Raw genomic sequence first — 57671 nt, 5'->3', positions numbered from 1 at the left:
CTATATCGCCCACAGAATTAAAAACTCTGTGCGCGACTCCGGGTACACTTAAAGTCATCGTCGAAGAGATCGACGGTTATTTCTTGCCTATCATTCATTACCTACAACCGAATGGTCATACAAAGTTACTCGGCTTTATTGTGGACAATGAAAATATTTTGGCAACCGTGGAGTTAGCTGATATTGTTACCGCTTTGGAGGAAATACTAGGTGTTGAGCAATGCATATTGACACCTGAAATACCAAATGGCACAACCATGCATTGATACCCCCCTCCTCTACTTAATCCCGAGTTAAACATGGGATAAAACAGCAGACGCCCTCAAAGGACAAATGAGGACAATTTTATTTAAAAGAGTTATTTCTCTTTACACGGGGACAAGTGTCGTGTCGCACGCAATCCGCTATTGTACCTCTTACTCACCTGGCCACCTCAAAAGTGACTGGTTATCACCATTTAATTGGTGAGTTTATTAAATTTATAGCAATTTACTTTGGCTTACCGTCTGGATTGAAAGGAAATGTGCCGAATATATTCTTAGTTTGATTTTGCATTTGCTCTTGCATTTGTACAAATAAGCTTTTGCTTTGTTCAATATAATTACCCATCATTCCCTGCATCATTGGGCCCTGGACACTCATAAACTGCGCCCACATCTCGGGACTAAACGGTTTCCCTTCATAAACTCCCTTAGAGTTTTCTGTCAGTTTATTCTGGATATCGATAAAAGCTTGGATGTTTTTCTCAAGATACGAACCCATCATGCCTTGCATAGCGTGACCGTAGTAGCGAATAATCTGGGACAAAGCAACACTGGAAAACATGGGCGTGCCACCAGCTTCTGCCTCAAGAATGATTTGCAACAAAATACTCCGGGTTAAATCTTCTCCCGTTTTAGCATCTATTACTGCAAAATCATTATTCTCTAAAACGAACTGTTTTACATCAACCAAAGTAATGTAGCTACTTGTTTGGGTATCATAAAGACGACGATTAGGATATTTTTTGATCAAATGCTGCGTCGATTTTTTTGCACTATTCATTGAAGTCTCAATTAACAAATCGTTAAGCTTTTTGGCAAACGAACGAGGCATTACCCGTCGTTTGCACTTATGCCCAATCTAAGCAAACAAATAATGTATTCATTGCAAGTAATGCAAAACATTAAATTTGTTTGTCACCTATTTTCGATAGTACAACTATTTTTGTTTTAAATGACAATGCCTATCGAAATCAATGATTCCGACAGGCATTATTTCGCCGCAATGCGACAAAAGACAAAAACCAACTAGCCCATATGCAAACCACCGTTAATTGAAAAGTCTGATCCAGTGGCGTAGCCACCTTCGTCAGAAGCAATCCAAGCAACGATAGAAGCAATTTCAGACGGTTCAGCTAAGCGCTTGACTGGAATGCCAGAAACGATCTTCTCCAGTACATCGGGACGTATTGCACGTACCATATCAGTACCTACGTAGCCTGGAGAAACCGTGTTAACCGTCACTCCTTTAGTCGCTACCTCTTGCGCCAATGCCATAGTAAAACCGTGAATACCGGCTTTGGCCGTGGAATAATTTGTCTGACCAAACTGACCTTTTTGGCCATTAACAGAAGAAATATTAATGATGCGCCCCCAACCACGATCGGCCATACCATCAATAATTTGTTTGGTTACGTTGAATAAAGAATTCAGATTGGTATCCATTACAGCATCCCAATCCGCCTTACTCATCTTACGGAATTGACCATCACGCGTAATGCCTGCGTTGTTGACCAGAACATCGACCTCACCGATTTCCGCTTTAACTTTATCAAAAGCTGCTTTAGTAGACTCCCAATCAGACACATTGCCCTCAGAGGCATGAATATCATGACCTTCTGCCCGCATATCAGCTAGCCATTTGTCTTTGCGCTGAGAGTTTGGACCACATCCGGCAACAACGATAAAACCCTCCTGGCATAAGCGCTTGCATATTGGAGTTCCAATTCCACCCATACCACCAGTTACATAAGCTATACGTTTTGACATACTAAATCTCCAATTTTTTTATTTAATCTGCTCTTACTTTGACATATCGCCCAGGTGCAGGCTCTATTGGTTTAAAACTGGCATTTCCTGGCTTTACCGGGGCTTTCACCATCTTGCCGCCGTGCTCACTCAAAAAAATTGCCCACTCTGGCCACCAACTACCAGGATGTTCTCTTGCACCATCAAACCAGGTTTGTGCATCTGATCCGATGTTAGAATTAGTCCAGTAACTTCTCTTCTTTTTCGCTGGAGGATTTACCACTCCGGCAATGTGACCAGACGCCCCCAAAATAAATTGATTACGTGATTTCTTCTTGGGGTTAAGCAAAACGCAGGAAGCGTATGCAGCCTGCCAAGGAACAATATGATCCTCGCGCGAACCATAAATAAAGACAGGCGCATCAATTTTACCGAGATCAATCTTGTTTCCAGCAACCGTCAGTGCATTTGGTTTTTTTAATTTATTTTCCAGATAAGTATTTCTCAGGTACCAGCAAAACATTGGTCCAGGCAAATTAGTGCTATCTGCATTCCAGTACAACAAATCAAACGGAGGTGGACTATCCCCCTTCAAATAATTAGTCTGAACATAATTCCAGACCAAATCATTCGCGCGCAAACTGGAAAAAGTACTCGCCAGATCACGCCCGGGCATCAGACCGCCTTGACCAATCGTTTGTTCACGCATGCTTACCTGCATTTCATCGACAAACACATCCAAAATACCTGTGTCTGAGAAATCCAATAGCGTAGTAAGTAACGTTAGACTACTAACGGGATGCTCTCCACGATCAGCCAAAGCAGCTAACGCTGTGGAAATAATTGTGCCGCCAACACAAAAACCAAAAGCATTAATTTTGTCTTGCTTACTAATTTGTTGAACAGTATGGATCGCCTGAATTGCACCCTCCTCTATGTAATCATTCCAACTAACGGTCGCCAAAGACTCATGCGGATTAGCCCATGAAACAAGGAAAACAGTATGACCCTGCTCTACCGCATAACGCACTACCGAATTCTCTGGTTGTAGATCAAGAATATAAAACTTGTTAATGCAAGGGGGAACCATCAACAATGGGCGTTGATGTACAGTTTTGGTTAATGGACTGTACTGGATCAGTTGAAATAGGCGATTTTCAAAAACCACTGTACCTTCGGATGTAGCAACATTTTTACCAACTTCAAATGCAGATTCATCGGTCTGTGAAATGCGTCCTTTTTGCATATCAGCCAGCATATGCGTAATGCCCTTAGCCAGACTTTCGCCTTTACTTTCTATAATTTTTGTTTGAGCTTCAGGATTAGTAACAAGAAAATTTGCAGGCGACATTGCGTCGGTCATTTGCTGCACCGCAAAACGAATTTTCTGCTTCGTCTTCTCGGGAGCCCGAACTGATTCAGCCATTGCCATCAAAAATCGAGCATTTAGCAAATATGACGCTGCGCTATAAGCATGCATGGCATGATTATGCCAATCGGGGGATGAGAAACGTTTATCGTTAAAATCAGGTACTTTGGAGACAGCAAAATCTTGCCACAACTTGCCAAATTCCTGCATATAATCACTTTGCAGTTTAGACATGGTTGCAGGGTCAATTTTTGCACCAACTTCTTTTAGTGACTCCATCATTGGCATGTGATTGATAGCCTCTGCTGGCTTCATCCAATCCTGCCATTTGTCCTGCTTCATTAGCTGTGACATCCAATTGGAGTACATAGCTTGAGGATCAAAAGTCGTCATGCGTGTCTCCTGTTTTTAACTTGTCGTTATTATGTTATTGCAGTTACGTTGTGACACACTAAAATTTTTCAATGGATGTTTTAGTGCGACTTACAAATTACTTATAAATCTCTAATCTCTTCGGAGTAACTTTAAGGCTTAGCAGTATGTATATTATCGCGATTGCCTGGATCTACGTTGTTTTAATGATGTCAATTACTGAAGCATCAGTTGTTGCAGGAATTATGACGTTTTTAATGTACTGTGTGTTGCCTTTAGGCTTATTTTTATACTTGTGGCTGACGCCAGCAAGAAAAAAACAAAGGGCTACGGACAAAGAACTGATGAAAGCCGCACTAGCCAATAATACGACCGCTGCCAATACAAAAGCAGAGGCCTCCAGCCAAGATGCAGCAGAAAGTTAATTTATTCTGCGATCCAAATGAGGCTTGCCATCCGCCCTGTGATGCCATCCCGCCTGTAAGAATAAAATTGAGCTTTTTCAGTCACGGTACAGCGATCTCCACCATACACTTTGTCCACGCCTTCCTTTACCAAAATATAACGAGCTAGCCCATAAATATCGGCCAAATATTTATCTTGCGTTATTCTTCTTTTAAAAAATTTTTCAGATATTCTGCTACTTAAACGAAAAGCGTCCAGCACGTCTTGCCCCACCTCGAATTCATCAGAGCCAATGGCGGGTCCCATCCATGCGACAATATCTTCAGCGCCAGAATCACGCATTTTAGCTAATGTATTTTGCAATACTCCTGCGGCTAAACCGCGCCATCCAGCATGGGCTGCTGCCACCACTTTGCCTTTCATATCTGCAAACAAAACCGGCAAACAATCCGCCGTTAAAATTCCGCAAACAGTATTTGGTTCTGTAGCAAAAACTGCATCACCGACACTTGTATCAATCAACATTGCCGCATCCAACACAACTGTGCCGTGCACTTGCGATAAAAATCTGACATCTTCAGGTAAAAAACGATTTAGTATCTCGCGGTTCTGGGCAACGACTTTTATATCATCCCCTACATGATCGCCAAGATTATTGCCGCCACCTCCCAATCCATTATCGTAAGGAGCTAAACTAAATCCTCCAGCGCGAGTGGTAGAAAAAGCCTGTACGTTAGCAGGCAAGCCCTCCCAATTCGGATGAATAATAGGAAGGCTCAATAAACTTTCATTTATCTGGCCTGAAAAATTCATAGCAACATAGTAGGTGTAATGCCTGCTTGCAGTAACAAGTCAGAAAAATCATCCGCCAGATTCACTTCCCACTCCACATAGTCATGTGTCATCGGATGAATCAAACCCAGCTTACGAGCTTGTAATGCCTGGCGTGGGAAAAACCGTGCGAGATGCTGTTTGCCATACAGAGTGTCGCCAACCAGAGAAAATCCCAACGATTGCATATGCACACGAATTTGATGCGTACGTCCGGTTTCCAGTTGGCAGGCGACAAGACTGACTGGGAAGCGCTCCAGCATACCTGCAGCTTTCCGTTGGAAATGAGTAATCGCGGGCTTAGCCAACATACTCTCAGATACCGCCATTTTGATTCGATCTCTCGGATGTCTCGCCATTGCGGCATCAATCGTCCCAGTTGGTTTAGGTGTCCCCCAAACCAAAGCATAGTATTCACGACTCACAGTACGGTCTTGCAATTGCCTTACCAGCTCAGTTTGCGCAATCAAAGTCTTGGCGACTACCATCAAACCCGAGGTATCCTTATCAAGCCTATGCACAATGCCTGCACGCGGCACACCTGCCAAAGCAGGAAAGCGATGCAATAAGCCATTAAGCAAAGTACCTGACCAATTACCTGCAGCAGGATGCACGACTAAACCTGCTGGCTTATTGATAATAAGAATGGCATCATCCTCATAAATAATATCCAACGGCATTTCTTCAGGCTTGTAAGCACCTTCATCTGGCGCTGCCTGTGGTTGGATAATAATATGTTCGTCACCTAATACGGTGGTCTTACCGCGTACAATCTGGCCATCCAAACTAACAAAGCCAGCCTCTATCCATTGTTGAATGCGGCTTCTTGAATATTGTGGAACCAGTTTTGATAAAGTCTTGTCCAAGCGTTCGCCACAAACGTCTGGGCTTAATTTGAGTTCAATAACATCGATTTGCGGAGGCAAATCATCGATTTCGTCACCATCTTCAAGCTCGACAAGTCCCTCTTTAAATTGAGGATCTAATAAAATCGCTGCTTCAGTTGGTATCACATTAATTGCCATCGGCTATAATCCGTAAATTGTTCTAATGCACACGCAAAAACTTATGCAAATTAAATCTATAAAATTGTTCAGTCTCATCCTCGCCTTGGCACTCACAGGTTGCGGCGTATTCGGCGACAAATCCGACGAAACTAAAACATGGTCTGCTGCAAAATTATACGCTGAAGCAAAAGACGAAATGAACAATGGTGGGTATGAAAGAGCAGTTCAGTACTTTGAGAGGTTGGAATCGCGCTTCCCGTTTGGCACCTACGCCCAGCAAGCACAAATGGAAATTGCTTATGCTTACTACAAACAAGGCGATCAAGCGCAAGCTCTGGCCGCGGTAGAACGTTTTATTAAACTGCATCCAAATCACGAAAGTGTTGATTATATGTACTACTTGCGCGGTTTGATTAATTTTAATGATCAACTTGGCTTTATGAATTTTATTGCCAACCAAGATATTACTGAACGAGATCCTAAAGCATCACGTGATTCATTTGACGCTTTCAAGCAACTTGCTATCCAGTTCCCAGACAGTAAATACACGCCAGATGCGATTTTACGTATGAAATATCTGGTAAACGCCTTAGCGCAATATGACGTTCATGTAGGAAAGTATTATCTTCGTCGTGGTGCTTATCTGGCTGCTGCAAACCGCGCCCAATCAGCCATTACAGAATATCCAGACGCGCCAGCAATTGAAGAAGCGATGTACATCTTGGTTCGATCCTACGATGCGATGGGCATGACAGATCTGCGTGATGACGCTAACCGGGTATTTTTAAAGAACTTTCCTAATAGTCCGTTTTTAACTGGCAAAGCAGCCGGAAAAACTGCCTGGTGGAAGTTCTGGTAAAACTTACTGGAAACTCATTAAGTGAAAAAGCCTCCGACATGGAGGCTTTTTTGTTTGAGTGAGCAGAATGTATACAAGAAAAATAATTAAACGTCCCCTACTTCAGCTTTCCAATTTACGTCTGAATACCCAATGTTGCGAATCAGACTCTTCTTGATTAAAGGAATATCCTTCAAAATCAAAAGTCTTTATTTTTTCTGGGTTTTGTATTTTATTTAATGCGCAGTAACGTGCCATTAACCCTCTTGCTCGTTTTGCATAAAAAGAAATGATTTTGTACTTACCATTTTTCCAATCCTGAAAAATCGGCGTAACGACAGAGCCATTCAACATCGTAGGTTGCACCACTTTAAAATACTCTTCTGAAGCTAAATTCAATAACACTTTGTTTTTTTGCTCCGATAAAACTTTATTTAAAGTCTCCGTCACTTTAGCGCCCCAGAAAGCATACAAATTCTTACCGTTTGGATTTTCCAGTCGAGTACCCATCTCTAGTCGGTACGCTTGCATCAAATCAAATGGCCTTAGCACGCCATAGAGACCGGACAAAATCCGTAAGTGATTTTGAAGATAATTAGATTGAGTATGATTTAATTGTTGCGCTTGTAAGCCCTCATAAACATCACCATTAAAAGCCAAAATAGCCTGCTTAACTTTGTCCGCCTTCGGTAGACGCGTCCAATCTTGAAAGCGATCTACATTTAATTGTGCTAACGCTGGAGAAATATCCATCAACTGCGCCAACTGATCTACTTTGTATTTTTTAGCTACTTTAATTAATTCTGCCGCCTCGTCCATTAATTCTGGATGAGTCACAATTTTACTTTTTACAGGCGTATCGTAGTCTAGGCTTTTGGCAGGAGATAATATAATGAGCATAATAATTTAAAGAAAGATGATTACCTCAATGATACCTAAGCGTGTGGTTCTTGACACTAATGTGTGCCTAGATTTATTCGTATTCCATGATCCAAGATGGACTGCATTATTAGAGGGATTAAAAGATGGCAGCATCAAGGCAGTTACAAGGGAGGATTGCAGGCAAGAGTGGCTAGTCGTACTGACCTACCCTCATCTGCCAATTAAAGAAGATCAGCGTAGCTCTATTATTTCGAGCTTTGATGCACTAATCGAATTACAAGCCGGGATGGAACAAGTCAACATACGACTACCAATTTGTAGCGATAAGGATGACCAAAAATTCTTGGAAATTGCGAGGGATGCAAAAGTGGACGTGCTTATAACAAAAGATAAGGCTTTATTAAAACTAGCTAGAAAAGCGATCCAAGCCGGTTTATATCAAATTGAAACACCTGAAAAATTTTTACTCAGCATACAAACAACTTTTAAAGATAATTAACAATTTCCTTACCTTGTTTTTACTCGATGATTTGCAACAAGCAAGATGATCGATGCATTGTTAACATCGTTATCGGACGTATGTGTGTTGCAGAGTGTTGTAATAACGCTTGCAACTAATCCGTCAAGTGAAATCAATCGGCAAAAACGTGAATAAAAGATGACAAGTTTTATTTCCTAGAGTTATTCTAAGCTCATGTAAGTCCTGTTACTATGGCATGAAGGGGCGTGATTGTAATTATTCATTCGTCACGCGAAATTTGATCTGTATGAGATACCATGATATTTGTGAATACCGTCACAAAACTATCAAAGCGATTATGGAGAATAGAGGACTATGACCGATTCAGCAGATGATCTGGACGCATTATTCGAAGAAATGGCCAATCAACGCGTAGAGGCCGTTCCCCCGCCTCCCGCAGCAAGTGCACAAGGAACTGCTGATACAGCAGAAGTTGAAGATCCATCGCTAGCACTTAAAAATAAATTCCAAAGTACTGAAGATCAATCCGCCAAACCGATGTTTGACCGTCTGGGTGGTTTAGTGCGCATGATGCACGACTCCATGCGAGAACTTGGTTATGATCGTTCACTTTCTGACGTTGCCTCACAAATCTCTGATGCTCAAGGCCGACTAGAGTATGTCGCGTCTCTCACAGAACAAGCAGCTAATAAAGTGCTGAATGCGACTGATGCAGGCATGCCAGAACAAGACGCTTTGGCAAAAGGAGCAAAAGATATCGATACCCGCTGGGCGAGCGTTTTCGCAGGGAAATTAAGTATCGACGATTTTAAAATACTGGCAAATGACTCAAAAACCTTTGCTAACACGGTAATCGCCTCCACCGATGCAGAGAAAGCTCGGCTGCTCGATATTATGATGGCGCAGGACTTCCAGGATTTAACGGGACAGTTAATTAAAAAAGTGCTTATTATTACCCAAGCAGTAGAACGGGAATTAGCACAGATTTTGATCGACAACGCACCGCTAGAGTTGAAAGAGAAAGCCATCGAATTGATGGAAGGGCCTTCCGTTCCAAATGCTGCACTAGAACAGGACGACGTAGATAACCTACTTGATAGTCTGGGCTTCTGATGGATGATATGCTCAAAGAATTTGTCGTCGAAGCTTTGGATCTGGCGACAAACGTAGAAGAACACTTGCTTACCCTGGAACGCAACCCGGGTGACATGAATACGCTTAATGCGGTGTTCCGTTCTTTCCACACCATAAAAGGTGGTGCTGGCTTTATGAATTTGACGGCAATGGTATCTGCATGTCATCTGACCGAGAATCTGTTCGATGCACTCCGAACAGGCCAAGCACCAGTTACTCCGATTGCGATTGAAGCGGCATTAGAGGCCAGCGGATTTGTTGCTGACCAACTAACGGCGCTATCCAATGGCACGCGTCCGGATCAACTGTCTACCATGCCCAAATCGCTGGAACAGCTATTGACTGATGCGATCGAGGGTAAAATTACCTCGCGTAAAAAAACAACGCCGGCAAAAGAAGCACCAGCACCTGCTCCAGCCAAACTCGATACCAGCGTAGCGCCAGCCAGTAGTGACGGCGTTAATTGGGAAGCCTACTTCCGCGCGGTCGTGCCTGAAGGTACCCTCCCCGAGCTAGTTGAAGATGAAAATACACAAGTCATTGAAGAGCACGAGGCAGTTAAAACTTCCTTAGCCTCACCAACAACCGATGTAAAACAAAACGCGCCAGCTAAAGAAGAAAGTATTCGTATCGACGCAGTCAAGCTAGATGTACTGCTAGAAGTTGCAGGTGAATCGGTACAAGCAGCAAACCAGGCTGCGGTCTTGCTGGAAAAACTCTCTCAATTTAAATTTGATGGTCAGGCAGCGCCACTGATGTCAGCATTGACTGAAACCTTGACGAGAGCATCGCGCTACTCCACTGAGCTACAAAGAGCAACGCTAGCAACACGCATGCAGCCGGTGGGTCGACTGTTTCAGAAGTTCCCGCGTTTGATTCGTGAGCTTGCCCGCGATTTGGGTAAAGATGTTGATCTGAATATCTCAGGTGCAGAAACAGAAGTAGATCGCGTCGTAGTAGACAGTTTGTATGATCCGCTTGTGCATATGTTGCGTAATGCGCTGGATCACGGGATTGAAACTGCGGAAGAGCGCGCAGCCACTAAAAAATCGGTAAGAGCGACGATCTCGCTCAAAGCATGGCAAGAAGCTAGCAGTGTCATGATTGAAGTCACCGATGATGGCAAAGGGATGGATGCTCAGCGCCTGCGTGATAAAGCAATTTCTAAAGGTCTGATCAACTCTCATGATGCTCGTACAGATGATGAAGCGTTCCAATTAGTGTTTTTACCGGGATTTTCCACTAAAGAAGTCGCTTCCAGCGTATCTGGTCGTGGTGTCGGCATGGACGTGGTGAAAACGGCGGTAGAGCGGCATCGTGGTGCGATTCGTATTTCATCGCAGTTAGGTACTGGAACCACCTTCTTGATCCGTTTGCCAATCGAATTATCGATCGTACCGACGATGCTGGTTCGTACTGACGGCGCATCTTTAGCCTTACCTATGGCGACGGTTCAGCGTGTGGTGGAATTGCCAGAAACCTTCGAAAGCGTCGGCGGACATCCTGTATTGCGTGATTTAGGCAGACCATTGCCGGTACGCTCCCTCGGACAAATTTTGGGCTATGAAAAAAGTTCAGAACGCGTCGGTATCGTGATTGCAGCGCCAAATCCTTATATCTTATCGGTGGATTCGGTCGATGGAACGGCAGATTTGGTCATCAAACCACTCACATGCATTTCTACTCCGGGTATTACTGGAACGGCACGATCTGCCGAGGGAGAATTAGTGTTAGTCACTAGCCTCTCGTTCTTGCTTGATGGCTGCAAAATTACGGAGAGACTCACCGCTTAAGTTTTACAACTCAGTTTTAATTAAGCTTAATAACTAAGCAATGCTGCGTTCTGGCAAATTGGCTCTTGAAATAGCGATCTATTTCAAGAGTTTTTACTTTCTTAAAAAGAAAATAAATCATTCCAAGTTTAAAACTTCAGCTCATCAGTTTTAGTAACGTCAGCGAACGACTGAGTTATTACAAAATATCCCAAAGTTATATTACGTCCGCCTCGTAATACCGCCGATCAAAATCTAAGTAAGATATCAATGCGATATGACTGAGATTGACCAAAAAAAAGGTAGAAAATCATATACTCCCCTACTAATTGCCTAAAATTAAGCGCTTAACCAATTAATACTAGGACGATTAAATTATACTAAGGGTCAGTATATAAATACTCAATGTGTTGATCGCTCGAGTAATTCAATTATTTTGCATAAAAATATTCTAAGCAATATCAAAGTAATTGGCGAAAGTGGCTACGGCAATCCACTCTTCAGCCAACAACATAAACAACTCTGATAGATAAAAAACCGACTTTGCTTGAGTCTGTCAAAATGGAGTTCGTTAATATCTATTTCGCACTGGCTGCGACAATTACGCAATGACCAACACCGTTATCAGCACGCAACATAATTCATCTGACTTGCACGATTTCAGCAGTCTCAGCTTAAGTAATCTCAACTTAAGCAATCATTTTGCAACACTGCCTGCCGAGTTTTATACAAAACTATCCCCTACTCCCTTAGCTACACCGTATCTGGTTGGCGCTAGCGCTAAAGTCGCGGCAAGCATAGGCCTGAGCAAAGATAGCTTTGCCGATCCGATATTTACCAGCATTTTTACCGGTAACCAGTTAGCCGGTGATAGCGAGCCATTGTCTGCGGTGTATTCGGGTCATCAATTTGGTGTTTGGGCAGGTCAATTAGGCGATGGACGCGCTATCTTACTGGGCGACGTAGTAGATATCGCACCTGACCAGAAAGAAACAAATCCGTCAGCCCGAATTGAAATCCAGCTCAAAGGCGCTGGCATGACACCTTACTCGCGCATGGGGGATGGTCGTGCCGTGCTTCGCTCATCAATACGCGAATTTTTATGCTCGGAAGCAATGGCTGGACTCGGCATTCCAAGTTCACGCGCACTCTGCGTGACTGGCTCGGATCAATACGTCATGCGTGAAACGCCGGAAACTGCGGCCGTCGTTGCCCGGCTCGCCCCAAGTTTTATCCGGTTTGGCTCGTTTGAGCACTGGTACTACAACAATCAGCCAGAGCAATTGCAAACCCTGGCCGATTTCGTACTGAATAGCTATTATCCTGATTTATTAAAACGGCCCAATCCTTATCAAGCATTGCTCATAGAAGTCACGCAGCGGACTGCACGCTTGATGGCGCAATGGCAAGCCGTCGGCTTTATGCATGGTGTGATGAATACCGACAACATGTCGATTTTAGGACTGACAATGGATTACGGTCCATTTGGTTTTATGGAGGCATTTGATGCCAACCATATCTGTAACCACACCGACACCCAGGGACGCTATTCTTACCGTAACCAGCCACAAATCGGACATTGGAATTGTCATGCACTTGCTCAGGCATTATTGCCATTGATCGGTACCGTAGAGGATGCACAAGCCGGATTGGCGGTATATCAGCCTACGTACAAAGAAGCCATGGATCGCTTGCTGCATAAAAAATTTGGCTTGCCGTTCGTTGAACAACAGGGAGCAGAAAATGGTATTTTATTTGACCAATTTTTTGCTTTGATGCAGGAGAATCATGCCGACTTTACGCAAAGCTTCCGTCATTTAAGTAATCTGACATTAGAAAAATCCGACGCCGACGAGGCGCTGCGTGATGGTTTTATAGATCGTCAAGCGCTGGATCAATGGTTAGTGCAATATAGAACCCGGTTGCATGCGGAGAAAAGCGATGATACAGAACGCCAGCAAGCCATGCGTAGCGTTAATCCCAAATATATACTGAGGAACTATCTGGCGCAAATTGCTATCGAAAAAGCCCAAAAGAAGGATTTTTCAGAGGTCGCCAAGCTGTTAGAAATATTAGAAAATCCGTTTGATGAACAACCAGAGCATGATCACTACGCCGATTTGCCGCCAGACTGGGCACGCGAACTAGAAGTGAGCTGCTCTTCCTGATTTGCAAAAACATAGCGAAAGGCACAAAAATGTCAAAAATCACCAAAACCGATGCGCAATGGCGCGCTGCTTTAACCCCGATTGAATATCAAGTCACAAGACATGCCGACACTGAGCGCGCGTTTACCGGCAAATTTTGGGATCACCATGAAGTTGGTACCTATATCTGCGTTTGCTGCGGTACGCCTTTATTTGAGTCAGACACTAAATTTGATTCTGGTTGCGGCTGGCCAAGCTACTTTAAAGCACTCAATCCCGCCAATGTGTTAGAAAAAGTCGACCGCACACATGGCATGACGCGCACCGAGATATTGTGTAATATCTGCGACGCCCACTTAGGGCACGTATTTCCAGATGGCCCGCCGCCCACTGGCTTACGCTATTGCATTAATTCCGCTTCATTAAAATTCGAGCCAAAAGCCTAGATTTTTAAATAAAATCTTTTAGTAAAGTACCTATGAAATTTTTGTACGACATTTTTCCTGTCCTTCTGTTTTTCGCCACCTTTAAATTAGGTGAAAAATACCCTGCTAACGCACAAGAATTGGTCAACCGCTACCTGTCAGAATTCATCTCTGGCGGGGTAATTGCACCCGATCTGGCACCAATATTATTAGCTACCGCCATCACGATTCTTGCTGCGATCGTACAAATTGGCTTCCTACTAATACGGCGTAAAAAAGTCGATGCGATGTTGTGGATTTCATTCATCGTCATTGCCGTATTTGGTAGCGCGACGATTTATTTTCATAGTGAAACCTTCATTAAATGGAAACCAACCGTCATTTATTGGTGCTATGCAGGCGCTTTTTTGATGGGTCAATTTATATTTAAAAAAAATCTATTGCGCACAGCCATGGGAGCCCAAATAAACTTACCAGAACCGGTCTGGGGGAAGCTTAGTCTGGCTTGGATAAGCTACTTTATCGTGATGGGCTTAGCCAATATTTATGTGGCTTTCTCTTTTCCCACAACGACTTGGGTTAACTTTAAGCTTTATTCCATTGCTGCTTTGCCTGTCTTTGTTATTTTGCAAGGCTTTTACCTGTCAAAATATATGGAAGAGCCGACATGAACGATCGTTTTCAACGCATAGAAAGCTATTTACAAGAAAAATTACAGCCCGTTTCTTGCCATCTGCAAGACGACTCAGCTGCCCATGCAGGACATGCTGGCGCAGCATCTGGTGGCAGTCATTACAGCGTAAAAATAGTTTGTTACCAATTTGAGGGCTTAAATCGTGTTTCCCGACATCGACTGGTGTATGATGCCGTTGGCGATATGATGCATACGGAAATTCATGCCCTTGCAATCACTGCATTGGCTCCGTCAGAGATACCGACCTAACCACTTTGTTTTTACTTACTTTGTTATTTTAGGAACAGATAATGACTTTTAAACCTGCTCATTTGCTGGTAGTACTTCTCGCAACTGCCCTGCCTGTCATGGCTCAAAATCTCGCCGTTGTTAACGGTAAAGCAATTCCTGCTAATCGTGTTGACGCAATGGTCAAACAACTTGCGGAACAAGGTCAGAAAGATTCGCCAGAACTGCGCGAAATGGTCAAGAAAGAACTGATCAACCGTGAAGTGCTGATGCAAGAAGCTGACAAGGCTGCTGTAGCAGCAAATCCAGATGTAAAAACTCAATTGGAAGTTGCGCGTCAATCCATTTTGATCCGCGCCTTAATGGTCGATTTCGTTAAGAAAAATCCAGTCACTGATGCTGAAGTTAAAGCAGAATACGACAAAGCAAAAGCACAAGCTGGTGACAAGGAATACCACACTTACCATATCCTGGTAAAAACAGAAGATGAAGCAAAAGCAATTATTTTGAAATTGAAAGCAGGCGCTAAGTTTGATGAATTGGCCAAGCAATCAATCGATCCAGGTTCTGCAGGCAAAGGTGGCGATTTGGACTGGGCATCACCAGCAACGTTTGTTGAGCCATTCTCAAAAGCGTTAGTCGCTTTGCAAAAAGGTCAGTTCACTGAAACACCAGTGAAAACAGAATTTGGTTACCACATCATCAAATTGGATGATGTACGTACTGCTAAATTCCCAACGATGGAAGAAGTTAAACCACAAATCGTGAATGGCTTGCAACAGCAAAAAGTACAAGCTTATCAACAGTCTCTGTTGAAAAAAGCGAAGATCCAATAAGCAATTTAAGCTGCAATAAAAAAAGACGCTACGGCGTCTTTTTTATTTTCTTGGTTAGATTTTGATAGCGTCAATACCATATAAATTTTATATACTCCAATATGTATATATTATTGTCCATATTTTCATTGGTCAATAGCACGATTTTGAAAAAATTGATGGGGAGTATATGAATATACGATTATTCGAAATAAAAAAACGCCACAGTAAACTGCGGCGTTTTTGCATTACTTACTATGCGTGAACTTATGTTTAAGTCTACGCAAACCCCTTATGCTACCCACTGACGTGCATTGCGGAACATCCGCATCCACGGAGAATCTTCGCCCCAAGCATCTGGATGCCATGACTGCAATACCGTACGGAATACGCGTTCGGCATGCGGCATCATGACGGTAAAACGACCATCTGTATTTGTCACCGCCGTAATACCTTGCGGTGATCCATTCGGATTGTATGGATAAGCTTCTGTTGTAGCGCCGTTGTTGTTCACAAAACGCATTGCCACTTGTGCCGCTTTAATGTCACCAGTAATAGAGAAATCGGCAAAGCCTTCGCCATGCGCCACCGCGATTGGAGTTTGCGTCCCGGCCATACCCTGGAAAAAGATCGATGCTGACTCTTGCACTTCGACCATAGCGAAACGCGCCTCGAATTGCTCTGACTTATTCTTGGTGAATTTAGGCCAGGCTTGTGCGCCAGGAATAATCGATTTTAAATTGCTCATCATCTGGCAACCATTGCAAATACCTAGGCCGAAAGTGTCGTCACGCTGGAAGAACTCAGAGAACTGCTCTGCCATCATGGCATTAAACAAAATCGTTTTAGCCCAACCTTCACCAGCACCTAATACGTCGCCATACGAGAAACCACCCACTGCCATCAAGCCTTTGAAATCAGCCAGACGCGCACGTCCAGCGATCAGGTCGCTCATATGGACATCAACCGACTCAAAGCCTGCTTTGTGCATGACATAGGCAGTTTCGATATGAGAATTGACACCCTGCTCGCGCAAAATTGCCACGCGAGGACGAGCACCTGTATTGATAAACGGCGCGGCAATATCTTGTTGCGGATCAAAGCTCAGTTTCGGCTGCATACCTTTGTCACTAGCATCCAGCAAGCGCGCATATTCAGCATCGGCGCAGGCTGGGTTGTCACGCAGGCGCGCTATTTGCCAGCTGGTTTTACTCCATATCTGATGCAAGCTTGCGCGTGACTGGCTATAAATCTGCTTAGCATCGCGGGTAAATTCAATCACATCACTAGCGTTGACTTTGCCAATTATATGGCTGCAAGCACCCAGATTATGCGCGCGTAATACATCCATCACCTCTGAGCGTTGTTCGGTACGGATTTGGATAACAGCGCCTAACTCCTCGTTAAACAAAGCACGCAACGTCTGGTCATTGCGACGTTCTGCTACCTGCCCTGCCCAGTTTTTGGCATCGCCCCAGTCAGCGGCCTCATCCATCGTCAAAATATCCAGATTGACGGATAAACCACTACGACCGGCAAACGCCATTTCGCAGAGCGTCGCATACAAACCACCATCAGAGCGGTCGTGATACGCCAGTAATTTATCTTCACTATTTAATTGTTGAATCGCGGCGAAAAACGCTTTGATATCTTCGGCGCTATCCGCATCTGGCGTCTGATCACCGAGTTTTTGCATGACTTGGGCGAAACAAGATGCGCCAAGACGATTTTTACCTCGACCTAAATCGATCAGTAACAAGCTAGTGTCGCCAGCATCCATACGAATTTGTGGGGTCAAAGTTTTACGCACATCAAACACGGGCGCAAAGGCGGAAATAATCAGCGAGACTGGTGATGTTACTGACTTGTCTTCGCCATCCTCTTTCCACGTTGTACGCATTGACAGCGAATCTTTACCAACGGGAATACTAATGCCTAACGCTGGGCATAATTCCAAGCCAATCGCTTTGACCGTATCGAACAAAGCAGCATCCTGACCAGGCTGACCACAGGCAGCCATCCAGTTAGCGGACAACTTAATGTCAGAGATATCTTTAATCGGCGCAGCAGCGATATTGGTAATTGCCTCACCAATTGCCATACGCCCCGATGCAGCAGCGTTAATCACGGCGAGCGGAGTGCGTTCGCCCATCGACATGGCTTCACCCAAATAACCTTCAAAACTCATGGTGGTGACGGCACAATCCGCGACCGGAACTTGCCAAGGGCCGACCATTTGGTCACGCACTGTACTGGCGCCAACAGTACGATCGCCAATCGTGATCAGGAAGGATTTATCAGCAACCGTCGGCAAGCTCAATACCCGCTCAGCCACGACTTTTAAATCCATGCCAGTTAAGTCAATCGCAGGGAATTTTTTCTCTACATGCTTCACATCGCGATGCATTTTTGGCGGTTTGCCCAACAACACATTCATCGGCATATCAACCGGTACATTGTCGTGTTGAGGATCGATGACTTTTAATTGACGCTCTTCTGTCGCAGTGCCGACTACAGCAAACAAAGCGCGCTCACGTTCGCAGAAATATTGGAATAGCGGCAGACTTTCCGGAGCGATACCAAGCACATAACGCTCTTGAGACTCATTACTCCAGATTTCTTTTGGCGCCATGCCACTCTCTTCCAGCGGGACCTTACGCAAATCAAAAATCGCACCACGTTTGGCATCATTCGTGATCTCTGGAAAAGCATTCGACAAGCCGCCAGCACCGACATCGTGTATCGACAAAATCGGATTAGCATCGCCCATTTGCCAGCAAGAATTAATCACTTCTTGTGCTCGACGCTCCATCTCAGGATTACCACGCTGGACCGAATCAAAATCAAGATCAGCCGTATTCGATCCTGTCGCCATGGACGATGCCGCACTACCGCCCATACCAATACGCATACCAGGACCACCTAGCTGAATCAGCAAGGTACCAACAGGCAGATCATTTTTCTTAGTGTGTTTATCTGAAATGCTACCGATACCCCCAGCGATCATAATGGGCTTGTGATAACCATGTACCGTGCCGCCAACATTTTGCTCATAGGTACGAAAGTAGCCGCCCAGATTAGGACGACCAAATTCATTATTAAACGCAGCGCCGCCCAGCGGGCCTTCGATCATAATTTGTAAAGGTGATGCGATGCGATCTGGCTTGCCGTAGACCTGGCCAGAAGGCGCGCTGCCAGAGCTAGCTATCGTATCTGTTGTGTTTTCCCAAGGTTGCGGCGCATCTGGCAACATCAGGTTAGAAACCGTAAAACCAGACAAACCTGCTTTAGGTTTAGCACCACGACCTGTGGCACCCTCATCACGGATCTCGCCACCAGCGCCGGTCGATGCGCCAGGGAATGGAGAAATTGCTGTAGGGTGATTATGTGTCTCCACCTTCATCAAGGTGTGCGTCAATTCTTCTGACACCTGGTACACATTGCCCTCTGCCGCTCCACGCGGATAGAAGCGTTTTACTGTCGCTCCCTCCATAATGGAAGAGTTATCGCTATACGCAACGATGGTGCCTTTGGGTTGCAGCAAATGAGTATTTTTGATCATGCCGAACAGTGAGATATCTTGCGCGACGCCGTCAATTGTCCAGTCTGCATTAAAAATCTTATGACGACAATGTTCGCTATTGGCCTGCGCAAACATCATCAACTCAACGTCGGTAGGATTGCGCTTAGCGGTTACGAACGCATCCACCAGATAATCAATCTCATCATCGGATAATGCTAAGCCAAGCTCAGTATTGGCTTGCAATAAAGCCTCTTTACCGCCGATCAGCACATCGATAGAAGCTAATGGTTTCGCTTCCAGCTCAGAAAATAGTGTCTGAGCTGACTCAACATCCGGCAGCACCATCTCTGTCATACGGTCATGCAATAAGGCTACCACTGCTTGCTTGGATTCTTCTGCCAGTTTTTTAGCGCCGCCCAGCAAACCCGACTTGACTTGCACAACATAGGAGATGCCGCGTTCAATTCGCTTGATTTGCTTCATGCCGCAGTTGTGAGCGATGTCTGTGGCTTTGCTAGCCCAAGGAGAAATCGTACCAAAGCGAGGGATCACCACAAATACATCGCCCTCTTCTTTTCCGACAAATGCATCGCCATACGTCAGCAAAGCATTCAGACGAGCAATATCATCTTGCGGCAAAGTGCTTGCGGTATCCACAAAATGGGTAAAGCGACCACTAATACCGATAATGTGCGGATCAATAGCTTGCAATTTGGATAACAGACCTTGGGTACGGAAAGCAGACAAGGCATTAGAGCCTGGCAATATCAACATGGCGAGAGAGTAGTTGAGGTAATGCGCACGAAAGTCAGGGATGACATCAGCAACATCACGGGTGGAATCAGAAAGCAAGATTATACCTTGATGCCTGCCTGCACTCCAGCCTGAAACCTAAAGCCAAGCGAATGCATTAGCAATGCATATGTAAAACAAAAGCAGTCTAAGTAATGGTGCATGCACTTGTGCAAAGGATGAGCACAAGACCTTAGTTCAAAAATAGACTTACATTGGCAAATTTTTGACTAAGTCTAAAATTCTTCGCATACGCCTTGGAGGTAAACAAGGCGACGTCGCGGTTCAACACGACTACCGCTAAAGATGGCGTATTTGCTGCATGTTCAAAATCGGAAGAACTCAGTACAATATTATTTTTATGCAGCTTATTCCCCCAGAACAAATCACTGCTACGACTCTCGATTACATAAACTGGTTTTTTTAGATAAAAAGCTAGCGAGGACTGGTCTTCAAATATTTGAAATAAAAATACTTTGCGCTCCGGGTGCTGATTATTAAGAACGCTCGCAAGTGGGCGAGTTGATGTCCACTCAGCAGAAACATGCAAAATATTGAGGAACATAAATAATGTCGTAAGAGGCAACAAAATATAGGCCAAGATACCTATTCGCGGCCAACGCCATGCCATCACGCCAGACATCATGGCAAGTGCGATTAGTGCAAACAAAGCATAGAGAACAAATTGGCTCGCACTCAATCCCATGATCTGTACGGAGTTCAGTTTATCTTGCGGATGATGAAGTAAAAACCATGCCAGACAAGCAAATAAGATCGTCAGTATCACACCAGGTAATAAACGTCCCCATCGACCGCCATATTGTCTTTCTTCTAGCAAGATCGCTAGCTGAAAACTGGCTAAGGGCATGACCGTTACCAGATAATAATTTGCCTTAGCGCTGGAGATAGAGAAAAACAGCATTGGCATTATCCAGGCAAAACTTAAAAACCACTGCAACTGATGACTTATTTTTTTGCTCGATTGCTGACCTGCCTGCTCACTTACTTCAGTTTGGTTTTTTATTTTTTTACCAAAAAATACACCTAGTAATAAAAATGACCAAGGGAAGAGATAAAGCACCATTCTAGGCAAGTAATACCACCACGCACCGGCATAATAATCATGTGGTTCGCGCTTACCTAAAAAACGCAATACATGTTCATTCACAAAATAAAACCAGGCAAAAATTGGCTCGGTAAGAACAGCGATTACATGCCAGGGCAGAACAATTAATAAAAAAATGCCGATCGCTCTCCAATTCCAACATTTACCTAAGCTCGTCAAAAAATGGCCGATGGACTTCGATTGACTTAAGATAAAACTACCGATGACGGCACAAAACAAAATGATGGCAATAAATCCTTTCGCCATCACTGCCAATCCAAGAAAAGCATAAGCAAAACGTAAGGCGCGAGCATCATTACTGATAATAAAAAAATATGCCCACATTAAAGCCGCTGTCAACAAAGCGGTCAGTAACATATCAAACATTAAAGTGCGCGACATCGCGGTGACGCCAAGACCAGACACAAACATGATTGCGGCTAAGCGCACGGTTTGAGGCCGTCCTAATTTGCATCCGAACCAAAGCAATAAGCCGACACAAGACAAAGAGGAGATGACAGGCACCAATCTGGCTGACCATTCAGACTCACCAAAAACAGCAAACGACACTGCTGTAAGCCAATACAGCAAGGGGGGTTTCTCCATGTAGGCGAGGCCATTCAAATGTGGAATAATCCACTGGTGCCAATCGCCAGAGTGCAACATTTCTCGGGATATTTCCGAATATAGACCCTCGTTATTATCGAGAATGGCGTAGCTGCCCAAACCGATACCCACGAATAAAAATGCGATCACCCACACCAGCCAAATTGGGATGGATAAGATAAACGCGTTTTTATTCGTGGTCGCTTGCGAGGTTTGCAGCATTAAAATAATTTAAATATTCTTGATACGGTAATAGCGCATGACTGTATTCATAGGCTGTTGAATGAAGTGCTTAGCCAGCAGGCGTTTATGGTATTGTTTTTTCAGTCGTGTTTTTAAACTGTATTTTTAAGTTATGTTTTGATATTGCGCTTTTCCTTAATCCTCTAGCCTGCTATTTTCGCATGAAGCCCAACAATTCCAAATCAATTAGCGCACTAAATTCTTACTCTCGCAAAGCTTTGATCGAGGCTAGCCTTGAGGTTGCCACCCAAAGTCGCTCTATCTTTACGAAACTCTATCCCGCATCCGCTTTAGCGGCTGCGGCACAGGCTGACAGCATGCGCAGCCTTGGCATGCCTGCGCTATCCCCAGTTGCAGGTTTGCCGATTTCAATTAAAGATTTATTGGACGTAGCGGGAGAGCCAACTTTAGCAGGTTCCGTCGTTCTAAGAAACGCTGCGCCAGCATTGCGAGATGCGCCAGTTGTGCGTCGTCTAAGACAAGCTGGTGCTGCGATTATCGGCAAAACCAATATGACTGAATTTGCTTTCTCTGGCGTTGGGCTTAACCCGCATTATGGTACGGCACCCAATCCAGCGGATCAGACGGTAGCACGGATACCAGGTGGCTCGTCTTCTGGTGCGGCGGTCTCTGTTGCTACGGGCTTATGTATCGCCGCAATTGGCTCTGACACTGGAGGCTCGATTCGTATCCCTGCTGCGCTCTGTGGATTGACTGGATTTAAACCAACTGCCAGCAGAGTCTCTAACGCGGGTACGGTGCCGTTATCATTTACCTTAGACACCATTTGCGCCATGGCAAATAGCGTTGACGACTGCATCGTGATGGATCACATCATTGCGGATCATCCACTTACCATCACTGATTTGCCGTTAAAGGGCTTACGTCTGGCAATACCACAAACATTAGTACTAGATGGCTTGGACAACGCGGTCGCCCGTGCCTTTAGCAATACCCTGTCTTGCTTATCCAAAGCGGGAGCAAACATCATTGAAGTAGAAATGCGTCCGCTGGCTGATTACCGGGCAATGGGCTCATTCTCAGCATCAGAAGCGTATGCCTGGCATCGCACACTCTTAGCGAACAGGTCACATGAATACGATCATCGAGTGGCACAAAGAATCAAGCTCGGCGCAAGTTTATCTGCGGCAGACTATATTGATTTGCACAAAGCGCGCCAACAATGGATACAAATAATGGAAACCTTATTTGCCCCATTTGATGCCGTGCTCATGCCGACAGTACCTATTGTTGCGCCCATCATTGCCGATCTGGAAGCATCCGACGACGTGTTTTTTGATATCAACGGACAACTTCTGAGAAACACTGCGACCATTAATATTTTAAATGGCTGCGCAATATCTATTCCTTGCAACACTCCTGATAGTTTGCCAGTTGGCTTGAGCATTGCTGGTGTGGCGAATACAGACGCCAAAATTTTAGCCATTGCCCGTGCGATTGAAGCCGCGTTAGTTAGTACAAGTTAGCTCGTACAAAATAGATTTTTTCAAGTCAAAAACCAGCGATTGGCTTTATATAAAGCAAAACATATCGAGACGACTAAAATATACTCACCATGGGTATATTTTAATCGACCGTACAAAGCCTAGACAATAAGGCATTTGATGAAAAAATTTAGGGGAGTATCCTGATTAGAGCAATGCACTCACGAAACACTAAGAGAAAGTGCCCGACCAGCAGGCAAGGTTTAATCTCCATTTTGCGTAAGGCATTTGCCCATAAGGTAGCGGCAGCTTAGTGCAGCTTCATTAATGTAATTTTAATTAATGTACTGAAACAAAGACAGCGACGATGTTTTCACAAATGATTGCTGGGCAGCTTGCAGAGTAACTTGTTGCTGATTCAGCTCAGTGATTGCCTTCGCATAATCTAGCGACTGGATGTCCGCTAACGATTGTTTGTAGACCAAACCAACGGTATCACCAGCGCTATTCAGATTATCGATTTCTTTGAGGCTTGTGCCAATCGTCGCTCTTGAACTAAGCACGTTAGACAAAGATTTATCAACATTATTATTAGTTTGTGCTAAAACGGCGGTCAAATCAGTTCTAGCGCCTACGGTTATTGTTGGCGTATTTAAGGCTTTAATCACATCGGTCAAGGTTTTAAAAATATCTTGATTGCCAGATTGAATCGTGAATTTATCACCTGGCGCCGGGGCTCCGGGTGTATTGGTCAAGGTGGTACTGATTCCGTCAAATGTGATGGTCTGCGGACTAGTGTAAGCAGTGCTCGGAACTACGGTGGCACCAGTAGTCTTATTCAGTACACTAAAGTTAGCACCGGTATTGTCAAATACAACCTGATAATCATTGCCAGTTAAGGCATTTTGCGTGGCTGGATCAATTGTCGCAGTAGTTACAAGTTGCCCTGTATTAGTCGAGCCGGGGACAATATTGAATTGCCCGGTTGATGTGCGGATATTGCCAAAAATCGCCGAACCTACATCACTCACCGCCAACTGTCTGGACGTATCAACCTGCAACAGCCGTTGACCCTGATCACCGCTATAAGCCGCGCCATTAGCAGTCCTGGTGTAAGGCGCCGTGGTATTAGAGAAACCAGCAAACAAATAACCACCTGTACCGTCCGTTGCGTTGGCATAGCTGATCAAATCATCGAGGCTACCTTGTAACTGGGTCGCGATATAACCACGATCTGCGTCTGACAAAGAACCATTACCTGCACTCACAACCAAGGTCTTAACGTTTTGAACGGTGGTAGTTACGCTTTGTAACACGCCTTCAGCCGTACTCAAGCTGCTAGTCGCGTTTTGTCTGTTCACTGCGTATTGATCATTGATCGCATCTGACTGTGTGATCACCAAGGCGCGCGCAGAACCTACCGGATCATCGGACGGCGTCAAAATTTTTCTGCCTGCCGCGATTTGTTGTTGCGTCTTGTTTAAGCTGACCTGTAAGTCGCTAATCCTCGAGCCGCCCGTGTCGTAAATTGTGCTAGTGCTGATACGCATGATCGTGCTTTCAAGATTTAAGGATTAATATTGAGCAGCACACTAAATAACTGACTAGCTATCTGCATCAATTTTCCTGCCGCCTGGTAGGCTTGCTGATAGCGCAATAAATTAGTTGCTTCTTCATCAAGATTGACACCCGATTGTGACTGCTGCGCCTGTACATTCTGCGCCAATAATTGCGTTTCTGAGGCGCTGGTCACTTGTAATTCATGAGTTTTGTTACCAACCAAACTCACGAATTGTGCATATGCACCTTGATAAGTAGTGGTATTGCCAGCGACATTATTTTTTGTTTGCAGACCAGCGAGTAATACAGCGTTTCTACTATCGCCAGTACCTGTAGTGTTTGCGGCAACGTTAAAGACATCGCCGTTCGCAGGAGAGCCTGAAACTGTAAAACTAGCACCACTAAAACTGATTGTCGCTCCGCTGGTATAGGGAACCGGTGTGTTGGCAACATAAGGACCATACGAGGTCGTCACACCATTATTGGTGACGCTCACATTAGAGCCGACCGGGAAACCCGTAAAAGCGTTCGCAGAAAAAGCCAGTTTTACCGGGCTAGATAAACTTGCTGCAGTGTAGGTTGAGTCAACTACACCAGCACTGATCGCGCCTGATCCTGTATTGGTACTAGGTACCGACGTTGTCACTGGCGATGCAGCTGCTATTTTAGAAATGTCGGTAATTGCAACACTCAGACTGGATGCGCCGTTAACCGTTGGCTTGATTAAAAATTCATCACCTGCTGCTGGCGTACCGGTACCAGCAAAAGTCAAACCGTCTACGGTACCTAATGCCGCTAAAGTCGTCGCCGTTGCGGGTGGCGCAGGGAAAGCGATACCATCAGACAAACGAGTCAATTTGTAATTGGTGCCATCGTATTGCAACCGATAGTCGCTGGTTGTCAAGGCACCAGCACTCGCAATGGACGCCGTCACAGTTTCAGTGCCGGTATTGTTGCTACTTGCATTAGTCACTGGCGTTGCAACATTAAAGAAATTACCACCGAGTTGGCCATTCAGATCTTGGCCTAACTTATGCTGATCGTTAAATGTGCTGGCAAGGCTAATCGCCACGCGTCCTAAAGAATTTTGAGCAACATCCAGTGTGTTCGCCCTGAAATCAAACAGACCACCTAAGGTTCCGCCTGGCAAGCTATTTTCACCCAGCAAAACCGTCTGTCCGTTAGCAACATAGGCTACATCTACGCGGGATGGATCGGTTAACGATTGCGCTGCTTGTAACGTATTGACATTATCGCCAACAACAAGCGGCTGACCACTACCGATGAACACGTTATATTTTGAACCGTCAGGGATGACCGACACCTTGGTCAGCTTGCTCAACTCAGTGACTAGTTGATCGCGTTGATCAAGTAAATCGTTAGGTACACCGCCGCTGTTGGAGGCGCTTTGCGCTTTAGAAATGGAATCGTTTAACTGAGATATCTGCGTAGCATAACTGTTGATAGAACCTACCGTTGACTGGATAGAATCGTTCACACCACTACGGATTTGGTCTAACTGACCTTGCAAACTATTAAACCTGGAGCTGAGTGCTTGTGCTGATGACAATGTTGATTGTCGTGCTGCGGAGCCAGCCGTACCATTGGGGCTCGCGGCCAGATCTTGTACAGACTTAAAAAAATCTTGTAATGCAGGCGACACGCCAGCAGAAGGATCAGCAATCAGATTATTGATTTGCTGAATTTGGGAATAATAAGTACTGACCTGGTTACTGCTGGATTGCGAAGCATTAACTTGCTGGCCTAAAAATTGATCGTATACGCGACTAATTTCACTAACCTGGGTACCCTGCCCGATAAAATTACCACCTAAATTTTGCGGTGCATTTGCACTTTGAATAACAACTTGTCTGTTATACCCAACCGTGGACGCATTGGCAATGTTGTGACCAGTCGTGGCAATTCCTATCTGCGCTGCAGCTAGTGCACTCTGTCCAATACTAAGAATATTCGAACCCATGGATGATCCTGCCTGACGCTTTTAATGCTTCTGTTGTTACTCTATTGAGAGGTTTCAAGACTGTTTTCGGAGAAATCCCTCAAAACTTTAATAAGTAAATCTTAGACAAACTCTTTTAAACCAAACACCCTAGCTAAGTTGACAAGGTTTGGTTGATGATTTTTGACAACTTATTGGCATACTGAGGATCGGTTGCATAGCCTGCTTTTTGTAAACCCTGCGCAAAACTGGAGGCATCTTTTGAATTAGCGATTACGCCTTCATAGCGGGGATTATTAGTCAGCAATTTGGCATAGTCTTTAAAGGCGTCGCTGTAAGAATCGTAGGATTTAAACTTTTCTACTTTTTTATAAGCAACGCCATTCACGTACTCTGTAGTAACCGCATCTACCGTCTTGCCCTTCCATTTACTATTGGCCTTCATGCCAAAAATATTATGGCTTGGCGTACCATCGACAGATTTTATTTCTTTCTTACCCCAACCACTCTCCAATGCCGCCTGCCCCAACATAAATTTAGCGGGAATGCCTGTTTCAAGGCTGGCTTGTTCTGCATGGGCGGCTAGCTTCTGCTGAAACTCTTTCACATTTCCTGTGCCGCTAATGGATGAAGTATCAGATGAAGCCGCTTTTTGCCCTAGCTTCATGCTATTTAAATACGAGTCAATTCCCCGGGCGTTGATGCTATTCAGATTATTTGCACCATTGTTTTGGGATAGGCCATCACCTTGCAATGCTTGGCTTAATTGTGTATTGGAAAGCTGTTTTACTAAAGCATCGGCTAGTCCTATGCCGCGTTTTGCCATATTTTGCGACAATTGCTGATCAAGCATGGATGTGTACATCTTGCTTTGCTCATTATCAAAAGGCCCATCCTGACCACCAGCCTGCCGCATCGATTTAAGCATCATCGTCATATATAAAGCTTCAAACTGCTTGGCCGCCGCCTTCAGCGCATCTGGAGAATTATTTTTAGCTGACTGTTTTAAGTCATCTAAGCCTTTGGTATCAAAGGCCAGTTTGTCTGATATGTCTGCGCGTCCTATCATGGCAACACCTTAAATGATTTCAAGATCGGCACGCATAGCACCAGAAGCCTTCATTGCCTGCAATATAGCAAGCAAGTCTTGTGGTGTTGCGCCTATGGCGTTAAGTGCTTTGACGACATCACTCAAAGTGGTGCCGGCCTTCAACATGACGACCTGACCTGCGTCTTTGGTAATACTGATATCAGATTTTTGTGTAACCGCAGTTTGTCCAGCGGACAGCGCATTTGGTTGACTGACTGAGGTGTCGGTATTAATCACTACAGAGAGATTGCCATGCGCAATTGCGCAAGCGTCTAAAGTCACCGCTTGATTCATCACAATTGATCCTGTTCTCGCATTCAGGATAACTTTTGCTGCTATTTGGGCAGGAGTGACTTCTATACTCTCAAGATTGCCTAAAAACGCTACGCGCTGATCGCTGCCAAGTGGTGTTCTGACCTGGATTACCCGACCATCCATCGCTGCCGCTGTACCGGCACCGAACTTTTTATTGATTGCATCAACTACCTTGCTCGCGGTAGAGAAGTCACTGGTATTGAGCTCCAGATGCACTACGCCATCTTGTCCCAATAAGGATGCGACAGCTTTTTCAACAGTTGCGCCGGAAGAAATACGTCCGACGCTAAGATGATTAACCTGCACTTTGCTACCACCAGCAGCGGCACCGACACCACCGACCAACACGTTACCTTGTGCCATCGCATAAATTTGGTTGTCAGCGCCTTTGAGTGGCGTCATCAATAAGGTACCGCCACGTAAACTCTTGGCATTACCCATAGAAGACACGGTGATGTCAAGTGTTTGTCCGGGCTGAGAAAAAGGAGGAAGCGATGCCGTTACCATCACAGCTGCCACATTTTTTAATTGTAAACTGGTGCCGACAGGAATACTCACGCCCAGTTGCTGCAACATGCTGATCACACTTTGCACCGTGAACGGCGTTTGCGTTGTCTGATCGCCACTGCCATCCAAACCGACTACCAATCCATAGCCCAGCAGTTGATTCTGACGCACACCTTGAATGCCAGCGATGTCCTTCAGGCGCTCGGCATGGGATTGCATCGCCACTGTTGATCCCAACAGGCAAATACAGACCATGCTGCGTCTGATCCAATTTGATTTCATCATTTCAAGCCTCCACTCTATTCCACTCAACTACACTGTGCTGCACTTGCATTGCCACCATCAAAGTGGAATAATGCTTAAGAAAAACCGGGTCAGCAAGGAATTGACCTCCGCACGATCAATTCTGGCGGTCGATCGATATTCAAAACGAGCATCAGCAACCTGCCCTGACGGAACCACATTGGCGGCAGAGATACTAGCTGGCGTGACAACACCTGAAAAACGCACATATTCAGCCCCTTGATCAAAGGCAATTTGCTTCTCGCCGCTAACCAATAAATTCCCGTTAGGCAAAACATCAATTACGGTGACTGCAATCGTGCCCGTAAAATTATTGCTCGCGGTTTGCGCCCCAGCTTCAGCAAATTTGCTTGAGGAAGTACTAGATAAACCCGCATTGCTGGTCAAAGCAGAAGACAAGCCGAGGAATGACGGCACATTGAATGATGTACTGCCGCTCTTATTGGCAGAACTTGCACCAGTCTTACCAGCACTGGTTTTTTCGCTGATGGAGATCGTCAGTATATCGCCCAGCAAACGCGCTTTTTGGTCTTCAAATAAAGGTCTGTAAGAGGCCGATTGATAGATTGCTCCATTAAGCTCTCTTTGCGGCTTGGCTGATTGTGGCGCCATCGTCATCGGCTGATGAATAATTGGCGGCGGCACAACTGCACACCCAGCCAAAAACCATGCGAACAAACCAAATAAGAAGGACTTGAATATCATGAAAAACTCACAATTGCGTTAACTTTTGCAACATCTGATCTGATGTCGTGATCGCTTTACTATTGATCTCGTAAGCGCGTTGAGTCTGGATCATATTCACCAGCTCTTCGGCCACATTGACGTTAGATGTTTCTATAAATCCCTGCGTCAATAAACCAGCGCCATTGGTACCAGGTGTATTAGTACCAGGGCTACCTGACGCTGCAGTTTCTGTATAAAGATTTTCACCATTACCTAATAAACCGGCCGGATTAATAAATGTCGCCAATTGCACTGACCCGACCTGAACCGGCGCTGCAGAGCCTGGCTGCGTCACTGACACTGTGCCGTCACGTCCGACGGTAATGGATTGTGCATTCGCTGGAATAGTGATGGCTGGCTGGATTACAAATCCGCTAGAAGTCACCATCTGTCCTTGACTGTCTACCTGAAACGAACCATCCCGTGTATAGCCAGTAGTGCCATCTGGTAGTAATACCTGGAAGAAGCCTTCACCCTGAATCGCTAAATCTTTGCTATTACTGGTCTGCTGCAAATTACCCTGAGTAAAAATACGCTCCGTCGCAACCGGACGAACACCCGTTCCTAATTGCAAACCCGAAGGCAATTGAGTTTGCTGAGAACTCTGCGCACCCGGCTGACGCAGTGTTTGATACAGCAAATCTTCAAATATCGCACGTGAGCGTTTAAAACCAGTGGTACTGACGTTTGCCAGATTATTGGAGATCACATCCATTTGCGTCTGCTGCGCATCTAGCCCGGTTTTGGCAATCCATAGTGAGCGTATCATTTTATTTCTCCTGAGCACGAAGGCAACAAATCAGTTCTTAAGGACTTACGCAAAATTGTCCCGGCGAGGCGTAGCGACGAAGATAGTACTTTTAGTACAGCGAGGAGCTACAACGCAGCAGGGGCGGTTTTGCGTAAGTCCTATTCTTTAGTTATTTTGAGGCTAATTGAGTCAACTCAAAGCCATAATCTGACTAGCTTTAGTAGCGTTACTCTCAGCGTTCTGGAGTAATTTCATATTCATTTCAAATTGTCTGGCCAAATTAATCATTGTGACCATAGACTCGACAACGCTGACATTGCTGCCTTCCAAGGTACCGCCGGCAACAGTCACCGCGACGTCAGCATCAATCGCACTGCCGTCTTTTGTTTTGAATAAACCATCATCACCGCGAACCAGATTATCTTCTGGCGGATTGGCAAGCTTGAGACGACCAATAGTTTCTACCGCACTCGTTTTGGGGCCATTAGGGACAGTCGAGATAGTGCCGTCTTTAGCGATAGAAATAGTGACATCGGGAGGAACGGTAATCGGACCTGTCTCACCAACGACATTAAGACCAGCCAAGGTTTGCAGCACGCCGTTTTCATTGAGTTTTAAACTGCCATTACGGGTTAAGGCTTCGCTACCATCCTCGCGCTGGACGACTAACCATCCTTTACCCTGCACTGCGACATCTAACTCACGTCCCGTCATCTGCAATGATCCGGTAGAAAAATCGGCACCAACGGTAGCATCCACAACAAAGGCGCGTGTTGGCAATCCGGGGCCAATGACAGGTACCGCACGAAAAGAATCGATCTGCGCGCGAAATCCCGTTGTCGTGGCATTGGCGAGATTGTTGGAATTTGTCGCCTGTTGCTCAAGGATGTGTTTCGCTCCCGTCATTGCGGTATAAATAAAACGATCCATTACACACCTCTCTTTAATAAGCAATACATCAAGAATCTCCGCCGAACTAATGACCAAACTGCTTACCAAATAAAAACTAAAGATTGGCCGAATTTTTACTAAATATCAGCCAGCTGCCCGCCGAATGGTTTAACTTTCTGCGGCTTTGCGACCATTAACATCAATACAAAAATCGTACTAAACAACAAGATAAATACCGTATTTTCACCTTATCTTTACTCTGCTTTTTTTCTTACTTTGGTAGGCTGACATTGGCTAATTCAATATACTCCCCATTATTTTCCTTAAAATAAGCTCCTTAACAAGGAAATACATGGACAGCTAATATATACCTACCTAGAGTATAAAATAATCAATACGTACTAACGGGACAGCATATTGCTGATCATTTCATTCAATTTCAGTCAGACTCGCACGCCTGTATATAGCCATAATATTCAGCAGCGCCTTAGCTTATGCGAGCCACGGGAGGTTATGGTTTATCGTAAATTCACCAATGTTTGCTGAATCTGGTCTTCCGTTTTAATGGTCTGTGCATTCGCTTGATAAACCCGCTGAGCCGTGATCATGTTGACGAGCTCCGCCGTAAGGTCAGTATTTGAGTCCTCGACAGCCGATGAGGTTAACGTCCCTTGACCACTAGAGCCAGGTGTTCCCACCAAAGCGGGACCAGATGTTGAGGTCTCGTTCCACTGATTATCGCCAATTGATTGCAAACCATTTGGATTGGTGAAATTAGCTAAAACAACCTGACCAAGGACGGAGGTTTTACCGTTGGTATAACTACCGACGATAGTGCCGTCTTTAGCAGTAGTAAAACTCGATAATTTGCCTGACGCATATCCATCCTGTTTTAATGTACTGACACTAAAATCAGAACCAAACTGCGTTGAGCCAGTCATGTCTAGCTTCACATCCAAAGGTGTAGAGATTGGCGTTACAGCACCCGACGTGACTGGAATAGCAACTTTTAATGCCTTAGGGTCGTTGACAGAAAATGCTGGAGTTGCCGAAACTAGCTTGCCCAAATTATCAAATGTCAATTGGCCCAGGGCAACCGGCGCTGCTGGCGGTGTGTAGCCAACAGGTATACCGTCACTGGTGGCATACACATTCCAAGTTAAAGCTGCCGGATCTTTCGCAAAGAAAGTTTGCAATACGTGCGAATTACCTAAGCTATCAAAAACAGCAACTGAGGTCGCGTTGTTGTATGAAGTTGGATCGGTAGGAGAAAATACAATCGGTGTAGCACCACCTGGATTTGTTTTACGTGAATCCAGATTAACCAGTGCATTAACAGCAGTAGTTTGCGAAGGCGGAATATCTGCTGTATTAATATTGATCGCAGCAGGAGATCCCGTCGACAAAGTACCATTGGCGTTAGCAACATAGCCTGTCAATTGCGCGCCTTGCGCATTAACGATAAAACCGTTTTTATCCAACTGAAATTGGCCGTTACGGGAATAACTCACCGCTCCATTCGTATTCAACCGGAAAAACCCATTGCCGTTAATGGCGATATCTAAGGGATTATTAGTTGTGCTGACATTACCCTGCGTAAATTGCTGGGCGATCGCAGCCACTTTCGTACCGATACCCACTTGCGCACCACCGGCACCGTTCAGAGAATTGGCATATACGTCAGCAAACTGCACCTCTGCCTGTTTGAAGCCAACGGTACTGGCGTTAGAAATATTGTTACCGATGACATCTAACGATTTTGATGCAGCATTCAAGCCGCTTAAGCCTTGTTGAAAACCCATGATGTTTCCCCTTTTTTACTGGAATAGAATTGAACTAATAAGTTAGCTAATGATTGCGCTAATTTAGGTTAAAACTGATGCTGAACTGAGATCCACACTAATAGATTTTCTTCACATCGGACATACTGATATCGCCAATATTGGCAACACTCAATTTGACCCCTTGCGCGCTTGATGTCACGCTAGAAACTAGCCCAAAACTTAATGCTGTCGCATCTACTGCTTTGCCCGCGGTAGTGGCTGTGACGGCAAATGTATATTGGCCGTCAGGTGCAGCACTGCCCTTATCCGTCGAACCATCCCAAGTCAATTGGCTAAGACCTGCTTCTGTTGATCCAAGGCTGATCGTTTTAACCGTAGCACCAGAAGCATCTTTAATCGCCACATCGACTTTGTCCGCACCTTGGGCTAGGTCGATACCATAAATCGATTTACCGCTAGACAAACTAATTGCACTACCAGGCGCGATAACCCCATGACCAATCATGTTGGCGGCTTGCAAATTTTGCCCTGCAATCATATTGCTGCTTAAAGTTGCGACTGCAGCATTAAGCTGATTGATACCAGTCACAGTTGATAACTGTGCAAGCTGGCTAGTAACCTGAGCGTTATCCATCGGGTTTAATGGATCTTGATTTTTCATTTGCGTTACTAGCAAAGTTAAAAATTGATTTTGCGTATCCGCCACAGTCGATTTTGTCGCCGCGGTGCCGTTCTGCGTCGCCAACAAAGCTGGATCAACGGTATTAGTTATTGTGGTCATTTGATATCCTTCATCCAGTATTGGGGCGGTACAAAAAAAGGGGCGTTACAAAAGTGTTTTATTCGAAGTACTTTATTTAATTGGCTAACTCGTTACTGACCTAAAGTCAGAGTTTTAAGCAACAAGGTCTTAGCGGCATTCATCGTATCAACGTTGGTTTGGTAAGAGCGAGAGGCAGAAATCATATTCACCATCTCTTCGACGACATTCACGTTTGGCATCGCCACATAACCTTTTTCGTCTGCCAGAGGATGCTTTGGGTCATACATCAATTTAGGCGGATTACCGTCCTCAACGACCTCTTTTACCTTGACGGATGTGGCAGTGGCATCGCCAGATGGTACGGCGCTAAAAACTACCTGCTTGGCTTTATAGGGCTGACCGTTTGAGCTGGTTACGCTATCGGCGTTGGCTAAATTACTAGACACCACATTCAAGCGCTGTGCCTGGGCGCTCATGGCAGAGCCTGCGACATTAAAAATATTGAACAAGGACATAATAATTACCCCTGGATAGCGGCTAACATACCGCGAATCTGCATATTAATCATAGTAAGGCTGGCCTCATAACGCAAAGAATTATCTGCAAATTGATTACGTTCCACATCCATATCTACCGTATTACCATCTATGTTGCTCTGCGCTGGATTACGATAAAGTAACTGGCTACCGCCTGCATTATTTTGTCCATCAAGGTGATTTGGTGAGGTTTTCGCCAATTCTGTTGGAGATTGATTTCCCGTTTGACGCATTGCATTGTTTGCTAAATTGCCATTTTGATTGACGGCAGCGCCAGTCGATGTTGCAGTCGTCGCATTATTTAAAGCATTATTCATCGCGGACGAAAAATCGATATCGCGCGCTTTATAATTGGGCGTGTCGGCGTTAGCGATATTGGATGAAATCAATTGCTGACGCTGCCCTCTGACAGATAGCGCAGTTTCTTGAAAACGAAAATAATCATCGATTCTGTTAGCCATATTCCCTCCAATTACGATCTGCTTTAGTGCGGTTTTAGCTTGATAACAACGCGATAATTTAAGTAAAAGCAATATCAGCGGCTGTTTAAACGGTTTTTGATGCTTTGCATGTTATCCCCGCAAAGACAAGTCCAATCATCTAAAAAGAAGACCAAAATACCGTCTATTCCTCGATTTACTTTCCAAGATAAAAACTACAATTTGATTCAATGCTTCCACCGAGAATCCAATGAAAAAGCGATTAATATCAAGATCAATGCTGGCCATCTTAAGCATAATCTTGAGCACGCAAGTCGTTGCCGAGCCAAACAACGCTCAGCAAAATCCCTTGGCGGTGCGGGAGGCAGCAGAAAACTTTTTAAAAACACAGTCCGCAGGCCAATCTGGCGATGTGCGTATTAGCGTTGGGCCACTGGATAGTCGCTTAAACTTAGCTGCATGCCCTAATTTATTGCCATTTTTACCTCAGGGAAGTAAACCCTGGGGCAAGATTACGGTAGGCGTACGCTGCGCAGAACCAACTCCTTGGATTGTGTATCTGACAGCAAATGTGCAAATTACTGGTGATTACTATGTCACTGCGGGATCTTTGGCGATAGGACATGTTCTGACAGCCTCGGATCTAATCAAAACCAAAGGAGAACTATCAAGCCTCCCAAATGGTGTTGTGACAAATCCAGAACAAGCAATAGGCAGGTCAATAACGACATCCGTCACGTCTGGTACTACATTAAGAGGAGACATACTAAAAAGTCCCCCAGTAGTGCAACAAGGACAATCTGTGCGTGTAACCAGCACGGGTAAAGGATTTCAGGTAGCGACTGACGGACAGGCATTAAACAATGCAAGCGAAGGACAAGTAGCAAAAGCGAAGACAATGTCAGGTCAGGTAGTTAGCGGAATAGCCAGAGCTGGCGGAGTTATTGAGGTCACATATTGAACCGGGATTACCTTGCGGAACGATATTTCCTTGCTCAAGGTTAAAGTTTAAAATAACACAGCCGATATACATAACGTAGATGTATATAAATCCGAATAAAGAGGGTAACGCTGTGAAAATTAATGACGCACTACAAAGTACGCCGGCAGTACCAACTGGCACTCAGGTTCGTACTGATCGTTCGCCCGATAAAGCAGAGGTAGCAACAACGCCTTCGCACACGGTGCAGATCTCGCCCCTGTCGACGCAATTGCAGGCTTTACAAAACACTCAGGCTAGCAGCGGTGTGTTTGCAACAAAAAAAGTGGAAGAAATTAAGCTCGCCATTTCTGAAGGACGCTTCCAGGTCAATTCAGAAAAAGTAGCTGATGGCTTGCTTGAGACTGTTAAAGATTTATTAAACTCTAGAAAACAATCATCATGAACCTCTCCAGCGCAAAACTACTCCAATTAAATCAATGCCTTAAAGATGAAGTCGTAGAAATGACATCATTATCTGAGTTGTTGAAATTGGAACAAGCTGCGCTAGTTGAAGCACGTGTGAATGACCTGACAGAAATCACCAAAGATAAAAGTGCGCTACTTGTAAAAGTATCTGAATTAGAAAAATTAAGAGCATCAAGCTTAAAAGATCTGGGATTTCTATCCGATATGTCTGGCATGCAAGCATTGCTGGAGCAAGTACCAACAGAAGTAGAAACATCTAATTATTGGAAAACGCTTTTAGCGATTTCTGAACAAGCGCAAGAAAATAACCGCACAAATGGTATTTTGATTAACCGCCAGTTCACTCGTAACCAAAGTGCACTGAACATACTCCAGCAAAACAATCCTGCAGGATCAATGTACGGTCCAAACGGACAATCAACAGTCAAAAACATGCCGGGTCGAGGCGTAGTGGCAGGTTAATGCAGCTTAATTGAATACAACGGAGTAATCACTTTTGCCAACTTTGGCTTGCCTAGTAAACTCCTGAAATCAAAATCAGAAAATATTCTTTGATAGCTACATGCACTTCTATAAGCTATCAAATTTAACATACTCCCCCATCAGCACCTCCCAATATGGCTTATTGCCCAATGATTGTCTGGACGATTTAAATATACTCATAGTGAGTATATTTTAACCAAGGATTCATATTTGATTGATGATTCCACTCGGCTAAGCAAAAAAACATACGGAGCGACGGGTTCGTCGCTGTATTTTTGTAAGCGACTCTGTATATTCCACCTGTATATTACATGCAGATCCCAGCTTCAATTGGCTCTTTTATCGGCAGATGTTACCGGAACGTCAACACCCGATTCTGGCAAAATAGCCAGAATAGTGACCGTTACGCGTCGATTTCTGGCCCTGCCATCCGCGGTATCATTTGATCCGACTGGCATTTTCGGTCCTTGTCCAACGGCAGTCATGCGATTTTCATCAACGCCGTTTTCCGTGAATAATCGGACGACAGTACTGGCACGCACGGCGGACAATTCCCAGTTAGATGGAAAATTAGTATTTTTAATAGGTAGATTATCGGTGTGCCCCTCCACCTGAATGGCGTGATTGTCCAGCTTTAACACCGATGCAATCGCCTTCAATGCCTGATTTGAATCTTCGTTCAGCTTTGCCTCGCCCGGGGCAAAAAGCACACTTGCATTAATTTCTATCGTAACGCCACGACTTGTCTGTGTGACTCTTACTTTACCCTCTCTGACCAAGGGCTCTAAAACAGCCAGAATATCGCGTGCGATCCCGGTCATTTGCTCACGCTCTTTGCGTAAGGGCTCTGTATTTCTGGGTTTGATGATGGGAAGAGGATCTAACTTAATCGCAGGCTCTAAGTCGGTATCTTTTTTAGTCGGCTTAACTAATACCTCTTTACCAAACGCCCCTGTAAGCGAATTAGACAGCACACGGTACTTGCCTTCGTTGACCGATGAGATAGCATACATGACGACAAAAAAAGCAAATAACAAGGTAATGAAATCGGCGTAAGAAACTAACCATCTGTCATGGTTGTCACTCTCTTCATGATATTTCTTTCTGGCCATGGCTAATATCAGTTTTTATGGTTTGCCAGGCGCTCTTCCACCACTCGAGGACTATCGCCAAATGCGATGCTGTAAAAAATATCCGATAACATTTCGCGCCTTACTACCTCACGATGGACAATTTCTTTCAGCTTGTTACTGATAGGTAGGAACAACAAATTTGCCAGGCCTACACCGTAAATTGTCGCTACAAAAGCGACTGCAATCCCGCTACCGAGCTTACTGGGATCACTCAGATTTTCCATCACATGGATCAGGCCGAGTACCGCGCCTAAAATCCCGATAGTTGGCGAATAGCCGCCAGCCGCTTCCCAAATCTTGATGGCTTGCCGTTGCTCCATTTCGTATAACGACACGTCAACTTCGAGAATATCTTTTATGCGGGCAGGATCAATACCGTCAATAACAAGGCGTAAACCTTTGCTTATAAAAGGATCTTTGCTGGATTCCATGTAACGTTCAAGGCTCAAAAAACCTTCGCGGCGAGCAACTACGCTCCAGATCAATGCCTCTTGTATAGTTTTTTTACTGGTATCGACTGGCATGGAAACAATCCATTTCAGCATCCTGACACCACGGATAAACGTGGGCATCCGGCTTTGCAACAATACAGCGCCGATCGTGCCGACAACAACGATGACAAATGCAGCAGGCTGCACTAAGGAGGATAAGCGTCCGCCCTCAATCAGTTGGCCTGAAAAGATGCCGACAACTACTAAGATAAATCCAATTAGGCTAGCCCAGTCCACGCTTTCTCCCTTAAAGAAGCCCTGAGTCGGGCTACTGCCTGGCTATGAAGTTGCGATATCCGGGATTCGGATACGCCCATGACGGCGCCTATCTCTTTTAAATTGAGCTCTTGTTCGTAATACAAACCCATGAGTAGCTTTTCTCGCTCGGGCAAACTATCAATCGCGAAGATCACAGCATCACGAAAATCGCCATGCAAAAGATCTTCTAAAGGATCGCCTGAACGATCGTTACAGTAATGATCGAGGAAATGCTCTTTGGTATCTGCATCATGAAAATCTTCGTAATACACGAGTTGATGTCCACCACTCTCACCCAGCAAATCCTGGTATTCGGCCAGACTCAATTTCAGCAACTTAGCAACTTCCGTTTCTAGCGGTGGACGTCCCAATTTTTGCTGCAATGCGTTCATTGCGTTTTCAATTTTGCGCATGTTTTGGCGCACACCACGCGGCAGCCAATCACTGCTGCGCAATTCATCCAGCATTGCACCGCGTATGCGTTGCACTGCATAGGTTTCAAATTGTGCGCCGTGATTATCTTCATAACGGTTAACGGCATCTAGCAGACCTATCATACCGGCCTGCACTAAGTCATCAACTTCGACGCTGGGGGGCAATCTCGCTTTTAATTGATAAGCGAGTCGCTTCACTAGTGGAGCATGCTCCGTAAGTAGGGAATTTTTATCTGATTTTCCGCTAGCGGTGTACATAATCAATCAAATTCCGAGACGAATACCTAACTCTGGCAATCCATGTAAACCTAATGTTGAGCGGGCTGTTGATCTTGCGGTCAAGGCAAGCCGCTCAGCTAATTGAGAAAACGCAATAGAGGCACCCGCCAATGGGAATGCATCAATCACCGAACGACCTAAATGCGCTGCTTTTTTCATGTGATCGTCCTCTGGCACGTAGCCAACAAAATGCAAAGGTACTGCTAAATATCGACTAGCCGCTTGTGCCATATTGGTATAAACCAATCGTGCTTCCGGTTCTGTTACACCCGATACTAAAATACCATAAGAACGACGGCCTACACGGTTATTGACACGTTTAATCAAACCATAAGCATCTTTAATCGTGGCCGCATTGGCAGATACTTGTATTACGACTTCGCTCTCTTCAAATGAAGCTAGCGGGAACGCATCATCGCCATCAATTTCGCTGTCCACAATGACCAAGTCCGCACTGTTTGCAGCAACATCAAAAACACGGGATAAACGCTTAGTATTTTCGGCGGGCAATCGCGCCAACGCAGTCGCATATTTTGAGAGCATCGTCACAGATAAGCCTGCTGATACAATTTTTACTGCCTCTTGCATTGTACGCCGTTGTCTTGCAACGTCCAACAAGGTCTGCTCGGTATTTGCATTGAGCCAAGCGCCAATACTATTGGCCGAAGATCTGGCATCAACCATCAAGACTTGCTGCCCTTTTCTCGCAAGAGAAGCACCTAAATTAATAAGCATGCCACTTTTTTCTTCGTCACGCAAAGCGGATAAAAACGTGAGCACACGCGGTCTTGGCGCCTCTAACATCCGGCGCAAGCCTTCTGCCTGATCAAAACTAGCCAAAAGACACCTCCCGCAAACCATTATTGGTATTCGCGGCGGAAGCCATAGCCGCATTTGCCATCACCATCGGTAGCTCTTCATCTTGCAATCGATAGGCAGATGTCTCTCGTTTTAATTTGAATGCGCGATCAACCAGGTACTGCTTGTTTGCGATGTGCAAATCCTCAGGCACACGCTGGCCACTGGCGAGATAATAGATATGAAGCTTTTGACGAATCGCGATATCTAACACGCCGCCGATAGTCGCGGCCTCATCAAGCTTAGTCAAAATACATCCCGCCAACCCGCTACCCTGATAAGCCCGAACGACCTCACTAAGTGTCTCGCCTGTAGAGGTCGCGTTTAAACACAATAAGCGTTTTACATTGGCATCTGCACCAGACAACATAGCAACCTGCTCTGTCACCATTTTGTCGCGTTGGCTGACGCCGACCGTGTCGATTAATACGGTATGTTTATTTTTTAGTTCAGACAAAGCAATCCGTAAATCAGATTCATCTTTAACCGAATGCACCATCACACCTAATATTTTGCCGTAAATACGCAATTGTTCGTAGCCACCAATACGATAACCATCCGTCGTAATCAATGCTAGTTTGGCAGGGCCATGGCGCATCACGCAACGGGCAGCGAGTTTTGCTGTGGTGGTGGTTTTGCCTACGCCTGTAGGGCCAACCAAAGCATAAACGCCGCCTTTTTCTAAAATTTCATTCTCATTATTGATAGTGGATAAATTGCGATTTAAAATCGCTTTAATCCAATCCATACTACTAGCGACGGTTTCAGATTCTGGCATTTTATCGACTAGATAACGGGATAAGCTTGCGCTGAAACCCGTTGCCAGCATCTCTCGCATTACTTCTGCCTTTTGAGGTTGACGTTTTTGGGTGTTCGTCCAGGATATCTCTGCCAATTGCGCTTCCAGCATACCGCGCATAGACCGGATTTCAGTCATCACGTCGGCTAACTCACCGGCGCTGACTATGTTATCTAGCACGTGTGGCTGAGATTTTGAGAGCAGAGGCGATTCGCTGGCTTGCCATCCCTGTTCAGTCTGCTGCAACCGCGGTGGAAATTTGGCCGTCTCCGGGATCGCACGCTGATCCGATGATGTCGCAATTGAACTCATCGTCTCATCTGTCATCGCTAGTATTTCTACTTTTCCATCGACGTTCCGATTAGAGAGAATGACTGCATCCGAACCGAGTGCATCCCTCACCATACGAATTGCCTCGCGCGATGTATTCGCTGAAAATTTCTTCACGTTCATAATTGCCCTCCAACCAGGCTGGTAACTCTAATTGTTTTTGTTTCTGGTAATTCTGCTTGCGATAACACTTTTAACTGCGGCAAAGTACGCCTCAAGAAACGCGACAACAACGCTCTTAAAGGACCCGGCACTAACAGAACCGGCGCTAAACCCATCTGCTCTTGATGTTTTGCTGCTGCCTCTGTCTGAGTTGCCAAGGTATCTGCCAATCCTGGTTCAATACCTGCGCCATCAGAGCCACTCGTTTGCAATGCTTGCATCAGCAAACGTTCGAGCCGGTTATCTAATGTCATCACCGTCAACTCATTGGTGGACGGGAATATCTGCTGCACAATTGCCCGACCTAATGCAATGCGAACGTAAGTCGTCAGCTCGTTTGCGTCTTGGGTATGCATGCCATGCTCAGATAAGGTTTCGATAATGGTGCGCATGTCGCGGATATGCACACCCTCGATCAATAGGTTTTGTAATACCTTCTGCAAAATAGACAGTGGCAATAGTTTAGGCACCAATTCCTCGACTAACTTTGGCGTGTCTTTTGCGAGGTGGTCCATCAATTGCTGAACTTCATGACGACCCAGCAGCTCAGCCGCATGCGATGTAATTAAATGGTTGAGATGAGTGGCAATGACAGTACCGGCATCCACTACGGTATAACCCATAGTCTGGGCTTGCTCCCGCATGGCAGCGTCAATCCAGGTTGCAGGCAATCCGAACGCTGGGTCTGTCGTAATCGGGCCAGGCAAAGTGCCAGATACCATGCCGGGATTAATTGCCAGATATTGCCCGGTAATCGCCTCACCGACGCCGACCTCAACGCCTTTTAGCGTGATCTTGTACGCCGATGGCTTAAGCTCTAAGTTGTCTCTGATGTGCACAGGGGGCGATAAGAAACCTACCTCTTGCGCAAACTTCTTGCGGATTCCTTTAATTCGTCTAAGCAGCTCCCCTCCCTGCCCTTTGTCAACCAAAGGAATGAGGCGATAGCCAACTTCTAAACCTAAAGTATCTACTGGCAGGATATCTTGCCATGTTGCTTCTTCCATTTCAGACGGCGGAACTGGCGCTGCAACTTGCTCTTCGGGCGTGGGGACGACATCCGATTTTTTGGTTAATAAGTAACCGCCACCGATCAGAAGTAAAGCTAACAATAAAAAAGCTACATGTGGCATGCCTGGAATCAGACCCATGCCACCAACGATGCCACCTGTAATGAACAGCACCTGTGGTTTAGCAAATAATTGGCCAATCAGTTGACCGCCAATATCCTGATCACTGGCAACCCGAGATACTACGATACCTGCCGCTGTTGAAATAATCAGTGACGGGATCTGCGCAACCAGACCATCACCGATTGCCAGCAAAGTATAGTTTTTTAGGGCTGTTGCAAAATCCAGATCATGCTGCACCATACCTACAATTAAGCCACCAACAATATTGATGATGGTGACCATAATGCCCGCCACTGCATCACCACGAACATACTTACTAGCACCATCCATCGCACCATAAAACTCAGCTTCTTGCGCGACTTCGGTACGGCGACGACGTGCTTCTTGTTCCGCAATCAGGCCCGCATTTAAATCCGCATCAATCGCCATTTGCTTACCAGGCATCGCATCCAATGCAAACCTGGCACCGACCTCCGCAATACGACCTGCACCTTTGGTCACGACGGTAAAGTTAATAATCGTCAAAATAACAAAGACTACAATACCAACCGTATAGTTACCGCCAATCAGAAAATGTCCAAAGGCCTCAATCACTTTACCGGCAGCATCTGGACCGGTATGCCCCTCGGTCAACACTACCCGGGTTGATGCCACGTTGAGTGATAAGCGCAACATCGTGCTGACCAATAACACGGTTGGAAACACCATAAAATCAAGTGGCTTGATGGTGTATAAGCTGGTCAGTAAAACAATGATTGCTAGCGCAATATTGAAGCTAAAAAAGACATCGAGTACAAAGGCGGGCAGCGGCAATATCATCATCGCCAACATCATGATGATGAGTATCGGCGCAGCAATGGCCTTGTTACTAAATATGCTCATCCAGGCGGGTAATTTCAAACCATTCATGGATTAGCTCCGGCGGTATTCGCTGGTTGAGGAGCGTTGTTTGGATCAAGTTCAGCAGGAACTGCTAAATCGAAAGGCACAGATGGCCTGAGGCCGCCATGCTGACGGAATGTTTTTAACTGGAAGACGTAAGCCAGAACTTCTGCAACGGCCGCGTAAAGTGTCTCTGGAATTTCGTCACCTAACTCAGTGTGCTTAAACAAAGCACGTGCCAAGGGAGGCGCCTCTAGCAAGGGAATATTATTTTCTGCAGCCAGTTCACGAATTTTTGCAGCGACGGCATCAGCACCTTTGGCAACCACTCTCGGCGCACCGTTGCTACCATCTTTATATTTCAAAGCGACCGCGTAATGCGTTGGATTGGTGACTACGACATCGGCTGTCGGTACTTCTGACATCATCCGGCGACGCGCCATTTCGCGCTGTTGCGCGCGGATTTTGGCTTTAATCTGGGGATTACCGTTGGCTTCTTTTGATTCTTGTATCACTTCTTGATGGGTCATTTTGAGCTTGTTGGCATAACTCCACATTTGGTATGGAACATCAATTCCGGCAATCAATACCAAGGCACCGACGATCGATAAAAAACAGATCGCAAGCATGGTTGCCATGTGTGCGCTGCCAGCGGCCAAAGGCTCGGAAGCAAGGCCGAAGATGGCATCTTTTTGATTCATTACGACGATCCAAGCAACCGTTCCGACAATCAGCGCTTTGAGAATTGCCTTAACTAACTCCACACCGGCCTTGGACGAAATCATATTCGTCAGACCAGACAAAGGATTCATACGACTAAAATTAGGTTGCAAGGCTTTAGCACTAAAAAGCCAGCCACCGATTAATAACGGAGATCCAATTGCAACCAGCATCAACAAACCACCGAGCGGAGCAAAAGCGAGCAACACATCCATCAAGATCATGCCGATGTGCGAAAACAACATATCGTGATCAAACGCTAAAGTACGCTCCATCGATAATCCATCGATGAGCATATGATTCAACTGCCTGATTAAAGAACCGCCAGACATCCATAAGCCAGCGCCCGCGGCAAGCAAGATCGTGCAAGTAGACAACTCTCTTGAGCGCGGGACATCGCCCTCTTCACGCGCCTGCTCTAAGCGCTTGGGCGACGCCGGTTCGGTTCTTTCGAGATCGCTATCTTCGGCCATTACCGACTCCCATCTATTTCTAAGAAGCAAGCAAAACGCTGCTATTACACATTTATACAAGTGTGATTATTGGCGATGTTGCATTCTGTAGATGCGCCGAACAAGTGACGATTTACCCCCTATTTCAGTAAACCCAAAAAATCAGAGCAAGTGAGATGTGACGTAAACTTAGATTTTCAGAAAAGACAGCTTTTTTAAAAGCGACGAAGCACTCTTGATCTGCACGCGCAATGGCGATGGCGTGATTAGAACAAGCAATATTGAAGAGCGAAATCAGAGATAGAACGATGGCTTTTATCTATCGTTCAAATAGTTGAATTAAACGCCAATACCCTATAGACCAATGAATACATGGACACTTAAATATACTAATTAGGAGTATAAATTTAAATCCGATAAGAAAACAAACAAAGCGCGAACCGCAATGATTTAGTAGCAATACATATAGTGCTTAGCCGCGTCCCTAGAACGGACTATCCGCAAAATCTTCCTTTATAAGAAATTTGCACCGTCAGCTTCCCAGTATCACTCCTTGCACAAATCGAAATTAGTAAAGCCTGCCGTATAATCTTTTTCCATGATATGGCGTTTTTCGATACCGTCACACGAATACTCTTTTATACAAATAGAACATGCCTCGCTTCTTTTGCCCTTTACCGCTTACCATCGGCGCCTCGATTGATCTGCCTACAGATGTCGCTCACCATATATTTGTCTTACGACTTTCTGCTGGCGAGAACATTTCTCTATTTAATGGCGAAGGCGCCAGTTATGTCGCCACCTTGGTGTCCGTTACAAAAAAAAGTGTTACCGCAGAAGTCAAAGTATTTTTACCGGAAGAATGCGAACTACCATTTGCCTTGACTTTGGCGCAGGCTTTGCCGGAAGCATCCAAGATGGATTGGATTATTGAAAAAGCGATTGAGCTTGGCGTGACGACCATACAGCCATTGTCATCCCAACGTTGTGTGGTGAGATTATCGGCAGAGCGTGCTGAAAAAAAGCTCGCTCACTGGCAAGGCATTATCGTCGCTGCGGCGGAGCAATGTGGGCGTAATCGCCTGGCTCATTTATCTCCAGTTATGGATTTGCCTAAATGGCTGGCACAGCAAGATATGCATAAACGCATTTTGTTATCGCCCAGAGCAGATAAATCGCTTGCCGACTGGGCACGTCATCACCCCGCGCAATCAGTCAGCCTGATGATCGGTCCTGAGGGTGGATTTTCTGATGATGAAGAAATGCTGGCGATCAGACAAGGTGTCTTGACCCTGAGTATGGGGCCACGCGTCTTACGTACAGAAACCGCAGGTCTGGCGGCGATTGTGACATTAAATGCGGCGTGGGGAGGGATGTAAAGTACTGCGGTGCTGCGATTATTTTTTGTTTGAAATGATTGTTTGAACTTACTCTCTTGAACTAATCTCTCAAGTTAATCGCAGTCAAGCGCTTTTGCAGCCGCTGTTTTTTTAAAATAACGTGCATAGCCGCATGCATTTTCTCCGTACAAATCTAATTTCGTTTTATCGGCACCAGATTCCAGTAAAAACTGGATTGACTGCAACTGATCATATTGCGCAGCAACCATCAATGGGGTAGAACCGCGTGCTTCGCTAAACGGCACATCAATCTCAGCACCATGCTCTCGCAATACACGCATACTGCGCACAGCGCCGACATAGGCAGCGTAATGCATGGGCGTCCAGACCTGATTGCTGGCTAATCGCATGTCAGCACCAGCATCAAGTAAAACACCAACCACTTCAACCGCGTCGCTACTAATCGCATCAAATAAGGCGCTGCGGTTTCCCATTCGGTAACCTGCAGCGCTAATGACAACTGGCGTCACATCGTCAACACGTGCGCCACTCGATAATAATAATTGCACTTTGGCCAAATCTTTTTCTTGCGCAGCCTGCATCAAGCTGGTTAGTCCATCGTTGTCACGCCGATTTGGATCAGCACCCTCAGCAAGCTTTGCCTGTAATTGTGTATATGTCTCGGTTTGTACAGGCGCCATTTCTGACTGCGCCTCGTTACGAGCAGGATCAAACACCGATAACAAAAATTTGATCAAACTCCATCCTGCAATCGTGACAAAAAACAATAAAAAGATGCGCCCTAACCAAGGATTCCTGCGCTCAGCGGCATTACGCAAAGACGCAGCCTCCGCTAGCTTTGTCAAATCTAGCTGATATAGCGGTTTTGATTTGTGCAGCAGGCTCTGCCAGTGGATCTTTGAAGACTCGTTCAATGCAGAACCAACCAACAAAGGAAAAACTAAATCGCCATCAAATACTCTCACTACTAATTTCCAAATAATTTTTTTGTTCTTACCATCCGCAGCACCTGAGGCTGGCAATTGTGCTGGAAAATCGACCATGAAACTCGTCTGCGAAGTTCCATGCGCAAGCTGCACCTCATCCACGACGAGCGACCACAAGGTTTTAGTGCTGGTATCTTCACCACTGCTGTCTTCATAAAGACACTGGCATTCAATCCTGACCGGACAACTTGCTTGCGGTGTGCGTAACATACCCAAACTTTCACCGAGCGGTGGTATAAAACGTATTCTGGCTTTCCATTCATTCAACCCTATTTCCGGCGCTTTGGTGGTCACTAAAACTGGCTGACCAATGCAGCTTCTGACAAACCATAATTTCACTGCAAAAACAATCATCCCAATACCAACCAGAGGGAAGATAGAAACTGTAAGGATCAGTGGATTATTGCCAATATGAGATGAGAATAATGCCACCCCAGCGATTGGCCAGGAGAGCAAGTTCCAGAACACGGCAAAGACACCCATTGGCAACGCACCGCTTTGTTCTGGGGGCAATGATCAGGCTAGAAAGTGGTACTTTATGTTGTTGAGCGAATTCTGCTGTAACAACAGGAATGACAGGTTCAGCCGAAGGCCGCCAGATTTTCCAGAGTGCCCAGCAAGCGCCAATCCCCACAGCAGGGAACAGCGATGCAAACGGCAACAGAAACAATAATCGCATCCAGCGAATTGCGCGGTCATAGACGGCAAACTCAGGATCGTCGGGATCGACCCAGAGCGTGACGGACTGCTCCTGGTCTTTGGCGCGTTGCAATTCTCGATAAATATCACGTTGGTAGTCGCCAATATTATCGTTGCTGTCGCCGCCGATGTTAATGCGCTTGCTGCGGTGACCTAAGGCTTGATAGCTGTAACTAAATTCAGCCTTTACCTGATAAGTTCTGGTCTCACCGTCGTGCTCTTCCAGGGATAGTTTTTCAATCTGCGCCTGTACCGCCACCAGATTTTGTGCTTTCCACAAACCAATTATCTGCTTAGCCAAAGGGATCGCACCTGCCCCCATACCAGCAGCAGTGAAGCTCACCCCAAATAACACAGCAATCAAACTAAACCCTATTTTTGAAGCGATTGTTTTTATTTTTTTCATGCGGCAAATATAGCAGAGCACACAATCGCAGCGCCACTGACAGCGTTGCAAAATAGTCTCTCGGCGAGCAATAAACTTGGATGACAAATACCTGCGGAAACTATTCATATAAAGTTCACAATCAGATTAACTTTTTAGTATTAATATGATTGTCATTTCCGTTGTAATGTAATTCATCAACCACCTCAGAAAGGGATCGTATGGGACTTCTGGATTCAGCATTAGGCATGTTGGGCGGCAACTCGGATCAAGGTAATGATCCCAAAGCGATGTTGCTACAAGCTGCGCTTGGTATGCTTACCAATAATCAATCTGCTAACGGACAAAATGGTCAAAGTGATCAAACTGGCTCGTCGGGCTTATCTGGTTTAGTCAGCGCATTTGAAAACGCCGGCCTCGGCAATATCGTCAGTTCGTGGATAAGCAATGGTCATAATTTGCCTATCTCTGCAGACCAAATCAAAAGTGCGCTCGGCAATGGCCAGCTAGCACAATTGGCAGAAGCAGCAGGTTTGTCGCACGACGGTGCAGCAGAACATTTGGCAGAAATGTTGCCCGGCCTAGTGGATAAGCTAACGCCCAACGGTGAAGTAGCTACCTCTGGTTTTGGTGAGTTGGGAAGTATGCTAGAGCAATTTTCCAGCTCATTTTTGAGCAAGGCTTGATGTAGCGCTTTGTTTACACCGTGATTTTTTTGGTTTTTTTAAGATGCGTAATACCGATTTAAGCGATAGAAATGGTATTACGCATTTTTTATGGCAAGTTTGTCCTAAATACCTTGGTTTTCAGATCACGTTAAAGATCAAGCGCGTCGTCTAAACCAACCTGCGAGCGATAGCCGGTCACGCGTTGCGGGTAGCACCTCGTGTTGCATATCCGCCGATAAAAATAGCACCATGCGGCTGCCTAGTGGAGAAATGTCCTCCGTAGATTTACCGATGGGGTGCAGTCTTAAAGCACCGCCCTGCTCTGGCAACCAATGAAAGTTCAGATAAATTACCACCGACACAGTCCGGCGATCATCATCACGAAACCGGTCCAGATGTTTGAGATAAGACGCTCCCGGCGCATAAAAAGCAAAGTGACTCTCATACTCATCCAGCCCCAAATACAAGGCCCGGTTTAAAGCAATGCGCACCGTTTCCATAATTTGCAAATAGCGATCACATGCCAGCGACTGTCCTGCTTTTAGCCATTGGATTTGGTCACCGCGAATCTCTGGCCGGATAGCTTGCTCAGCACCACGACCAACATTGGCTAATTTTAATGCGCCGATATCTGCCAATACTTGACATTCCGCCGCCAGAGCCAGGGTTAAATTTTCGGACAAAAAAATGTTTTGTTGTGACCAGCCTTGTTTGACTAAGTCTTCCACAATGTTGATCTGATGCGCATTGCTAAGGCACACAAAATCAGCGAATGAATCACCAGGTGATTCGGCAAACATGAGTGTGCTACTTTCTTAAGAAACATACGATGGAGTGCAGTGCAAGCTTGCCATTGAATAATGACGATACCTAGTATGTGGCACTTATATGTGGAATTTGTGAGTGGCGCTTGTTTAATAGCTGTAAGTTGTATAACACGAAACGCACATAAAGTTAGATTACCGATGTGGCATTGTATTTTTAATACCGATACGAGCCGACGCTGTAAATATGCGCGGATATCGCTAGCTGCAGCAATCGTATTTCTCTGCCCAAGCCATTAATACCCACTCGAAAAAACAATATACTCCCCTGTAAAAATCTTAAATATAGCGGATAGACCAATGATTATATGGACAACTTAAATATGCTTATATGGAGTATTATTTTACCGCCTATGAAAGTGGTACGAAAAAATTAGAATCCCGCTACGTACAGCACAGATCACTTTCACCTCAGCTTAAAGATACTAGCGCCCCGGATAAAAGATCTAGCGATACCAACGCACATCAGCATCTATCAGCAATAAAACAGTAATAATGCGAAGACCGCCAAATACATAGCTAATTCTATTTATCAACGGAAGGCAATAGCGATCTTTCCCAATCCGCCAGGCAATCTTTGTTAAACTCTGGCGCTTCAACTTAAACTGCAACCTGGCGCTACTTAGTGCAACTGAATAAACCATGAGCGATCTCCCTGTCATTAGCTGGACCGAAAACGACCAAGTGCATACCGCTCGCTGGCATTCTGAAAGTGGATCGCCAGCGCCTAAACGTGTGCAAATCGCTGATGACCGCATGACTGCCGACACCGCGTACCGTCTCGCTTGCGAAGGTACTGCCTTGTTATGGCGTGGCGACTTTCAAAATGCACGCCAGCTATTACAAGCATTGGCCAGACGTATCGATAAAAAGCCGGCTAAATCACGCAAAATTGAGAAAGCTCCGGCGACGATGACAGAGGCTTTCCACCTGCATCGCCAAGCTCAATCACAGCGTGCCCGTGTGTTGGCAATGCTGTTATTGCCGTTTAATGCCGACTACAGCACTCCCCTCCGCCGTGCCCCTGATCTGCGCCAAGCCTGCGCTGAGGCTTATGGTGTCGTTGATGCAAACAGCACGCCTTTCATCGCGTCGCTTAGAGAATTATTAGGACTGACCGGCGCGCATGAGTGGCGTAAAAACGGCGTAGAAATCGCGGCGCTGAACAACCGCATTTACCCACATTACGGCGTGTTCTCACCTGTTCGTGGCGAATATTTGGATCTGATCGCTAAAGCGCCATTGCCATCAACCGAACTGGCGTTTGATATCGGCACCGGCACCGGCGTCATTGCTGCTTTGCTCGCACAACGCGGCATCAAGCGCATTATCGCTACCGATCAAGATGAGCGTGCATTAAGCTGCGCCCGTGAGAATATTCACCGATTAGGGAGCGACCAGCAAGTCGACCTCATTAAGGCAGATTTATTTCCGGCAGGCCGCGCGCCGCTGATAGTCTGCAATCCACCGTGGGTTCCTGCCCGCCCCAACTCGCCAATTGAATATGCAGTCTACGACCCAGACAGCCGCATGTTGCGTGGATTTTTATCCGGCGTCGCGGATCATTTAGAAGCCAAAGGCGAGGCCTGGCTTATTCTGTCCGATCTGGCAGAACATCTGGGCTTGCGCACATCGGCAGAATTATGGTCGTGGATGGATGCGGGCGGTTTAGAAGTCGTTGGAAAAATGGATATCAAACCACGGCATGGCAAAGCGACCGATAGCGAAGACCCTTTGCATGGCGCCAGATCAAAAGAAGTGACTTCTTTGTGGCGCTTGAGGGTGAAGTAAGCGAAGTGAGGTGAGCACTATGCTCAAAAGCTCAAAATCCGATGAAAACTTCTTAACTTAATTAAGCTTCAGCGTAATTCAAGCTCAAGCTCAATCTAATTCAATTTAATTCAAGCACATAAGACCATTCAGCCCCGGTGCTTGGGTCAAGCTTTTCCCCGATCTGCCACCCCATTGATTTATAGAGATGAACAGCTGCAAACATCGTTGTCCATGTCTCTAGATAAATGCTGACATAGCTTGTTTGCTTAGCGATCACGACTGCGTTTTGAAGCAAAATTTTGCCAATGCCCTTCCCTCTGGTAGCAGAATCCACATAAAAGGCAGAGAGTTTAAGGACACGTTCACTTTTGCGAGAGAGTATTAATGAACCGACGATTTCTCCATCTAACTCCGCTACCAATTGCGTGAGAACCGCTTGGCTAAGCACGCCAAATTGCCCCAAGTCTCGGTCTAAATGATCAAAATCTGGCTCCAGACCAAATTCACGCATAGCAACGCTGGCAATCTCATGCACCCTATGGCGGTCAGCCAGGCACGCTTCTCTTATCACTACATTGTTCGGCATAAATCCATTTCAAAATGAGTTTCGTAGTCGTAAATGAACCGTGAAAATTTAACACGGCCAGAACACATCTCAGTAGAATAAAAGTGTGATTATTCGGGGAATCTGAGGAGTTCATTATGCCGCTTTTGCTTTTGCGTCATCTGTCTGGCCGTTACGTCTCGATAATATTTCTGCTGCTATGGCTTGTTCTTCCAAATGCCCACGCCATTGATCGCTATCAAATCGATCCTGAGCATACTTTCTCCGTATTTGAATACAACCACTGGGGCTTGTCTCTGCAACGTGGGCGGTTCGACATGAATACCGGCACGATTGAGCTAGATACTGCCAATAAAACTGGCTCGGTTCAATTTGAGATCGACACTGCTTCGGTCAGTACCGGCACCGCGCTGTTCGACACCAGCTTACGCTCACCTAGTTTTTTTGATGCGATGCAATTCCCAAAAATCGCTTTTAAATCAAATGCCTTACGATTTGACGATGCTGGAAAACTCACCGGCATTGATGGTGATTTAACCATCAAAGGCATCACTAAGCCTGCTAAGTTCGAGCTGACGCAATTCAATTGCCGCTTTATGGTGATCTATTTACGTTCTGCATGTGGTGCCAATGGCTACACCAAAATCCTGCGCAGTGATTTTAATGTTGGACGATATGTGCCATTTGTGAGCGATGAGGTAACTTTGTATTTCAGCGTTGAGGCGATTAAAGAGTAAATGGAGTGTGGTAAATAAGAAGTCCCTCAGTTGCAGGCCAAGGAATAGAATTTAACCCAGATTTTCCATTGGAACAGCGGCAAGTGTGCCTTTGGCGGACTGACTGGCTAGATGCGACGACGCAAGCTGCATCTTGCCAGGAGGAGCAACAACGCTAGGCAGTTCGCCAGAGGTGCAATTGTCGCTATAGCGCTCCCAATCAAATCGCGTTGGTGCCATCCCTCTGAACACCGCATGCTGTCTGCGTTTCTGCGAAGTAGTAGCGGTCTAATGGGAAATCTGGGTTTAAGGATCGCCGTTACCGATCAAAACTAACTCACCAGACTATTTACACAACGCCCACAAATAATATACTGGTAGCCTGTATATCTTAGTTGTCCATATGATTACTGGACAATAGAGCATTTTTACAAAAAATAATGGGGAGTATATTGCTTTAGCTTGTAATTTTGTTGATGAAAAATACAACAAAGAATGGCTTTTCAACATTATCAGTCTGGTAAAGTTGAGAGCGTAAAAGTTTTCACTGAAGTCTTAATTGTTCAAAAATCGATAGTCCCAGACGAATTATCCTAGAAACGTCAGTTGGACGAGTCTGAGTGTGCATTTTTTCGGCTTTCCAGCAAGGCGAGACGAGGCGCAACCTTCACGTTGCAACGAGGAGTAACGCCGCTGGGGAGCCGAAAAAGTGTGCAATCAGATTCGTAGCGCTGTGACCAGAACGGTGACGGCAAAAATACTGAAACGATTCAATTTAATCAAATACTTATTAACACTGACAAGCGGTCAACTGTCGTTTCTAGGATTATCATCAACGAAAGTCTTTCTTTCCCTCATCCAAAGCAAAAACGTAATGAGAATGCATTTATAATCGAAGGTTTTGCATTCAGTAGTTACTCATAGCAGTCACTCAAAAAATATGAAGGTATTTCGCGGACTTCCCAACGCTGCCTCGCGTGCGCCCTGCGCACTGGCAATAGGCAACTTTGATGGCGTACATCTTGGACATCAGGTTTTACTGTCCCACTTGCGCGCCGCCGCTACACGCTTGAACGTTGAAGCTGCGGTCATGACGTTTGAACCACATCCACGGGCATTTTTTGCGCAATTGTCTGGCGATATCGGTAAAGCGCCTAGCCGCATTGCCAATCTGCGTGACAATATGCTGTCGCTGCAAGAAGCTGGCATCGACCGTGTGATCGTGGAGCATTTCAATGCGCATTTTGCTGCGCTGTCACCACAAGATTTTATTGAAAAAATTCTGGTGCAAGGCTTGCACGTGAAATGGTTAATGGTTGGCGAAGATTTTCGTTACGGCGCCAAACGTGCTGGCGATATCGACATGCTGATCGCAGCTGGCAAACGATTTGGCTTTGAGGTCGAAACACTGCCTGCGGTGCAACACAAAGGCGAGCGTATATCCTCATCTGCTGTGCGTGCTGCGCTGGCGGCAGGTAACTTTGTCGAATCCGAACATTTACTTGGGCGTCCTTATCGCATATCTGGGCATGTAGTACATGGTCAAAAGTTAGGACGCACCATCGGTTTCCCTACATTGAACTTACAAATCGCGCATCATCGTCCTGCTTTGCAAGGCATCTTTATCGTACAAGTGCATGGTTTATCCGAGCAAGCTTTGCCTGCCGTCGCTAGCCTGGGCGTAAGACCAACGGTAGATGATAGTGGCCGCGTGCTGCTAGAGACACATGTATTTGATTACAGCGGCAATGCCTATGGCAAAGTGGTCCAGATAGAGTTTTTACAGAAGCTGCGTGATGAAGAAAAATACATCGATCTGCCAACCCTGACCGAAGCGATTGAGCGCGATGCCGAACAGGCCAGAGCGTATTTTCGTAATCGTGCCACGGGTGCGATCTCTGCTACTGACCGAATTTGAAGACCACTTCTCTTTGTTTAATTCAAGGATATTCGAGCATTTTTGAATTGAATTAAATTGAGTCGTCTTTACAAAGAACGCAAAAAAAATAACTCACTTAAAGAAAATTATGTCTAACGAAAAGTCAGCAAAAGTCGCCAGCAAGTATCCAGTCAATATGACTGAAACCCCGTTCCCGATGCGCGGCGATCTCGCCAAGCGCGAGCCGCAATGGGTGAAGCAATGGCAAGATAAAAAAATCTATCAGCGCATCCGCAAGGCCTCTACCAATCGTCCAAAATTTATTCTGCATGACGGCCCACCGTACGCCAACGGCGACATCCACATCGGCCACGCAGTTAACAAAATTCTGAAAGACATGATCGTCAAAGCACGCAATATGGCGGGCTTTGATGCGCAGTATGTGCCGGGTTGGGATTGCCACGGCATGCCGATCGAAATCCAGATCGAAAAACTGTACGGCAAAAATCTGCCGGTGGCAGAAGTGCAAGCCAAAGCGCGCGCCTATGCAAACGAGCAGATAGAACGACAAAAAGTAGATTTTATCCGCCTGGGTGTCTTGGGTGAATGGGACAATCCCTACAAAACCATGAACTTCGGTAACGAGGCCGATGAAATCCGTGCACTCGGAAAATTGCTTGAAAAAGGTTATGTGTATCGCGGCCTGAAGCCGGTCAACTGGTGTTTTGATTGCGGCTCTGCATTAGCAGAGGCAGAAGTCGAATATGAAAATAAACGCGACCCGTCAATCGATGTCGGCTTCCCGTTTGCAGAGCACGACAAGATCGCTGCGGCGTTTAAACTCGCCAAGCTGCCTGTCGATAAAGGCTATTGCGTGATCTGGACCACGACACCGTGGACCATCCCATCCAATCAAGCATTGAACATGCACCCGGAAATCACTTACGCACTGGTCGAGACCGTACGTGAGGGCGAACCGACCTTGCTGATTCTGGCAAACGATCTGGTAGAGGCGTCGCTGACCAATTACGGTCTAGAAGGTAAAGTCATCGCGACCTGCCTCGGTGCTGATCTTTCAGAGATCAATTTTAAACATCCGATGGCACAATTGGATGCGGGCTACGACCGTTTTTCTCCCGTCTATATGGGTGAATACGTGACGCTGGATAGCGGCACAGGCATTGTCCATTCCGCACCGGCTTACGGTATCGAAGATTTCCAATCCTGCAAAGCACACGGCATGAAGGATGATGCCATCATCGCACCTGTCATGGGCGACGGAAAGTTTGCGTCTTCACTGCCCTTCTTCGCGGGTATGACGATCTGGGAAGCATCCAAACCGATCTGCGACAAACTCAAAGAAGCGGGTACCTTGTTCTCGCTAAAGATGTTTGATCACAGCTATATGCACTGCTGGCGTCATAAAACGCCGATCATCTACCGTGCAACATCGCAATGGTTTGCGAGTATGGACAATACACCAAAAGATGGTGGCAATAGCCTGCGCCAAACCGCATTAAAAGCGATTGACGAGACCGCATTTTTCCCGGCATGGGGCAAAGCGCGCCTGCATGGCATGATCGCCAATCGCCCAGACTGGACATTGTCACGTCAGCGTCAATGGGGCGTACCGATGGCGTTTTTCTTGCACAAAGAAACGGGGCAACTGCATCCACGTACATCGGAATTTCTAGAGCAAATTGCGCAACGTGTTGAGAAAGAAGGTATCGAAGCCTGGCAAAAAATCGAAGTCGCCGATTTGCTTGGTGATGATGCCGATATGTACGTCAAAAACCGCGATACGCTGGATGTCTGGTTTGATTCCGGTACCACACATTACACGGTCTTGCGCGGTTCACATAAAGAACAATCGCAGTTCCCTGCCGACTTGTACCTGGAAGGCTCTGATCAGCATCGAGGCTGGTTCCATTCGTCTTTACTGACTGCATCGATGCTGGACGGTCGTGCGCCTTACAAGGCTTTGCTGACGCACGGCTTTGTGGTCGATGGCGAAGGCAAGAAAATGTCTAAGTCCAAAGGTAACGTCGTAGCGCCACAAAAAATCTCGGACACCTTGGGTGCAGATATCTTGCGTTTGTGGGTCGCTGCAACGGATTACTCCGGCGAGCTATCTATCTCTGACGAGATATTGAAACGTGTGACGGAGTCTTATCGCCGCATTCGCAATACTTTGCGCTTCCTGTTAGCGAATACCTCAGATTTCAATCCTGCGACGGACGCAGTGGCAATCGATGAGATGCTGGAAATTGATCGTTACGCGATCGCCAATATGGCAGCGTTGCAAGCCGATATCCTCGTTCATTATGAGCAGTTTGAATTCCATCCGGTGGTCGCCAAATTACAATCCTTCTGCTCAGAAGATCTTGGTGGTTTCTACCTCGATATCCTGAAAGACCGTTTATATACAAGTGGCACGACATCGGCAGCACGTCGTTCTGCGCAAACAGCGATCTGGCATATCACGCAAAGTTTGCTGCGCCTGATGGCACCAACATTGTCTTTTACAGCGGAAGAAGCCTGGGTCAGTTTCGCCAGTAAAGAAGCTTATGCAGAAAGCGATGAAACGATTTTTACGCAGCTGTATTACGCTTTACCGGTCATCGACAACGCCAGTGCACTGATGGAAAAATACACTGCGTTGCGCTTGATTCGCACGGACGTTACTAAGCAATTGGAAGAAGTTCGGGTAGCTGGCGGCATCGGGGCATCCTTGCAAGCTGAAGTGACCATCAAAGCCAGCGGTGCTAAGTTTGATTTACTGCAAAGCTTTGCTGATGACTTACGTTTTGTATTGATCACATCAGCAGCCGCGATAGAGAAAGTGACGACGGAAGCGGAAGAAGCTGTGATTGTTACCCCATCCAGCTATCAAAAGTGTGAGCGTTGCTGGCACTATCGCGCTGATGTTGGCGCGCATGCAGAACACACCGGTTTATGCGGTCGTTGTATCAGTAATTTGTTTGGTAGTGGAGAATCGCGTCAATTTGCGTAATTCAAATTGACTCAATTTATCGCTTTAGGCTTTAGCCCCTCTCTCATTTGCGGGAGAGGGTTGAGATGAGAGATCAGCGTCCCAATAATGCAATCATTATCGATTTCATCAAGATTAACCAAGAATCATTTACACGGAGATCTTTGCACGATAAAAAGCCAAGCAGAGTGTTTACCTCAAATGAGACAATAGCAACAGGATAAATTTAAAGAGTGGCAATCATGGCGTGGA

52 protein-coding genes (1 of these 52 running past the window's edge) are annotated in these 57671 nt (G+C 45.7%); 21 read left to right on the top strand and 31 right to left on the bottom strand.

Going from position 1 to position 57671, the window contains the following annotated elements; all coding sequences use genetic code 11:
* Nucleotides 1-266, top strand: the 3' portion of a protein-coding gene (locus AAKU64_RS08735) for a hypothetical protein (RefSeq protein WP_354330915.1). Its footprint begins 34 nt before the window's first position; the window shows 266 of its 300 coding nt (coding positions 35-300); its start codon lies off the left edge, out of view; it ends in the stop codon at nt 264-266.
* A gap of 223 nt (nt 267-489) precedes the next feature.
* On the opposite strand, the gene phaR is transcribed toward AAKU64_RS08735, so the two are convergent.
* The 3 genes from phaR to phaC form a co-directional block, all read right to left on the bottom strand.
* Complete coding sequence (gene phaR / locus AAKU64_RS08730; protein WP_354330980.1) at nt 490-1044, bottom strand: polyhydroxyalkanoate synthesis repressor PhaR; 555 nt, start codon at nt 1042-1044, stop codon at nt 490-492.
* Nucleotides 1045-1289: 245 nt separating this feature from the next.
* Nucleotides 1290-2030 (bottom strand): 3-ketoacyl-ACP reductase, encoded by a 741-nt coding sequence (locus AAKU64_RS08725; protein ID WP_322119011.1) that lies wholly within the window; start codon nt 2028-2030, stop codon nt 1290-1292.
* Between the two features lie 22 nt (nt 2031-2052).
* A complete protein-coding gene (gene phaC, locus AAKU64_RS08720) occupies nt 2053-3771 on the bottom strand; it encodes a class I poly(R)-hydroxyalkanoic acid synthase (protein WP_354330918.1) in 1719 nt (572 codons plus the stop codon).
* A 146-nt stretch (nt 3772-3917) separates the two neighbouring features.
* On the opposite strand from phaC, the gene AAKU64_RS08715 reads away from it, so the two are divergent.
* Complete coding sequence (locus AAKU64_RS08715) at nt 3918-4175, top strand: hypothetical protein (protein ID WP_354330920.1); 258 nt, start codon at nt 3918-3920, stop codon at nt 4173-4175.
* A 1-nt stretch (nt 4176) separates the two neighbouring features.
* On the opposite strand, the gene pgeF is transcribed toward AAKU64_RS08715, so the two are convergent.
* Both pgeF and AAKU64_RS08705 read right to left on the bottom strand, forming a co-directional pair.
* Nucleotides 4177-4968 (bottom strand): peptidoglycan editing factor PgeF, encoded by a 792-nt coding sequence (pgeF, locus tag AAKU64_RS08710; RefSeq protein ID WP_354330922.1) that lies wholly within the window; start codon nt 4966-4968, stop codon nt 4177-4179.
* Nucleotides 4965-6011 carry an RluA family pseudouridine synthase gene (locus AAKU64_RS08705; protein WP_354362015.1) on the bottom strand — a complete coding sequence of 349 codons (1047 nt, stop codon included), beginning with the start codon at nt 6009-6011 and terminating at the stop codon, nt 4965-4967. Before AAKU64_RS08705 ends, pgeF begins: the two co-directional genes overlap by 4 nt.
* Before the next feature lie 43 nt (nt 6012-6054).
* On the opposite strand from AAKU64_RS08705, the gene AAKU64_RS08700 reads away from it, so the two are divergent.
* Complete coding sequence (locus tag AAKU64_RS08700; RefSeq protein WP_322119016.1) at nt 6055-6852, top strand: outer membrane protein assembly factor BamD; 798 nt, start codon at nt 6055-6057, stop codon at nt 6850-6852.
* Nucleotides 6853-6954: 102 nt separating this feature from the next.
* Here AAKU64_RS08700 and yaaA read toward each other — a convergent pair whose 3' ends face one another.
* Nucleotides 6955-7731: a peroxide stress protein YaaA gene (gene yaaA / locus AAKU64_RS08695; RefSeq protein WP_354330926.1), complete on the bottom strand. Its 777-nt coding sequence runs from the start codon at nt 7729-7731 to the stop codon at nt 6955-6957.
* 16 nt (nt 7732-7747) lie between these two features.
* Here yaaA and AAKU64_RS08690 point away from each other — a divergent pair, with 16 nt between their 5' ends.
* The 8 genes from AAKU64_RS08690 (at nt 7748) to AAKU64_RS08655 (ending at nt 15430) form a co-directional block, all read left to right on the top strand.
* Nucleotides 7748-8212: a putative toxin-antitoxin system toxin component, PIN family gene (locus AAKU64_RS08690; RefSeq protein WP_354330928.1), complete on the top strand. Its 465-nt coding sequence runs from the start codon at nt 7748-7750 to the stop codon at nt 8210-8212.
* Between the two features lie 336 nt (nt 8213-8548).
* Nucleotides 8549-9307, top strand: a complete 759-nt coding sequence (locus AAKU64_RS08685) for a protein phosphatase CheZ (protein ID WP_354330930.1) — start codon at nt 8549-8551, stop codon at nt 9305-9307.
* A complete protein-coding gene (locus AAKU64_RS08680) occupies nt 9307-11121 on the top strand; it encodes a chemotaxis protein CheA (protein WP_354330932.1) in 1815 nt (604 codons plus the stop codon). The genes AAKU64_RS08685 and AAKU64_RS08680 overlap by 1 nt, the downstream gene beginning before the upstream one ends.
* Nucleotides 11122-11708: 587 nt before the next feature.
* Complete coding sequence (locus AAKU64_RS08675; protein WP_354330934.1) at nt 11709-13268, top strand: protein adenylyltransferase SelO; 1560 nt, start codon at nt 11709-11711, stop codon at nt 13266-13268.
* Between the two features lie 29 nt (nt 13269-13297).
* Nucleotides 13298-13693 (top strand): peptide-methionine (R)-S-oxide reductase MsrB, encoded by a 396-nt coding sequence (gene msrB, locus AAKU64_RS08670; protein ID WP_322119022.1) that lies wholly within the window; start codon nt 13298-13300, stop codon nt 13691-13693.
* Nucleotides 13694-13725: 32 nt separating this feature from the next.
* Nucleotides 13726-14343 (top strand): septation protein A, encoded by a 618-nt coding sequence (locus AAKU64_RS08665; protein WP_354330936.1) that lies wholly within the window; start codon nt 13726-13728, stop codon nt 14341-14343.
* The gene (locus AAKU64_RS08660) at nt 14340-14615 is read left to right on the top strand and encodes a BolA family protein (protein ID WP_354330938.1); all 276 of its coding nucleotides are present in this window, start codon (nt 14340-14342) and stop codon (nt 14613-14615) included. Before AAKU64_RS08665 ends, AAKU64_RS08660 begins: the two co-directional genes overlap by 4 nt.
* Before the next feature lie 41 nt (nt 14616-14656).
* Nucleotides 14657-15430 carry a peptidylprolyl isomerase gene (locus AAKU64_RS08655; protein WP_354330940.1) on the top strand — a complete coding sequence of 258 codons (774 nt, stop codon included), beginning with the start codon at nt 14657-14659 and terminating at the stop codon, nt 15428-15430.
* 271 nt (nt 15431-15701) lie between these two features.
* Here AAKU64_RS08655 and purL read toward each other — a convergent pair whose 3' ends face one another.
* Both purL and AAKU64_RS08645 read right to left on the bottom strand, forming a co-directional pair.
* Nucleotides 15702-19706: a phosphoribosylformylglycinamidine synthase gene (purL, locus tag AAKU64_RS08650; protein WP_354362027.1), complete on the bottom strand. Its 4005-nt coding sequence runs from the start codon at nt 19704-19706 to the stop codon at nt 15702-15704.
* A gap of 211 nt (nt 19707-19917) precedes the next feature.
* The gene (locus AAKU64_RS08645) at nt 19918-21657 is read right to left on the bottom strand and encodes a glycosyltransferase family 39 protein (RefSeq protein WP_354330942.1); all 1740 of its coding nucleotides are present in this window, start codon (nt 21655-21657) and stop codon (nt 19918-19920) included.
* Nucleotides 21658-21839: 182 nt separating this feature from the next.
* On the opposite strand from AAKU64_RS08645, the gene AAKU64_RS08640 reads away from it, so the two are divergent.
* Entirely contained in the window at nt 21840-23165 is a 1326-nt protein-coding gene (locus AAKU64_RS08640; protein WP_354330944.1) for an amidase, read from the top strand.
* A 293-nt stretch (nt 23166-23458) separates the two neighbouring features.
* Here the strand turns inward: AAKU64_RS08640 and flgL are convergent, their stop codons facing one another.
* The 11 genes from flgL to flgB form a co-directional block, all read right to left on the bottom strand.
* Nucleotides 23459-24673 carry a flagellar hook-associated protein FlgL gene (flgL, locus tag AAKU64_RS08635; protein WP_354362014.1) on the bottom strand — a complete coding sequence of 405 codons (1215 nt, stop codon included), beginning with the start codon at nt 24671-24673 and terminating at the stop codon, nt 23459-23461.
* A 17-nt stretch (nt 24674-24690) separates the two neighbouring features.
* Complete coding sequence (flgK, locus tag AAKU64_RS08630) at nt 24691-26664, bottom strand: flagellar hook-associated protein FlgK (RefSeq protein ID WP_354330948.1); 1974 nt, start codon at nt 26662-26664, stop codon at nt 24691-24693.
* Between the two features lie 133 nt (nt 26665-26797).
* The gene (gene flgJ, locus AAKU64_RS08625; RefSeq protein WP_354330950.1) at nt 26798-27712 is read right to left on the bottom strand and encodes a flagellar assembly peptidoglycan hydrolase FlgJ; all 915 of its coding nucleotides are present in this window, start codon (nt 27710-27712) and stop codon (nt 26798-26800) included.
* 9 nt (nt 27713-27721) lie between these two features.
* Nucleotides 27722-28810, bottom strand: a complete 1089-nt coding sequence (locus AAKU64_RS08620; RefSeq protein WP_354330984.1) for a flagellar basal body P-ring protein FlgI — start codon at nt 28808-28810, stop codon at nt 27722-27724.
* Nucleotides 28811-28897: 87 nt separating this feature from the next.
* Nucleotides 28898-29563, bottom strand: coding sequence for a flagellar basal body L-ring protein FlgH (locus AAKU64_RS08615; RefSeq protein WP_354362013.1), 666 nt, complete (start codon nt 29561-29563; stop codon nt 28898-28900).
* A 7-nt stretch (nt 29564-29570) separates the two neighbouring features.
* Nucleotides 29571-30353, bottom strand: coding sequence for a flagellar basal-body rod protein FlgG (flgG, locus tag AAKU64_RS08610; RefSeq protein ID WP_354330954.1), 783 nt, complete (start codon nt 30351-30353; stop codon nt 29571-29573).
* A gap of 171 nt (nt 30354-30524) precedes the next feature.
* Nucleotides 30525-31265 carry a flagellar basal-body rod protein FlgF gene (flgF, locus tag AAKU64_RS08605; protein ID WP_354330956.1) on the bottom strand — a complete coding sequence of 247 codons (741 nt, stop codon included), beginning with the start codon at nt 31263-31265 and terminating at the stop codon, nt 30525-30527.
* A gap of 479 nt (nt 31266-31744) precedes the next feature.
* On the bottom strand, nt 31745-33028 hold the full coding sequence (flgE, locus tag AAKU64_RS08600) for a flagellar hook protein FlgE (RefSeq protein ID WP_354330958.1): 1284 nt from the start codon (nt 33026-33028) through the stop codon (nt 31745-31747).
* 97 nt (nt 33029-33125) lie between these two features.
* Entirely contained in the window at nt 33126-33791 is a 666-nt protein-coding gene (locus AAKU64_RS08595) for a flagellar hook assembly protein FlgD (protein WP_354330960.1), read from the bottom strand.
* A gap of 92 nt (nt 33792-33883) precedes the next feature.
* Nucleotides 33884-34288: a flagellar basal body rod protein FlgC gene (gene flgC, locus AAKU64_RS08590; RefSeq protein WP_354330962.1), complete on the bottom strand. Its 405-nt coding sequence runs from the start codon at nt 34286-34288 to the stop codon at nt 33884-33886.
* 5 nt (nt 34289-34293) lie between these two features.
* Nucleotides 34294-34770 (bottom strand): flagellar basal body rod protein FlgB, encoded by a 477-nt coding sequence (flgB, locus tag AAKU64_RS08585; RefSeq protein ID WP_354330964.1) that lies wholly within the window; start codon nt 34768-34770, stop codon nt 34294-34296.
* 280 nt (nt 34771-35050) lie between these two features.
* On the opposite strand from flgB, the gene flgA reads away from it, so the two are divergent.
* The 3 genes from flgA (at nt 35051) to AAKU64_RS08570 (ending at nt 36619) form a co-directional block, all read left to right on the top strand.
* Nucleotides 35051-35710 carry a flagellar basal body P-ring formation chaperone FlgA gene (gene flgA, locus AAKU64_RS08580; RefSeq protein ID WP_354330966.1) on the top strand — a complete coding sequence of 220 codons (660 nt, stop codon included), beginning with the start codon at nt 35051-35053 and terminating at the stop codon, nt 35708-35710.
* Between the two features lie 112 nt (nt 35711-35822).
* Nucleotides 35823-36134: a flagellar biosynthesis anti-sigma factor FlgM gene (gene flgM / locus AAKU64_RS08575; protein WP_354330968.1), complete on the top strand. Its 312-nt coding sequence runs from the start codon at nt 35823-35825 to the stop codon at nt 36132-36134.
* Complete coding sequence (locus AAKU64_RS08570; RefSeq protein ID WP_354330970.1) at nt 36131-36619, top strand: flagella synthesis protein FlgN; 489 nt, start codon at nt 36131-36133, stop codon at nt 36617-36619. The genes flgM and AAKU64_RS08570 overlap by 4 nt, the downstream gene beginning before the upstream one ends.
* Before the next feature lie 347 nt (nt 36620-36966).
* Here AAKU64_RS08570 and motD read toward each other — a convergent pair whose 3' ends face one another.
* Genes motD through flhB form a run of 7 tightly spaced genes read right to left on the bottom strand, consistent with a single transcriptional unit; the run spans nt 36967 to nt 44592 of the window.
* Complete coding sequence (gene motD, locus AAKU64_RS08565) at nt 36967-37752, bottom strand: flagellar motor protein MotD (RefSeq protein ID WP_354332776.1); 786 nt, start codon at nt 37750-37752, stop codon at nt 36967-36969.
* Between the two features lie 8 nt (nt 37753-37760).
* The gene (locus tag AAKU64_RS08560; RefSeq protein ID WP_354332778.1) at nt 37761-38501 is read right to left on the bottom strand and encodes a flagellar motor protein; all 741 of its coding nucleotides are present in this window, start codon (nt 38499-38501) and stop codon (nt 37761-37763) included.
* Nucleotides 38483-39214: an RNA polymerase sigma factor FliA gene (locus AAKU64_RS08555; protein WP_322119043.1), complete on the bottom strand. Its 732-nt coding sequence runs from the start codon at nt 39212-39214 to the stop codon at nt 38483-38485. Before AAKU64_RS08555 ends, AAKU64_RS08560 begins: the two co-directional genes overlap by 19 nt.
* 6 nt (nt 39215-39220) lie before the next feature.
* A complete protein-coding gene (locus AAKU64_RS08550; protein ID WP_322119044.1) occupies nt 39221-40075 on the bottom strand; it encodes a MinD/ParA family ATP-binding protein in 855 nt (284 codons plus the stop codon).
* Complete coding sequence (gene flhF / locus AAKU64_RS08545; RefSeq protein WP_354332780.1) at nt 40068-41345, bottom strand: flagellar biosynthesis GTPase FlhF; 1278 nt, start codon at nt 41343-41345, stop codon at nt 40068-40070. Before flhF ends, AAKU64_RS08550 begins: the two co-directional genes overlap by 8 nt.
* Entirely contained in the window at nt 41342-43426 is a 2085-nt protein-coding gene (gene flhA, locus AAKU64_RS08540) for a flagellar biosynthesis protein FlhA (protein ID WP_354332781.1), read from the bottom strand. The genes flhF and flhA overlap by 4 nt, the downstream gene beginning before the upstream one ends.
* Nucleotides 43423-44592 (bottom strand): flagellar biosynthesis protein FlhB, encoded by a 1170-nt coding sequence (gene flhB / locus AAKU64_RS08535; protein ID WP_354332783.1) that lies wholly within the window; start codon nt 44590-44592, stop codon nt 43423-43425. Before flhB ends, flhA begins: the two co-directional genes overlap by 4 nt.
* Before the next feature lie 632 nt (nt 44593-45224).
* On the opposite strand from flhB, the gene AAKU64_RS08530 reads away from it, so the two are divergent.
* On the top strand, nt 45225-45950 hold the full coding sequence (locus AAKU64_RS08530; protein WP_354362012.1) for a 16S rRNA (uracil(1498)-N(3))-methyltransferase: 726 nt from the start codon (nt 45225-45227) through the stop codon (nt 45948-45950).
* 74 nt (nt 45951-46024) lie between these two features.
* Here AAKU64_RS08530 and AAKU64_RS08525 read toward each other — a convergent pair whose 3' ends face one another.
* Entirely contained in the window at nt 46025-47431 is a 1407-nt protein-coding gene (locus tag AAKU64_RS08525) for an ankyrin repeat domain-containing protein (protein WP_354362011.1), read from the bottom strand.
* Nucleotides 47319-48023 (bottom strand): DUF3592 domain-containing protein, encoded by a 705-nt coding sequence (locus AAKU64_RS08520; protein ID WP_354362010.1) that lies wholly within the window; start codon nt 48021-48023, stop codon nt 47319-47321. The genes AAKU64_RS08525 and AAKU64_RS08520 overlap by 113 nt, the downstream gene beginning before the upstream one ends.
* A 200-nt stretch (nt 48024-48223) precedes the next feature.
* Here AAKU64_RS08520 and AAKU64_RS08515 point away from each other — a divergent pair, with 200 nt between their 5' ends.
* A complete protein-coding gene (locus AAKU64_RS08515; protein ID WP_354332791.1) occupies nt 48224-48688 on the top strand; it encodes a YidB family protein in 465 nt (154 codons plus the stop codon).
* Nucleotides 48689-48825: 137 nt separating this feature from the next.
* Here the strand turns inward: AAKU64_RS08515 and AAKU64_RS08510 are convergent, their stop codons facing one another.
* Nucleotides 48826-49470, bottom strand: a complete 645-nt coding sequence (locus AAKU64_RS08510; RefSeq protein ID WP_354332792.1) for a 2OG-Fe(II) oxygenase — start codon at nt 49468-49470, stop codon at nt 48826-48828.
* A 666-nt stretch (nt 49471-50136) separates the two neighbouring features.
* On the opposite strand from AAKU64_RS08510, the gene AAKU64_RS08505 reads away from it, so the two are divergent.
* Entirely contained in the window at nt 50137-51285 is a 1149-nt protein-coding gene (locus AAKU64_RS08505; RefSeq protein ID WP_354362009.1) for a methyltransferase, read from the top strand.
* A 100-nt stretch (nt 51286-51385) separates the two neighbouring features.
* Here the strand turns inward: AAKU64_RS08505 and AAKU64_RS08500 are convergent, their stop codons facing one another.
* The gene (locus tag AAKU64_RS08500) at nt 51386-51853 is read right to left on the bottom strand and encodes a GNAT family N-acetyltransferase (protein ID WP_354362008.1); all 468 of its coding nucleotides are present in this window, start codon (nt 51851-51853) and stop codon (nt 51386-51388) included.
* A gap of 116 nt (nt 51854-51969) precedes the next feature.
* Here AAKU64_RS08500 and AAKU64_RS08495 point away from each other — a divergent pair, with 116 nt between their 5' ends.
* Nucleotides 51970-52569 (top strand): YceI family protein, encoded by a 600-nt coding sequence (locus AAKU64_RS08495; RefSeq protein ID WP_354362007.1) that lies wholly within the window; start codon nt 51970-51972, stop codon nt 52567-52569.
* A gap of 51 nt (nt 52570-52620) precedes the next feature.
* Here AAKU64_RS08495 and AAKU64_RS08490 read toward each other — a convergent pair whose 3' ends face one another.
* Nucleotides 52621-52788 carry a hypothetical protein gene (locus tag AAKU64_RS08490; RefSeq protein ID WP_354332800.1) on the bottom strand — a complete coding sequence of 56 codons (168 nt, stop codon included), beginning with the start codon at nt 52786-52788 and terminating at the stop codon, nt 52621-52623.
* A 700-nt stretch (nt 52789-53488) separates the two neighbouring features.
* Here AAKU64_RS08490 and AAKU64_RS08485 point away from each other — a divergent pair.
* Both AAKU64_RS08485 and ileS read left to right on the top strand, forming a co-directional pair.
* Nucleotides 53489-54466, top strand: coding sequence for a bifunctional riboflavin kinase/FAD synthetase (locus AAKU64_RS08485; protein WP_354332802.1), 978 nt, complete (start codon nt 53489-53491; stop codon nt 54464-54466).
* A gap of 109 nt (nt 54467-54575) precedes the next feature.
* Entirely contained in the window at nt 54576-57440 is a 2865-nt protein-coding gene (gene ileS / locus AAKU64_RS08480; protein WP_354332804.1) for an isoleucine--tRNA ligase, read from the top strand.
* Nucleotides 57441-57671 lie beyond the last annotated feature (231 nt).

The organism is Undibacterium sp. GrIS 1.8 (assembly GCF_040544445.1).
Taxonomy (GTDB): domain Bacteria; phylum Pseudomonadota; class Gammaproteobacteria; order Burkholderiales; family Burkholderiaceae_D; genus Undibacterium.
The sequence above is the reverse complement of the archived record's forward strand: the minus strand, read 5'-3'. Positions and strand labels throughout refer to the sequence as shown.

Bases quoted from the DNA above. Each gene is read 5' to 3' on its own strand.
- AAKU64_RS08640 (WP_354330944.1), top strand. From the start codon at position 21,840: ATGAAGCCCAACAATTCCAAATCAATTAGCGCACTAAATTCTTACTCT.
- flgK (WP_354330948.1), bottom strand. From the start codon at position 26,664: ATGGGTTCGAATATTCTTAGTATTGGACAGAGTGCACTAGCTGCAGCG.
- AAKU64_RS08665 (WP_354330936.1), top strand. From the start codon at position 13,726: ATGAAATTTTTGTACGACATTTTTCCTGTCCTTCTGTTTTTCGCCACC.
- flgL (WP_354362014.1), bottom strand. From the start codon at position 24,673: ATGCGTATCAGCACTAGCACAATTTACGACACGGGCGGCTCGAGGATT.
- AAKU64_RS08495 (WP_354362007.1), top strand. From the start codon at position 51,970: ATGCCGCTTTTGCTTTTGCGTCATCTGTCTGGCCGTTACGTCTCGATA.
- flgJ (WP_354330950.1), bottom strand. From the start codon at position 27,712: ATGATAGGACGCGCAGACATATCAGACAAACTGGCCTTTGATACCAAA.
- AAKU64_RS08660 (WP_354330938.1), top strand. From the start codon at position 14,340: ATGAACGATCGTTTTCAACGCATAGAAAGCTATTTACAAGAAAAATTA.
- AAKU64_RS08690 (WP_354330928.1), top strand. From the start codon at position 7,748: ATGATTACCTCAATGATACCTAAGCGTGTGGTTCTTGACACTAATGTG.
- AAKU64_RS08715 (WP_354330920.1), top strand. From the start codon at position 3,918: ATGTATATTATCGCGATTGCCTGGATCTACGTTGTTTTAATGATGTCA.
- AAKU64_RS08685 (WP_354330930.1), top strand. From the start codon at position 8,549: ATGACCGATTCAGCAGATGATCTGGACGCATTATTCGAAGAAATGGCC.
- AAKU64_RS08555 (WP_322119043.1), bottom strand. From the start codon at position 39,214: ATGTACACCGCTAGCGGAAAATCAGATAAAAATTCCCTACTTACGGAG.
- flhA (WP_354332781.1), bottom strand. From the start codon at position 43,426: ATGAATGGTTTGAAATTACCCGCCTGGATGAGCATATTTAGTAACAAG.
- AAKU64_RS08485 (WP_354332802.1), top strand. From the start codon at position 53,489: ATGAAGGTATTTCGCGGACTTCCCAACGCTGCCTCGCGTGCGCCCTGC.
- AAKU64_RS08705 (WP_354362015.1), bottom strand. From the start codon at position 6,011: ATGGCAATTAATGTGATACCAACTGAAGCAGCGATTTTATTAGATCCT.
- flhF (WP_354332780.1), bottom strand. From the start codon at position 41,345: ATGAACGTGAAGAAATTTTCAGCGAATACATCGCGCGAGGCAATTCGT.
- AAKU64_RS08505 (WP_354362009.1), top strand. From the start codon at position 50,137: ATGAGCGATCTCCCTGTCATTAGCTGGACCGAAAACGACCAAGTGCAT.
- flgB (WP_354330964.1), bottom strand. From the start codon at position 34,770: ATGGCTAACAGAATCGATGATTATTTTCGTTTTCAAGAAACTGCGCTA.
- yaaA (WP_354330926.1), bottom strand. From the start codon at position 7,731: ATGCTCATTATATTATCTCCTGCCAAAAGCCTAGACTACGATACGCCT.
- AAKU64_RS08595 (WP_354330960.1), bottom strand. From the start codon at position 33,791: ATGACCACAATAACTAATACCGTTGATCCAGCTTTGTTGGCGACGCAG.
- AAKU64_RS08570 (WP_354330970.1), top strand. From the start codon at position 36,131: ATGAACCTCTCCAGCGCAAAACTACTCCAATTAAATCAATGCCTTAAA.
- AAKU64_RS08530 (WP_354362012.1), top strand. From the start codon at position 45,225: ATGCCTCGCTTCTTTTGCCCTTTACCGCTTACCATCGGCGCCTCGATT.
- AAKU64_RS08680 (WP_354330932.1), top strand. From the start codon at position 9,307: ATGGATGATATGCTCAAAGAATTTGTCGTCGAAGCTTTGGATCTGGCG.
- motD (WP_354332776.1), bottom strand. From the start codon at position 37,752: ATGGCCAGAAAGAAATATCATGAAGAGAGTGACAACCATGACAGATGG.
- AAKU64_RS08510 (WP_354332792.1), bottom strand. From the start codon at position 49,470: ATGTTTGCCGAATCACCTGGTGATTCATTCGCTGATTTTGTGTGCCTT.
- AAKU64_RS08675 (WP_354330934.1), top strand. From the start codon at position 11,709: ATGACCAACACCGTTATCAGCACGCAACATAATTCATCTGACTTGCAC.
- AAKU64_RS08490 (WP_354332800.1), bottom strand. From the start codon at position 52,788: ATGGCACCAACGCGATTTGATTGGGAGCGCTATAGCGACAATTGCACC.
- flgG (WP_354330954.1), bottom strand. From the start codon at position 30,353: ATGATACGCTCACTATGGATTGCCAAAACCGGGCTAGATGCGCAGCAG.
- AAKU64_RS08500 (WP_354362008.1), bottom strand. From the start codon at position 51,853: ATGCCGAACAATGTAGTGATAAGAGAAGCGTGCCTGGCTGACCGCCAT.
- purL (WP_354362027.1), bottom strand. From the start codon at position 19,706: ATGTTGATATTGCCAGGCTCTAATGCCTTGTCTGCTTTCCGTACCCAA.
- flhB (WP_354332783.1), bottom strand. From the start codon at position 44,592: ATGGCCGAAGATAGCGATCTCGAAAGAACCGAACCGGCGTCGCCCAAG.
- AAKU64_RS08620 (WP_354330984.1), bottom strand. From the start codon at position 28,810: ATGGTCTGTATTTGCCTGTTGGGATCAACAGTGGCGATGCAATCCCAT.
- ileS (WP_354332804.1), top strand. From the start codon at position 54,576: ATGTCTAACGAAAAGTCAGCAAAAGTCGCCAGCAAGTATCCAGTCAAT.
- AAKU64_RS08615 (WP_354362013.1), bottom strand. From the start codon at position 29,563: ATGATATTCAAGTCCTTCTTATTTGGTTTGTTCGCATGGTTTTTGGCT.
- AAKU64_RS08700 (WP_322119016.1), top strand. From the start codon at position 6,055: ATGCAAATTAAATCTATAAAATTGTTCAGTCTCATCCTCGCCTTGGCA.
- pgeF (WP_354330922.1), bottom strand. From the start codon at position 4,968: ATGAATTTTTCAGGCCAGATAAATGAAAGTTTATTGAGCCTTCCTATT.
- msrB (WP_322119022.1), top strand. From the start codon at position 13,298: ATGTCAAAAATCACCAAAACCGATGCGCAATGGCGCGCTGCTTTAACC.
- AAKU64_RS08515 (WP_354332791.1), top strand. From the start codon at position 48,224: ATGGGACTTCTGGATTCAGCATTAGGCATGTTGGGCGGCAACTCGGAT.
- flgF (WP_354330956.1), bottom strand. From the start codon at position 31,265: ATGGATCGTTTTATTTATACCGCAATGACGGGAGCGAAACACATCCTT.
- AAKU64_RS08655 (WP_354330940.1), top strand. From the start codon at position 14,657: ATGACTTTTAAACCTGCTCATTTGCTGGTAGTACTTCTCGCAACTGCC.
- AAKU64_RS08725 (WP_322119011.1), bottom strand. From the start codon at position 2,030: ATGTCAAAACGTATAGCTTATGTAACTGGTGGTATGGGTGGAATTGGA.
- phaC (WP_354330918.1), bottom strand. From the start codon at position 3,771: ATGACGACTTTTGATCCTCAAGCTATGTACTCCAATTGGATGTCACAG.
- phaR (WP_354330980.1), bottom strand. From the start codon at position 1,044: ATGAATAGTGCAAAAAAATCGACGCAGCATTTGATCAAAAAATATCCT.
- AAKU64_RS08520 (WP_354362010.1), bottom strand. From the start codon at position 48,023: ATGAAAAAAATAAAAACAATCGCTTCAAAAATAGGGTTTAGTTTGATT.
- flgE (WP_354330958.1), bottom strand. From the start codon at position 33,028: ATGGGTTTTCAACAAGGCTTAAGCGGCTTGAATGCTGCATCAAAATCG.
- flgC (WP_354330962.1), bottom strand. From the start codon at position 34,288: ATGTCCTTGTTCAATATTTTTAATGTCGCAGGCTCTGCCATGAGCGCC.
- AAKU64_RS08645 (WP_354330942.1), bottom strand. From the start codon at position 21,657: ATGCTGCAAACCTCGCAAGCGACCACGAATAAAAACGCGTTTATCTTA.